Genomic DNA, 57,671 nt, shown 5'->3' with positions numbered 1-57,671 from the left:
TAATACCGGAACCCTCGGCATCACGGAGCTGCTCTCTTCGGGAAGTACTTATCAATGGCAAACAGCCGCATCGTTGTGCATCTTCTGTGGTGTGATCGGCAAATCGGCACAGTTTCCGTTGTTCTCCTGGCTGCCGGATGCCATGGAAGGCCCTACGCCGGTGTCTGCGCTGATCCACGCCGCTACCATGGTGGCTGCGGGTGTCTACCTGCTTGTGAGGATCCATCCATTGTTCACACCCATGGCACTGACCGTTGTGGCTGTCACTGGCATGGCAACGGCGATCATCGGGTCACTGGCAGCCTTGTTCCAGTACGACATCAAAAGGATCCTCGCTTACTCCACTATGTCGCAGCTGGGTCTGATGGTGATGGCCATCGGCATCGGCATTGTGAATGCGGCATTGCTCCACCTTTTTACGCACGCGTTCTTCAAGGCATGTCTCTTTCTTTCGGCAGGGTCGGTGATCCACGCGCTGCATCGCGCGCAGCTGCGGGCACATCACCATTTCGATGTGCAGGATATCCGGAACCTCGGCGGACTCAGACAAAACCTTCCCGTTACGTTTCTCACCTTTTTACTCGGCGGTGCTTCGCTGGCGGGCATCCCGTTCTTTTCGGGCTTCCTCTCCAAAGAGGCGATCCTTGCCGCAGTGTGGAGCACTGACAGCAGTGTGCTTTCGTGGTCGCTGCTCGTTGCCATGGTCAGCGTTTCTTTCATCACGGTGCTGTACACTTTCCGCATGATCTGGTATATATTTATGGGAGAAGCGCGTAAACCACTTCCCGTGGCACCCGTTGAGCCCCCGGTGATCATGCGCATGCCGGTGGTGTTGCTGGCACTATGCTCACTGTGGCTGGTGGTATCGTGGAACCCTTTCGATTTTATCGGGTGGCTGTTGCCGGAAGCTTACTACACCCATGTTGCCTGGGTCACTGCTTTTTCAGTTGTATGGATAGCCGCTGCGTTGGGCGTGAGCTACTTTGTTTTCAGAACAGCACGCTTCGATTCAAATGCCATTTTGGAGAACGCTTTTTACGTTGACGCCGCCGGCAGCAAGGTGCTTGGAAAAATAGTGCAAATCAGCGCAACAACTGCTTCCCATATCGACAGGAAATGGATCGACGGACTCATTCACGGAAGCGCTTATGCCCATATCACCATTGCCCACATCACCGGATGGGTAGACAGAACCCTGGTAGACGGTTTTGTGAACGGTGTGGCGTATCTGTCAAAAGGCATCGGCGCTTTCACCCGGTCGTTCCAGGCAGGAAAAATTCAGGTTTATATTTTCTGGGCAATTTTAGCAATCATTATTTTTCTAATTTGGACCTTGAAATAATGCGTATACCAGTCTGGCAAACACCTGTAAGTTTTTCAGACCAGTATATCCCATCAACGTAACAGGAATGCAGCAATATTTACTTTCAGGTTTGCTATTCACACCACTTGTTGCAGCATTCATTGCTTTATTTCTTCCATCCCACGCGTCAGGCACCTTCAAACTCGTTACACTGATCACCTGCGTGATACAGGTTGTACTGCTTCTGCTCATGTTATCTGTTTACGATAGCACGGGCGGTCTTCAGTTCGTAGAGCAGCATGCGTGGATCACCCTGGATCTCGGATCATGGGGCATCCTGAAAGCGGAATACCTCGTAGGGCTCGATGGCCTGAGCCTCCCCCTGGTAAGCCTCACCGTGGGTGTGATGCTGATCACCACGCTCTCATCATGGACTGTTGAAAAAAATGTAAAAGGATATTTCATTCTCCTGCTGATCCTCAACACGGCCATCATTGGAACTTTCGCGGCCCTCGATTTCCTGTTGTTCTATCTCTTCTTCGAATTTATGCTGCTCCCGATGTTCTTCCTCATCGGCATCTGGGGCGGTGCGCGGCGCGAATATGCTTCTGTGAAATTCTTTCTCTATACACTGCTGGGTTCTATCCTCATCCTGGTGGCACTCATCGCACTATACATCTCTGTAAACGATCCATCAGTTCCGGGAAGACTGGTGCACAGCTTCAACCTGCTGCACATGAGAGACCCGAAGAATTTTATTTCGAATGCCATCCTGGACCCGAACAATCCATGGATGATCGGACCGCTGTCGGCAAGGTACTGGGCCTTCCTGTTGTTGTTCATTGGCTTTGCCATCAAACTTCCGATGGTGCCGCTGCACACCTGGCTGCCCGATGCCCACGTTGAAGCGCCTACTCCAGTGTCGGTAGTGCTCGCGGCGCTGTTGCTGAAGATCGGCGGTTATGGACTGCTGCGAATCGCTTACCCCATCTTCCCCGAAGCGGCGTTGTATTTCAGCTGGCTCGTAGCCCTGTTGGGTGTGATCTCTATTGTGTACGGGGCGCTCACCGCCATGGCAAGCAAAGACCTGAAACGCCTCATTGCATACTCGTCTGTTTCACACATGGGCTTCGTGCTGCTCGGCATCGCCTCCTTGACCATAGAAGGTGTTACCGGTGCCGTTTATCAGATGGTGAGCCACGGCATTATCTCCGCCATGCTGTTCCTGCTGGCAGGTGTGCTCTATGACCGCACGCATGACAGGGTGATCGATAACTATTCGGGCCTCGCCGCTAAAATGCCTGTATTCTTTGCCGCGGTGCTGGTAGCATTCTTTGCTTCGATGGGGCTTCCCGGATTCTCCGGATTCATCGCCGAGGTCATGGTGTTTCTCGGTGCATTCAAGTCGGGCTCCGCCAACGGCCTGCTTCACGAGAGTTTCGCGATCATCGCCACGCTGGGCCTTGTGTTAGGCGCCGCCTATTACCTGTGGGCACTGCAGCGGATGTTCTTCGGGCCCTTTCATGTTAAGGGAGATGCCGCAGCCATTGCGCTGACAGACCTGAACAACCGCGAATACAGCATGCTTGTACCCCTTGCCATTGCCGCACTCATTTTCGGTATCTTTCCGCAACCGCTGATCAGCTGGATCAATCCTTTCGCACAACATTTTTCCGATGCCGTGCTCACCCTGGGGAAAAGTTTAACACCGATCCATTGACATGGCACAGCAGTGGAACAACCAGCTCAACGACATTGCAGGAAGCCTCTCCTGGTTTATACCTGAGCTCATCCTTGCGCTCTTTCTGTTGCTGCTCATCGCGTTAGCACTTTTCAAAACAAACCGCACCGTATTACTCACCTGCTGCATGGCAGGTTTTATTCTCTCCGGTGTTGGTGTTATGGCTACGGGTTTGAGCACACAGGCAACGCTCTTCGGCGGAATGACGCGGGTAGACGGCCTAGCCAGCTACCTGAAAATACTGATCGACCTGGCCGGGTTCATCACCTGCCTGATGTCTTTTGAAAAACCTTCAACGCACCGCGCGGAGTATTTTGCACTGCTGATGGCTGTGGTGCTGGGTGGTCACCTGCTGGTGGCAAGCACTCATTTCCTCATGATCTTCCTGTCGCTCGAGCTGATCTCCCTCAGCTCATATGTGCTGGCGGGCTATTCATTTACAAAAGCGGGAAGCGAAGGAAGCCTGAAATATTTTCTCTTTGGTTCTGTCGCCTCAGCCGTAATGTTGTATGGATTTTCGTTTCTCTACGGCATCACCGGCACGCTTGACTTTTCATCGCAGGTTTTTTTCGATCAGCTCATCGCGAAAGATGTGCCGATGGTGCTTTTTGCTGCCTTGATGGTGCTCGCTGGATTTTTATACAAGATCGCCGCAGCGCCCATGCACCCCTGGGCCCCTGACGTATATGAAGCTTCCCCCATCCCGGTGATGGCTTTTCTTTCGGTGGCGCCCAAACTTGCCGGCCTGGGTGTGTTGTTGAAGTTCGTGCTTGCCATGAACCTGTTCGGGCAATCGTCTGCTGACTGGCAAGCAATCGTGTGCGCTGTGTTATTACTGACCATCACCATCGGAAATTTTTCAGCCCTCCGCCAGCAGAATCCCAAACGCCTGATGGCCTATTCATCCATCGCACAATCCGGTTTCCTCCTGGTTGGTGTGGCGGCTTTCCTTCCCCAGGGCGTACATTTTATGCTTTTTTATGCCAGTGTTTACCTGATCATGAATTTCGCTGTTTTCGTATACCTCGACTTCTTCGAAAAAAAAAGCATTACTTCGATCGCGGGTTTCAGCGGCGCGGGCAAAAATCTCACATGGCCTTCCATCGGCTTGCTGGTGGGGCTGATCGCCCTCACGGGGCTTCCCCCCACTGCCGGGTTTACAGCCAAACTTTTTATTTTTTCAGCCCTGTGGCAATCCTATGAGCTGTCGGGCAGGGCATTGTTGCTCTGGGTGGTGGTGATCGGATTGCTCAATACCGTGGTTTCGTTGTTCTATTATCTGCGGATTCCCTACTTTGCTTTCCTGAAAAGCGGTGAACCGGCCGAAAAACAGAATAATATTACATTTCAAAATCTTTTAGGTTTTATTCTGGTTTTATTGCTGCTAACGCTGTTCTTCATCCCCGGCATATTGATGGGATGGATTAATAAAATTAACTTTGTGCTTTAGTCAGTTAATAGTTGGCGGTTAAACGGTTTCACAACAGAATTTTCTGATCCTGGAATTTGTTTTAAGCCTGTCAACCGTGAACTGTGGACAGATAACTGATTTGTATGAGCGACCAGATTCTTCATGAATGCGGAATAGCCCTGATCCGCCTCCGAAAGCCACTCTCGTATTACATCGATAAGTATGGCCCGACGTATGCCATGAATAAGATGTATATCCTGATGGAAAAACAGCACAATCGCGGTCAGGATGGCGCAGGGGTCGCCAACATCAAGATAGACGTAGAACCAGGCCGCCGTTACATCAGTCGCTACCGATCCGTTAAAGCCCAGCCCGTAGCCCACCTCTTCAAGAAGATCAGCAAAAAATATAAGAAAGCACAAAAAGCAGGTAAAGGTAAGTTCAGAGACGAACACTGGCTCAAAGAGAATATCGCCTTCACCGGCGAGCTCTGGCTCGGACACCTGCGCTACGGCACCCACGGCGTGAACAGCATCGAAAATGTGCACCCCTTCCTGCGTCAGAATAACTGGAGAAGCCGTAACCTGGTAATGGCCGGCAACTTCAACATGACCAACGTGGAAGAGCTGTTCGACATCCTGGTGAACCTCGGCCAGCACCCCAAAGAAAAAGTAGACACCGTTACGGTGATGGAGAAGATCGGCCACTTCCTCGATGAGGAAGTGCAGGGGATCTTCGAAAAATATAAAGACAAGTATTCCAACCGCGAGATCTCGGAGATCATCGAAAACGAGATCAACCTGCAACGTGTGCTGAAGAGAGCTTGTAAGGACTTCGACGGCGGATATACCATGGCAGGCCTCACCGGCTCAGGCTCGGCATTTGTAGTGCGCGACCCGAACGGCATCCGTCCTGCTTATTTTTATGCAGACGATGAAGTGGTGGTAGTGGCCAGTGAAAAACCTGCCATCAAAACCGCGTTCAATGTAGAATACAACCAGATCGAAGAAGTGCTGCCGGGGCATGCGCTCGTCATCACCAAGAGCGGTGAATTTGAGCAGCATCCCATCATGAAGTCTGGCGAGAAAAAATCCTGCAGCTTTGAAAGGATCTACTTCTCCCGCGGCAACGACCCGGACATTTATCGCGAACGGAAACAGCTGGGCAGACTATTGGTACCCCAGGTGCTGCGTTCCATCAACTTCGACCTCAAGAATACCGTTTTCTCTTACATTCCCAACACAGCAGAAACAGCCTTTTATGGCATGATGGAGGGAATAGAAGAGTATCTCATCAAAAAACAGAAGGAGATCATCATCGAGGGCAAGCCGACCGTGGATTCGCTTGAAGATATTTTGTCGTTCAGGCCGCGTGTAGAAAAACTTGTACTCAAGGATGTGAAGCTCCGCACCTTCATTACCGATGACGAGCACCGCGACGAGATGGTGGCTAACGTTTACGACACCACGTACGAGGTAGTGAAGAAAGGAAAAGATACGCTGGTGGTCATTGATGACTCCATCGTGCGGGGAACCACACTTGAAAAGAGTATCTTAAAAATGCTCGACCGCATCGGTCCAAAGAAGATCGTGGTGGTTTCCTCAGCACCGCAGATCCGGTTCCCTGATTGTTACGGCATCGACATGAGCAAAATGGGAGAGTTCGTTGCTTTCCGCGCCATGATCGGCCTGCTCAAAGACCAGGGCAAAGATTACCTGCTGGGCGAGATCTATGAAAAATGTACCCGTGCCCGGGGACACCAGAGTCAGCTGAACTATGTGAAGCAACTCTACGAGCAGTTCACGGACGAAGAGATCAGCCAGAAAATTTCCGAGATCGTAAGGCCCGCCGATATGAAAGCCGACCTCGAGGTTGTTTTTCAAACGGTTGAAAACCTTCATAAGGCTTGTCCGCGTCACCTGGGCGACTGGTACTTCACTGGCAACTATCCTACCCCTGGCGGCATGAAGGTGGTGAACAGGTCGTACGTGAATTACATGGAAGGAAAACTCGTCAGAGCGTACTAAGTAGTTGTGCGCTGTTAGTTACGAGCTGCAAGGAAGTGCAGTGGGCAATATACCATTTACCGGAATCTGTAGCTCGAACCCATATTTTCACTCTTACCTCTTGAAACTCAAAGCTGGCATCTCGCAGCTCATGAGCTCATGTCTCATCTTATTTCAAGTTTACTACCGCTAGAATAGTTTTTCTCCCTATCTTAAGGTTAAGATAACCTAAATCTTAATCTATGAAGAAAATTCTACTATCAACGGTAGTATGGCTATGCCTATTATTGCCAGGCCACGCGCAGGAGAGAACAGTCTCCGGAAAAGTAACCTCCACCGAAAACGGCGCGCCCGCTCCGGGCGTGAGCGTGCTCGTCAAAGGAACCACCAACGGTACTGCCACTGATGTTAATGGCAACTATACCGTAAACGTTCCACCCGGAAGCAACACCCTCGTATTTTCATTTATCGGATTTAAAACCGCTGAAGCAGAGATCGGCGGCAGAACGATTGTAGATGTACAGCTCGATCCGGATATAACACAATTGTCAGAAGTTGTGGTGGTGGGCTACGGCACACAGATCAAGCAAGACCTCACCGGCAACATTGCTTCTGTTGGCGGAAGAGAGATCCAGAACCTTCCCATGCCGAGCTTCGACCAGGCGCTGCAGGGCAGAGCTGCCGGTGTTTTTATCGAATCCGGTAACGGAAAACTGGGGCAGGGAATAAAAGTGCGGGTACGTGGCGCAGCTTCCGTATCGGCATCCAATGAACCGTTGTATGTGGTGGACGGAATCATCATCACTACTGATGACCTGTCGTCTACCGATGCGCCCACCAACCCGCTGGCCAACATCAACTCCAACGATATTGAATCCATCCAGATCCTGAAAGATGCTGCCGCAGCTTCCATCTACGGATCACGCGCTGCCAACGGCGTTGTGCTGATCACCACCAAACGTGGAAAGAGTGGAAAAACTTCTTTCAACGTAAACCTCATGAAAGGTTTCAGCTCACCCACCCGCAAAGCCAAGTGGCTCGATGGCCCCACTTATTACACTGCTTTCAAGGAAGCGTTTGACAACACTGACGCCATTCTGCAGCGTGATTTCGGAGAAGACTTCGGTTCTTACATGTACGGCGAACCCGGACTCACCTTTGATGAAGTGCTCGATTACGAGCTCGGCGACTGGGATAAAAATGCCAACGAGAACTGGGCTAACCTTGCTTACCAGGATAATGCGGGCATCGATCAGATCGATGTATCGGCCAGCGGCGGAAATGACAAGACAAGGTTCTACGCCAGTCTTCAGCACTCAGACCAGAAAGGCATCCTGATCCTCGACCGTTATAAAAAAGTGAGCGGACGCGCCAACATCGATCACCGCGCTTCTGACAAATTCAGCTTCGGTCTCAACTTCAGCCTCTCCAGGTCAGTGAACAACCGCCTCAGCGATGACAACGAGTTCACCACACCCATGCAGCTGCTGGCCCTTCCGCCCGTACAACCTGCACGCATGGAAGATGGAACACTGAACAAGAACACCGTGTATTTCAACGGTCTCATCAAGTCAGAGAACTCTTCTTTTGAGACCACCGTGCTGCGCAATATCTCCAACATTTACGCTGTGTATCAGTTCACACCGAGTCTGTCGTTCAGAAGCGAATTCGGTATCGACATCCTCAACCAGAACGAAGAGATCTGGAATGGCCGGGAAGTAGACTCGCAAACCAATAACATCAATGGTGGCGCTTTCTCGTCATGGACCAACGTCTTCAACTACTCTACCAACAACTACTTCACGTTCAACAAGCAGTTTGATCAGCACAACCTCGAAGTTGTAGCCGGTATGAGCTTCCAGCGCTCAGAGAGAGATCAGACCGAAGCCACGGCACAGACCTTCCCGAACGATGCCTTCAGAAGGCTGGCCAGCACTTCGGTGATCACTGATATCGGTGGCGACCCCACTGACTATGCGTTCCTCTCTTATTTCGCCCGCGCCAACTACAAGCTCAGCAACAAATACCTGTTGTCATTGAGCGGACGTGTCGACGGATCGTCCAAGTTTGGTGTAGACGAGCGTTATGGTTTTTTCCCTGCTGCATCGCTGGGATGGATCATTTCCGAAGAGTCGTTCCTGACAGAATCGCAGACCCTGAGCTTCCTGAAATTAAGGGGCAGCATGGGGCTTACGGGTAATGCGCCCACGCAGAACTTCGCGCCGCTGGCGTTGTATGGCGCCAACACCTATGAGACACAGGGGGGTATCGCACCCACACAGTTGGCCAACCGCAGCCTGAAATGGGAGAACACGCTGCAGACCGATATCGGCATCGACTTCGGATTGTTCAATGACCGCATCACTGGCGAGATCGACTACTACGTTAAAAAAACTGACGACCTCCTGCTGAATTCCAACGTACCTGGCACTACCGGATTCCTCACGCGGTTCATCAACATCGGCGAGCTCGAGAACAAGGGGTTTGAGTTCGTGATCAACTCACAAAACCTGATCGGTCCGTTCTCATGGAGCACTTCCTTCAACTTTGCCAGGAACAGGAACAAGATCACCAACCTGGATGGCAATGTGATCGAGGGTGGTTATCTGAACAGGGCGGTAGAAGGCCAGCCGATCGGTGTCTTCTATGGCATCCAGTATGCCGGTGTTGATCCGGAGAATGGCGACGCGTTGTTCTACATCAACGACCCGAAAAACCCGAACCGCGAGACCACCAACGATTATAATGAAGCGTTCAGGACCATCATCGGAAATCCCAACCCCGATTTCATTGGCGGCCTGAGCAACACGTTCAGCTATAAAGGATTCGATCTGAATTTCCTCTTCCAGTTTGTTTATGGAAATGACGTGTATAACGGCGGTGGTAAATTCCAGCGCGGCAATTTTGTGTACTTCGATAATGCGCTGCAGGAAGATTACGAGAACGCATGGAGAAATCCGGGCGACAAAACCAATGTGCCGGAATCGCGCCTGTTCCTTGACAATGGCGACCAGGAATCTTCGCGCTTCCTGCAGGATGCTTCTTACATCCGGTTGAAGACCCTCAGCCTGGGATACAATCTTCCGAGAACGGTCATCAGCCAGGCATCCCTGGAAAGTGTACGCTTGTACGTGACGGCCGTGAACCTGCTCACGTTCACCAAGTATGATCTCAACGATCCGGAGGTAAATACAGATTACCTCTCCAGCAACATCGGGCAGGGCAACGACTTTTATGCTGCGCCGCAGATCAAGACCGTTTCTTTTGGCATAAGTGTAGGATTCTAAAACATGAACTGTATGAAAAATCTAAAAATATCGATACTGATCGCCGGCATGGTGTTTCTTCAGGCAGCATGCTCTGACGACCTGGAGCTGGCGCCCCAGAACAGTGTAACGGAAGAGGTAGCGCTCGATTCTGAAGAAGGCGTTCAGTCGCTGCTGGTAGGTGCGTATGACCGCCTTGCCGATGACGATGTGCTGGGCGGATGGATCCAGATGGCGAGCGATCTCATTGGCACCAACAACGATGTGAACTGGGCAGGAACATTTACCGATCCCGGCGACATGTGGAACAAGAACATGACCGCCAACAACGGACAGGCTGAAGTAACCTGGACAGAAGCCTATGAAACCATTAACGTTACCAACATCATTCTCGCCCACCTCGATATCGTTACCGATCCCGATGAAAGGGCACGCATCGAGGGTGAGGCCAAATTTATCAGGGGCACAGTTTATTTCGAGCTGGTAAGATTGTATGCAAAAGACTGGGCAGACGGAAACCCGGCCGCGAATTTAGGGGTACCGTTGAAGTTGTCGCCCACCAACCTCGTTTATGATCCTGCCGCCAGCGTGATCTCGAGAAGCTCAGTGTCTCAGGTTTATGCGCAGGTGATCTCAGACCTCACGGAAGCAGAGATCAAACTTCCCGAGGACAATGGTTTTTATGCCACTACCTGGGCAGCAAAAGCGATGCTGGCACGGGTATACCTGCAGCAACGGAATTATGACCTTGCGCGCACCAAGGCCAGCGAAGTGATCGAAACCGGTCCGTTCGCCCTGGTGGATCGTGTAGACCGCGCGTTCAATACAGACAACAATACTTCTGAAGATGTATTTGCACTGCAGGTAACCAACCAGGACGGCGAGAATGCGCTTCAAACCTTTTACGCGGCCACCAGCTTCAACGGGAGAAGGGACATCCGCCTGCGCGCCGAATACGAAAATCTGTTCGCCCCAGGGGATGAACGCCTCAGCAGGCTGATCTATTTCGATGCTTCGGAAAGACGCCTGAGCGGCAAATACAAAGACCAGTTTGCCAACATCAGCGTGATCAGGCTGGCCGAGCTTTACCTGATCCGCGCCGAGGGCAACCTCCTGGCCGGGGGCGCACAGGTTGGTCCCAATACCCCCGGAGATGATCTGCAGGTGATCAGGTCACGGGCAAAAACCACAGACGCACCTCTCAATCCCACCATCGCTGATATCATGCTCGAGCGAAAACTGGAGCTTGGCTTCGAAGGTCATTTCCTGCACGATATCCGCAGAAGGGAAGCTACCATCACCCAGCGTGGCAGTTTCCCATGGAATTCTGACAAGCTCGTGCTTCCGATACCCCAGCGCGAGCTGGATGCCAACAGCGGGCTTCAGGGTCAGCAGAACGCAGGATACGGTATTTAAGATACCACTCCCGAAATAAACTCAAGAGGGTTGCCTTCCGCGCAGGGCAACCCTCTTCGTTTTTAGACGATCGTAAAAAAGTTTCCGTTAATTCCAGCACCGGCATCCGCTTTGCCGCACAATTTTTGCTAATTTAGAATCATATCCATCATAACCCTTATGAACTACTGGCTGGTAAAAACAGAACCTGAAACCTACTCGTGGGACGACCTCGTAAAAGATAAAAAGACCACCTGGGATGGCGTGCGCAATTTCCAGGCACGCAGTAACATGAAGGCCATGCAAAAAGGCGACGTTGTTTTCGTTTACCATACGGGAGATGAAAAGGCCATCATCGGAACATCGAAGGTGCAGAAAGAGCCCTACCCCGACCCGAAGGATAAAGATTGGATCGTGGTTGACCTCACGCCCGAAAAAAAACTAAAAAAACCAATTTCGCTATCACAAATCAAAGCTGATAAACGTTTAGCCAATATGGTGCTTGTGCGGGCCTCACGCCTGTCTGTGCAGCCGGTTAAACCAGAGGAATTTGATCTGATCATATCCTTAAGCGAAGGAGAATAGCGTATGAAGTTTTCACGAGAGAATCGCCCGTCATCTTTTTATAATACCAGGCTGCCGCTGATCTTGCTGGCAGTATTAATCACCTCGCTCTGCCATTTGTCAGAAGCCCAGGTAAAACAAACACACCGCTACGAAAGAAAACAGAAGAACAGCGACGAATACTTTTCTATCATCGCGCTGAAGGAAGAAGGCCTGGCACTGATCCGCGACAAGAACAAATATAACGGTAATAAAAAGTTATGGGAGCTTATCTTGCTCGACACTGCGTTACAAGAAAAGGGTACCCTGGAGCTGGAGATCGAACAACGTTATCCACTCATTGGCTACGAGCACACCAAAGGCCACCTGTATCTGCTGTACCGCACCGGAGAGACCAACAGGAACAGCTTTTCACTCATGGATGTAGACATTACACAGGGCAACCTGCTGCAACGTTATGAGATAAAACCGGAGCTCGATTTTAAACTAACCCACTTCAGCAAGGTAGGTGCCAATGTGGTGCTGGGTGGTTATGTCAGCAACGAGCCTGCCATCCTGATCTACGAGATGGCCGATAACCAGATCAAGGTGATCCCGGGCTTTTTTCAGAAAGACAACGAGCTGGTTGAGCTTCGCGTGAACCAGAACCAGACCTTCAATACCGTGCTGATCGACCGCAGCCTGCGATCGGAGCGCAAGCTGGTGTTCAGAACGTTCGATGAGACCGGGAAGATGTTGCTCGAAGATATTGTGCCCATCGGAGATGACCGTTCCCTGCAGACAAGCATCAGCAGCACCCTTGAACGCGAAGACCTCATGGTGCTGGGCACGTGGGGCGACCGCCAGGGAAAACAATCATCAGGTTTCTTTTCCCTTACCATCGACCCTTTCAGCGATCAGAAGATCAACTTTCTTTCGTTCGGCGAGCTCGAGCACTTTACAGATTACCTCAATCCCAAACGTGCCCAGCGGATCAAGGAAAATGCCCGCGAGGATGCACTGGAAGGCCGCAGACCTTCATTCACTAACTATGTGATGCCCTTCAAGATCGAAGAGCACAAGGAAGGTTTCCTGCTGCTGGCAGAAGTATATCATCCTTCCAGCAACATCAGTCCCTATTACGGAAGCCCTTATGGCAGTCCTTATTACAATCCGTACTATTACTACAATCCTTTCTGGCCCGGCTACTACCCCGGCATGAGAATGTACAGGCCCTACAGCTACGGGAACAATGTAAAGAACTCTGACGAAATAAAAACAAACGCCAGTATATTGGTGGCCTTCGATTCAAAAGGAAAACCCCTTTGGGATCACAGCATAAAAATGGATGAGCTCAAAAAACCATCGCTTGAGCAGGTGTCCGATTATGTGTTTATAAACTCGACGGTTTATTTTCTTTACAAAAAAGAAAGTGAGCTGCACATCAAAACGATCAACATACATGATGGATCAGCCAATGAGCTGGTGGAAAAGATAAAACTGAACGACCCGCTGGATGAGATCCGCTCTGAAAAAGAGCAGGAAGACGGCACAAAACATTGGGTCGGAAATACTTTTTATACTTGGGGATATCAAACCATCCGCAACGTGCAGAAAAAAGATGACCGCGTTCGTGACGTATTTTACATCAATAAGGTCGTGGTTCCCTGACCGCCATCTCACCATTGCCTTATTGCTCACTGTTGCGCTGACAACAGCGAAGGGGCAGGTATTGCAGACAGACCGTTACGAGATACCCGTTCATAACCTGGAGAAGAATTTCGAGATCATTCCTGCGGGCCGTCAGGGCCTTTACCTCCACAGGCGATTGAATGCCGGCAAAGATGACCAGCTTCAGCTCATCTGCCTCGACACTGCTTTCAAAGAGAAATGGAGTGGATTTCTTCCCCTTGAGAAAAATTATATGCTGATGGGAAAGCGGTCGTTCGGGCAAAGGCTTTTCCTGCTGCTGCGTTACAGGGACTATACACGCAACGATCTGATGCTGTTCATGATCAACCAGGAAGACGGAAGTTATTCCCGTTACATGATCAAAAGTTTTATTCCTTTCGCGCCTGGTGAATTTCAGATCACGGACAGGGCGGCGCTCATCGCGGGATACTACAACCGCGTGCCCGTAGTGATACACTTCTCGTTCACGACGCTGAAATCAAAAGTGCTGCCGGGTCTTTTTAACGAGTCGGGCGAGCTGACGCAGATTCGCACCCACCCCGATGCGAGCTTCGATGTGCTGATCAGCGCCCGCAACTTTCAGAAGCAACGTACCCTCTGGATCAAGAATTATGACCCTGATGGGAACATCATAAGAAATTTTTCGCTCGATGCAGAAGACAGCAAACACCTGATCTTTGGACGGTCTTTGAAAACAGAAGGCAACATGCAGCTGGTGGCCGGTGTTTACGGTAGCAGGTCTGCCGAATTCTCGCGGGGCCTGTTCATCACCAGCATCGATCCTTCAGGCATGCAGCAGATACGGTATTATAATTTTGCCGACCTGAAGAATTTTTTCAAATACATGAAGGCCAAACGTGAGAAACGTATCAAGAGCAGGATCGAGCGTAAGAAGATCAAAGGAAAGAAGATCAGGTTCAATTACCGGTTCCTGGTGCACGAGCTGATCCCTTACAACAATCAGTACATCCTGTTGGGCGAGGCCTTTTATCCGCGCTACACCAGCGTTGACCGTGCGGGCTACAGCAGTTTCTTTAATCCTTTCGTCCATCCTAACGCCATCGTGCAGAATGGCCGCATCTTTGACGGCTATTATTACACCCACGCCGTGGTCATGTGTTTCGACACCGAAGGCAACCTTGTATGGGATAACAGTTTCGAGATCAACGATGTCCGTACGTTCACGCTGGAGCAGTTTGTGAAACTGGAAGTGCATGACGACAAGATCGCCCTGCTGTACCTGTTCGAGAACGAGATCCGCACCAAGATCATCCACGGCGACCAGGTGCTGGAAGGCAAAGCGAGCGACCCGATCAGGACCCTGTTTGAGAACGATATCGTTAAAAAAGAAGTCTCTGACCAAAGCAAGCTCGAATACTGGTACGATGACTACCTGTATGCTTATGGGGTGCAGGAAATTGTGAATCCGGGTAGTACTGCGCCGGGAAAACGCAGGGTTTTTTACATTAACAAGGTCAGTTATTCAGAATAAGGATTTTTTTAGCCCAAAATATCCTATGCCTGAGGCCTAATGCCTATATTTACCGCGGCAAAGTATGCAGAAAAAACTCATCTTAGATTCTGACCTCCTCAACATCACTGTCAGTCGCCTTTGCCATGAATTGATTGAAAATCACCGGGATTTTACGGATACGGTTATCATCGGCATGCAGCCAAGAGGCATTTACCTGGCCGACCACATTCACCGCAACCTGGAAAAGATCCTGAAACGCAGTATACCGCTGGGCTACCTGGATGCCACCTTCCACCGCGACGATTTCAGGAGGAGGGAAATTCCTGTGAAGCCCAACGAGAACAGGATACCCTTTATCATTGAAGGTAAAAACGTTGTGCTGGTAGACGATGTGCTCTTTACCGGCCGCACCATCCGGGCCGCGCTCGATGCCATGATCGCCTTTGGAAGGCCCGCAAAAGTAGAGCTGCTGGTGCTCATCGACCGGAAATATAACCGCGAGCTGCCGGTAGCCGCCGATTATGTGGGCAAATATGTGAACACCCTGGCCTCACAGCGCGTATTGGTTGAACTCCAGGCGCAAGGCCATAAACACAATAAGATCTGGTTGATCAATAAGGATTAAAACACGTATGTCTAAACTCAGTCAAAAACACCTGCTCGGCATTAAAGACATCACCAGAGAAGACATCGAACTTATTTTTGAAACCGCTGATAATTTTAAAGAAGTTATCAACCGCCCCATCAAAAAGATCCCCGCCCTTCGGGACGTTACCATCGCCAATATCTTTTTCGAGAACTCAACCCGTACCCGCCTTTCGTTTGAGCTGGCGGAGAAAAGATTATCAGCCGATGTTGTCAATTTCTCGGCTTCCACCAGCTCTGTAAAAAAAGGAGAAACACTGCTGGATACGGTCAATAACATCCTTGCCATGAAAGTGGATATGGTTGTGATGCGGCATGCCAGCCCCGGAGCGCCCCATTATCTTTCACGGCACATCAAAGCAAACATTGTCAATGCCGGCGACGGCACGCATGAACATCCAACGCAGGCGCTGCTAGATGCTTTCTCCATCCGCGAGAAGCTGGGAAGTGTCAGTGGAAAAAAGATCGCCATCATCGGTGACATCCTTCATTCAAGGGTGGCCCTGTCCAATATCTTCGCCCTTCAGAAGCTCGGTGCCAAGATCATGGTATGCGGCCCGCCGACACTGCTTCCGAAATTCATCGGCCAGCTGGGCGTACAGGTTGAGCACGATGTGATGAAAGCCCTTCAATGGTGCGATGTGGCCAACGTGCTCCGCATCCAGCTCGAACGCCAACAGATCAAATACTTCCCTTCATTACGTGAGTATTCGTTGTATTACGGCATCACCAAAAAAATGCTGGACGGTTTAAAGAAAGAGATCGTGATCATGCACCCGGGTCCTATCAACCGCGGTGTGGAGCTGAGCAGCGATGCAGCTGACTCAGAGCATGCGATTATTCTGGATCAGGTTGAAAATGGCGTTGCTGTTAGAATGGCAGTGTTATACCTGCTCGCCGGTGCAACTGCCTGATGGTTTCTGTTCGTCTATTTGCTTTTGTTTCGCCTCCACAAAAAAACGCTGCCCACACCGGTCAATACAACTGATGCGATACCCGCAGCCTGCGTACCAAATCCGAGGCTAAAAGCATAATAGCACAGGAACAACACGCCACCAATGGCAATAAAGCCAAAAAACATTCCAACGATAGACAGCGTAAAATCCATCCATACCATTTTTTTACCTACAGATCTCCTATGGCTCGACTCCTGTTCAGCAATAGCGATGATTCTTGAGGCAAATCCATGCTGGATCTGCTCGTACTGTGCTAACGTTTCAGGAGGTGGTAGAGGACCTTTGTAAAGTCTCGCTGTCTGGAAGGATATAAGTTGCCTGTTTAAAGGATTATTTGTTTTTGCCATCGAGCAGCGTCACTTCTTGCTGAAATACCCGGTTAAAATCTCCGGCGATAGCTTCGAAATCCTGTTGCAGGTCATCCTCAGGGGTAGAATTTTTAATGGCTTCGACAGCGTCTGCAAACGGAGAGCGGCCCAGGCCGAGAACATAGAGGAAACCGTCTATAAATGGGGTTTCAGACAGTTTGTACCTCTTTAAAAACATACGGCGGTAATTATTCACAAGAGAGCTTTATTATGTTAGTGATCATTTCGCAATACCAATATAACGTTTAAAAAAGCAGAATGGTGAAAAAACTGGCGGAAGAGCAGCAAATAGATCACTTTTCATCATAAATGTGATCGATATTTTAATGATTAGAATTCCTACATTTTTAGTTGATAATCGTCATATTGGTTTTTTGTATTTTTGTAATTCCAATTACCAAGGTTCATGATCTACAATTCGATAGTTGAAACGATAGGGAATACACCCATGGTGAAGCTGAACAAGCTTTTCAAAGGTATCCCCGGTACCGTGCTTGCAAAGGTTGAATATTTTAATCCCGGAAACTCTACCAAGGACCGGATGGCCCTGAAAATGATCGAGGATGCTGAAAAGGCCGGTAAATTAAAACCCGGTGGCACTATCATAGAAGGCACCTCGGGAAATACCGGCATGGGACTGGCGCTGACAGCTGTGGCCAAAGGTTACAAGTGCATTTTCACGATGGCCGATAAGCAGTCGCAGGAAAAGATCAACATTCTGAAGGCAGTGGGTGCCGAGGTGATCGTATGTCCTACGAACGTAGCTCCTGATGATCCGCGCTCATATTATTCTGTCGCCCGCAAGCTTAACCAGGAAATCCCGAACTCGATATATCCCAACCAGTACGATAATCCCTCCAATGCCCAGGCGCACTATGAAACAACAGGTCCTGAGATCTGGAAACAAACCGGTGGAAACCTCACACATTATGTTGCCACGGTAGGAACCGGGGGCTCCATGTGCGGAACAGCGAAGTTCCTGAAGGAAAAAAACCCTTCGCTTATTGCTGTAGGCATCGATACGTACGGATCGGTATTCAAAAAATACAAGGAGACGGGCATTTTCGACGAGAACGAGATCTATCCTTATCTCACAGAAGGTTTTGGCGAAGACATTCTTCCCAAGAACGTCGACTTCGATGTGATAGACCAGTTTATCAAGGTAACTGATAAAGACGGGGCCATTATGGCCAGGAAGCTTTCACGTGAAGAAGGCCTGTTTGTAGGATGGTCGAGCGGCTCAGCCGTGCATGGCGCGCTGGAGTATGCGCAGGCAAACCTGAAAAAGAACGATGTGATGGTCATTCTTCTGCCTGACCACGGCACGCGTTATCTCGCCAAGGTTTACAACGATCAGTGGATGAAAGACCACGGCTTCCTCGAAACACGTTCTTACGGCACCGCGCGGGATATTATCAGCCAGCGCAACGGTAAGGATAGCCTCATCACCGTAAACAAATCAGCCAAAGTAAGCGATGCCATCCTCACGTTCAACCGCGAAGGCATCGACCAGATCCCTGTTACTGACAACGGTCATTTTGTAGGCAGCATCAGTTCATCCAGCATCCTCGAGAAGATCATACAGGATCCGCAGCTCCAGCACAAGCATGTGGGCGACGTGATGGATAAGCCTATGCTCTTCATTGCGCCTGACAGTACCCTCGACGTGCTCTCTTCCCTGCTGAATAAAGATAACAAAGCCGTGCTCGTACGCGACCCGGACGAAAAAGTGCACATTATCACCCAGCACGATGTGCTCAAGGCAATGACCAGCTAACGCTGCACTCCCGGCCTCCGCTGCCGCGATGCGAAATAAAAAAAATGATCATCAGGTTCCTTTCATGTTTGGCATTGTGCCTGCCGGTTTATCAACTGGCGGGCCAGCAGCATTTGCCCGACAGCCTGCGGCAGAAACTGAGCAACCTCCCGCAAGACAGCAACTACATCAACACGCTGAACCTTGCCGCTACAGACTACCTGAAAGTGAACCCCAACATCACCAGGCTCATCACCGCGCAGGCCCTTGCGCTCGCGCCGAAGATAAAATATACCAGGGGCTATGCGCGCGCGCTGACCGTCACCGGAAATGCGTATTGGTATGAAGGCGTTTATGAGTTCGCGCAAAATTATTACTTGCTGGCAGCGCGACAATATCAATCCATTCACGACAGCATCGGACTGGGACAAACCTACAACAACATTGCTGAAATATACAAGAAGCTGGAAGACTACGACAAGGCGCTGAGCTACCTGCTGAGATCGCAGGAGCTCATGAGGCGCGATTCAGCAACCCATCCCCTGACGTTATACAATATTGGAGAGCTGTACATCCTGCTGAACAAAGCTGATGAAGCAAAAAAATACATCAGCCAGTCGATGGATCTTGCCTGGCGGCAGGGCAACACAAAAGTGATCGCATACAATTACTGGAGTCTCGGCGCCATTCAGCGAAAAGAAAAGAATTACCGGAAGGCGCTCGATTTTTACAACCACGCCGAAAAGATATGGACACAGCTGGGAGAGCTCCGTGCCCTGATCCAGACATACCAGGACATGGCGGAGATCTACCGCGAGCAACAGCAGTATGATGAAGCGGAGCAGTACCTTGTAAAAGCCGTGCAGCTCGCCAGCCACATCAAGGTTGCCGATCTGCAGGTAAACAATTATCTGCGGTTCTCACGACTTGATTCGCTGCGTGGCAACTACAACCGGGCGCTGTATTATCTCTCGCGCCACAACCTGCTGAAAGACAGTGTTTACAATCTTCTGAAAGCGGAGCAGATCGCACGGCTGCAAACCATCTATGAAACCGAATCGCGCGATCAGGAAAATCAACAGCTGCGGTCAGAGAAGGAGTTGAAAGATTCGCAGCTGCGCGCACAGCGGGTAACCCTTGCCGCCATCACCTTCGGGTTGGTACTGGCAGGTATATTGGCGTGGTTCCTTCACCTGCAGCGCAAAAAGATCTCACTGCAGAAAGAAGCCATTGAAATGCAGGCCGTAGCGCTGCTGAAGCTCAACGAAGAGCTCCAGGGACTCAACAAGAATCTTGAAGCCCGCATCGATGAACGAACCTCGCAGCTGCTCATCCAGAACCAGCGTCTTGCAGAATACACTTTTATCAACGCGCACAAACTAAGAGCACCGGTGGCCAGCATCCTGGGCCTTCTCAACCTGTTGCAACAAGCAACGCCCGAAGAAAGAGAAGACATTCTCCGTCATCTGAAAACATGTGGCGAGCAGCTGGATGCCATCATCAGGCAGGTAAGCAGGAATTTGGAAGGAGCGATAGTGCCGGAAAAGAGTTGACAGTTGACAAGAGAACAGTTGACAACGGATCGACCCGAACATCAAGATTCTTTTTCAATTCAAGCTGTTAGGATAACATCCGAAAGCATTGACCACCTATTGTCAATTGCCTTTTTGTCAATTGTCAACTAGTGCTTGGTGATCTCCACTTCAACACGGTCGTTATTGGATGCGGCACCGCCTCGGGGATCGAAGATGGGTTGTGTGCCACCCTCGCCGCGAACAGATATTCTTGAGCCCTCAACCCCTTTGCTGATGAGGTAATTCTTCACAGATTCTGCCCTGAGCGTAGACAGCGTCTTGGCACTTCCGTTGGCGCGTTGGTTGGCCGGATCGAGGGCAAAAAAATCCTGGCCTTCGGTAAGTGAAACGATCTCACGATCCTGCTCGCCGTTGGTGTGGCCGTGCAGCTTGATCTTGTAGTCAGGATCTTCAACCATCATGGCTACCAGCTCGTCCAGCTCGCGTGACGACTCAGGTTTGAAGATATTCGAGTTCTCGAAGAACTTCACATTATCCATTTCAATGTAGTCGCCTTTCCTCACCCTGGTAAGCTCAAGGGGTATCACAATATCTTGTTCAGCCGCGGCTTTGTAGGTTTTTTCCGCATTAGCGTAAACGAAAACAGTTCCGATGGGCTGGAAACCGATCACCTGGCAAGTCACATACCAACGGCCTCCTTTGTTGTTGGGGGCCGTGAGGTATACTGTTTCATTGCCATTGTATCCCTGATATTTATTGGTCCTGTCAGATTCAAGTACATGCACCTGGCCCATCACATCCTTCCCGTTGCTGCCATTGATCAGCTTGAACATGAACGGTTTTCCCGCGGGCTTAACTTTTTCAACAGGGGTTGTTGTAGCAGTTGCAGGATCAGTGGCTGCTACCTGCTGTCCATTGGTATTTGTATCCGGCTGGTCAACAGGAGGTGTTCCGTTTTCTGTGATCGTTGTAGTCGGGGATAGATTTGTTGCGGGCTTTTCGGCTTCGGCGATCTCTGTATGCTCGGAGCTGAACTGTGCCGACTGGCCGAGCCCGCCCTTGAAGACCCAGGCATCGAGGAAACCCTCCTCCTGCATTCTTTTCAGAATGTCGTAAGCGCTTCCTTTATTGGCGGTAGACCGCACATAGACATAATAATGATTGTGGAGGGGATTGAGAGCGTAGGTAGCCGGAACATTGACGGTGTGGGCGTATTCCATGAACCGTTGCGCATTTTCCTCAACCTTAAAAACACCGATCACAACGTAATATGTGCTTTGCTGGGCTAATGATGGCACACTGCATAACGCAACGAAGATCCCAAAGACAATGATCCTTAAATTCATAAAAGAAAACGTGAATGCTCTATTTTCAGTAGATCAATAGACAATTCCTGCCAAAAACCTTTAAATAACCATCTCAGTTTGCCCGGAAATCTCACAAACGAAATACGCGGCTTCTAAGTTACTTTTCTTTGCAAAAACCTTCCCGGCTCCTACGCACCGGAATCTATATCTTTAGCACGGCACAGGAGATACTCCCCTAAAGCTGCGCAAAATTTTCAATGATAGTCCTATATGCGGATAACCGGGCTAAAGTTACCAGACAGAGTTAAGTTTCAGGTGAAAAAAGCCAGCTATTTAAAAAAATCAGATTTCTGATGCTTAACCCGAGGAAATTTACTAAAGAATTATAAAAATCGAAATTTATATCTCATCACATCTTTGAAATCACCTCAAAACGGCGCTCCAATGCTTCGCCGTGCTCATCTACTACAGTGAGAACATGTTTCCCTTCCGGGGGATTAAGGGCCAGGTGATGGATGCGTTTGGTGCTGCCAATATATTCGCCATCAAGATGCCAGTAAACCAACGTATTGGGATTTCTGTGTGCGAGTTCAAACACCGAGCTCCCCGGGTTGCCGTCAATATCGCGTGGAATAAAAATGCGGGCATCGGGCTTCGGATAGATCATATCCATTCCGGCCAGCAGTGAAGACGACTGACAATCTGCCCGAAAAGGTGGAAGGGAGCGGTAAGAAAGATTTCTCGATTTAAAATAGTACTCCTGCACGGGTGGAAGGGCAAACCACGTGGTGTGTGTCATTTTGTTCAGTGGCACACACTCGCTGTGCACCTGGAATTTCATATCGGCGGTAAGGTGCACCATTTTATGATACGGGCAGGCCTTCGTATTGAGGCTCTCACTCGTAACCCATATCGTATCACGCTCATCACAATAAGGTGAAACGCGGTAGCCGCTTTTTTTGCAGGTTACGATCTGTTGCATTTCTGCTTTCGGTTGGTGAAACCACGCGCCCGCGTCGAGCTGTGAAAAGATATCGAACATCAGCGGTGCCGCAGCTTCAGTGCCCGTGAGTCCTGGCCGTCCTTCGCCATCTGCGTTGCCGGCCCAAACGCCCACAGCATAATCGGGAGTTACACCAACAGCCCAGCCATCGCGGTGGCCAAAGCTGGTGCCGGTCTTCCAGGCGATCTGTTTCGCGTTATTGAAATACCTCCACCCCGTTTCTTCACCGGGCCGGTAAACTTCTTTCAACGCCTCGAAGGTGAGGTAGATGGAGCCCGCATTCAGCCATGAGCCATTTTCGAGAGATGCATCGTCGCGAGGCGGACCGGTAAAATAGACAGGCGCATGAAAATCGCTCCGGTTGTAGCGGTTCCTGCCGGGATGTTCAAAATAGTTGTTCAGCGTTCGCGCCATCGAAGCATACATTCCGGTAATATCCCACAAGGTTCCCTCTGCGCCACCGAGGATCAGCGAAAGTCCATAGTGGTCTGCGGGCCGTGCAAGTGTGGTCATGCCGGCATCTTTCAACAACCGGTGGAACTTCTCGTACCGGTAATCGCGGAGCATGTGTACGGCGGGCACATTCAATGACCTGATGAGCGCCTTGTCTGCAGCTACGGCGCCATCGTATTCCTTCGAAAAATTTTTGGGAGCAAACCCGTTGATCTGTACGGGAACATCGGGCAATAACGTGCGTGGGAGTATTTTTCCTTCGTGCAGCATGGCCGCATACAGAAAGGGCTTGAGAATGCTGCCTGTGCTTCTTGGCGAGGCGATGATGTCAACGTCGCCGCCATGCAATCCATTTTCCGAGTCAACATTGCCCGCATACGCCAGCACATGGCCGGTCTTCACTTCCAGCACCAGCACGGCGGCGTTAAAGATCTGGTTGGCCTTCAGGCGCTCGTGGTGATCGCGCACGATCTGCTCAACCCTGCGCTGCAGATGTTGATTGAGTGTTGAAGTGATCTTTTGCTGCGCGAAACCTTCCCGGGCCATGCGTGCAAGCAGGTGACGGGCCAGCCTTGGCAGAACATGCGGTTGCTCAGGAACAGGCTCCTCCTTTGCAAGAGCGCAGGTGAACGCATCGATCTTTCCCGCATCGCGCAGCTTGTCGAGCAACCGGTCGCGCTTGGCTTTCAACTGTTCCCTGTTCTTTCCGGGATGGATCATGGCTGGTGAATTCGGCAGCACGGCCAGCAGCGCTGCCTCCGCCCACGAGAGGTTGGCAGCATCAATGCCGAAGTAACGCCAACAGGCAGCTTCGAGACCCACCACGTTGCCTCCAAACGGTGCATGGGCAGCATATAGTGAAAGGATCTCTGCCTTTGAATAACGAATTTCGAGCCGTGTGGCCAACACAAGCTCAATGGTTTTCTGAAACAACGAACGCGATTTGCCTTTGCGCGATAACCGGATCACCTGCATGCTCAGCGTGCTGCCACCACTCACAACTTTGCCCTCGCTGATGTTCTGACGCAGGGCTCTGCCCAATGAAAGCAGGTCTACACCGGGATGGCTGTAAAAGCGTTTATCCTCAAACAGAATAAGCGCTTCCGCAAACTTATCCGGCACCGTATCACCTGCGGGAAACCGCCACTGCCCATCTTTCGCAATAGACGCACTCAGCAGCTCGCCATCCGATGACTCCAGCACGGTGGAGTAGGGTTCTTCAAAAAGTGTTGAGGGAAGGGAAAACCAGTAGATGATCAGCAACGACACGGTCACGAATGCAAGTAGCGTCCGTTTCCCGCAGATTTCGCGGATTTTCGCAGATAAATATTTATAGTCCATTCACCTTGCGAATGATTGATTTGGAAATTTTATCGGTGTTAAAATTTACAAGTATCCCAAGCTTTTTGTCTGCCAGGCGCAAATAAGTCAAAACCTGTTTGTGATGAACATCAAGCAGTTTTTCAATTGACTTTACTTCAATGATCACCAAGTCATTTACCAGAATATCGATCCGAAATCCCAGATCCAGCTGCGTATTTTCATACATAGCTGGCAAAGCAACTTGCGTTCTTACATCCAATCCTTCCTTCTTGAGCTCAAACGCAAGCGCAGCCTCATAAACAGATTCCAAAAGACCTGGCCCCAGGTTGTTATAAACCTTAAAGATCGATCCTCTGATTTTATAAGATATGTCGTTCTCATTCATATCACATTTAATCTGCGCTGATCTGCGGAATCTGCGGGACCCCGAACGAACGCTATTCCGTTACCTGTTTCACCACTTCCACCACCTGCCCTTTTTTCCTCGCGTACACGGTTCTGTCGTACATGGCCTCGCAGCTCACGGCCGGCAGATAATAGGTACCTGCATAAGTAGCAGTTAACATTACCTGAAATGTTTTTTTCTGGCCTGCGCTCAGATCGAAGTATGTATAAACCCGGTCATCGCGAATATCCTGGTACGTAGGTTTGTCTCCGCCCAGCCTGCTTTCCGCGTCATCAAGCCTCAGGTTATTGATCTCCCATCCTGACGGGAAGATCTGGTTGATCGCCATGTTCTTGTAGGCACCTCTTGTTCCGGGGTTCGACACTGTTACGGTAGCAATGAACTCCGTGCCCTGCTGAAGCTGCACCGGGTCGATGGTGTTGCCGTCCGTATCGGCATAGGTGACGTTGATGGTCAGGTTATTTGCTTCCTCCTGTTCGTCGCCACGCGCGGGTGTGCCTTCAGTGACCAGTCTCACGAATAACGTTCCCTTGCTTTCACTTTCCACCTTCAGCGCATTCGACTTCACACCATCAACATCGATCTGCACCTGCGCCACCGGAAGCTCGGTTGATGCTTCCACTTCTTTTCCATTGTAGGTGTACGTGAACTTCAGCTCGCCGCGTTTCTCCGAGCTTGCAAATGCTCCCGCGGATTTCAGACACCACGCCACAGATTGTGTGCTCATCCAATGGTTAGGATTGCTGAGCGCCGCTGAAATATCCTTGAGCAGCTCGAATCCCTTGGTCCGTTCGTTCATCAGCAACAATGTCTCGAGGATAATGGCTTTGTCGCGAATATCAGATCCGTAAGAGTAAGCCATTTCCTGGTAAGGTTTAATGGCGGTAGGCAGGTTGGTCATGAGCTTTCTGGCGGCTTCCTCCTGGCCTGCCTTGGCATAGGCTGCAGCCAGCATCCACGCTGCGGTGGGTGGCAGGTTGCCCAGCTCGCGAAGTTTGTTCATGGCGCCGAGCTCCGGATCGCCGGCAAGGGCCAGTGAATAGAGTCGGTATGCCTGGATCAATTCGCTGCTGTAATATTCCTGGTTCTTGCGCCAATCCTGCGCTTTGTTTCGCTGATATTTTTTCCAGCGCTTGATCATCTCGTTAGGAACGAAGTATCCTTTGGCCGATGCTTCCACGAGGAAATGTCCTGCATAGGTAGTAGCCCAGCTATCGGCATTCTCTGCACCCGGCCAGTAAGAAAATCCGCCATCGCGCTGCTGGAATGATTTCAAGCGCTCGATACCTGCACGCACGTTCGATTGTGTCAGGTTGCGCTCTCCTTCCGTGAGCACCTTCACCTGGTCGAGATATAATTGCGGGAAAACAGTAGAGGTGGTTTGCTCGATACAACCATAGGGGTACTGCATCAGGTATTTTAAACGCTGTCCCAAGTTGATCGGCGGCATCGACGAGATCTCCAGCGTGGCTGAATTGGTGCCCTTCATTCCTACCGGCGTCACATTCGTGCTCCAGGCTTTGCCAGCTTCCAGCAGCCCTTCACTCATCCTTGTTACCGGAGGATTGGGATTGCGGATATCGATCTCGATAACATCCACGGCTTTAAAATTGCCCGAGCTTGCCGTCACTTCTACCTTACCAACGCCCAGCATACTCTTCACCGCCAGGTCAAACTCTACGGTCATATCACTGCCCGACATAGCAACATTCTGTGACGCTTCGCTCACCTGCAGCGGTCCTGATGCTTTTACTTCTACTTTCACATTCTTAATGCTCTTCTCCATGGTGAACAACGTCACAGGCAGCTTGAGCTTTTCTTCCGGACCAAGCACACGAGGCAGGGTGGCCAGCACCATCAGTGGCTTGCGTACAGGCGTGGCCTTCTCCGCTGATCCGTAGGCGCCTTCATATCCGGCAACCACCATGGTTTTCACCGAACCGATATACTGCGGCATGGTGAATTTGTGCTCGTCGCTGCCACCGTCGAGTGTGAACGGACCGAGGTATTTTACAACGGGTTTGAAGCGGTTGGCTTTGGCATCGTCTTCCTTACCTTTCAGCGCTTCATCGCCACCGATGGAAAGTAATCTTTCAAGCCTTGAGCCGAAAGCACCCATCACGTTGTCATACAGATCCCATGTTTTCACGCCGAGAGCCTCACGGGCATAGAACCGTTTCCATGGGTCTGGCGTTTTGAATCGTGTAAGGTCAAGGAGGCCCTCGTCCACCATAGCGATGGTGTAGGTCATTTTGCGTTTCGATTTCTCCGATACCTTGATCACAACTTCCCGGCCCGGCTCCAGTACATCGGGCATATCTATCACAGGCTCGATGTGGGTTCCGGGGTCTTCCACCTGCACGGGGATCACACCGTACAAACGGATAGGCAGATCGTTAACCGTCTGCGCGTGGGGCTGGAGCGATGTGATGTGAACAAAAACGTTGGGTGTCATATCACGGGTGATCTCGAACGAGAAGGGTGTATCGCCTTTCTGCGTTTCAACCCAGTAGCTCTCGATCACGCGGCTTCCGTTCTCGATGCTCACCAGCGCCCGGCCCTGACCGCTTCCCGGGATCATGACCTTCGCTTGCTCGCCAATGTTGTAGGCAGGTTTATCGGATGAGAACGACAGCATGGTAGCGCCTTCGTTGCCCCCGCGTGCCCGTCCTGCCCATCCCGGCCAGTCGATGTAAACAACTTTCGCGGTGCTGTGACCTGAAACAGGGTCGTATGCTTTCACCAGGTAACGACCCCATTCGGGATATTTGATCTTGAATTTCCAGGTACCTTTTCCGTTCACCGTTCTGATGGTGCCGGTGCTCAGCTGCGTAGCATAAGAATCAGACATGTACACCGCCTCTTCGTCTGTGTTATCCCACCACCATCTCCAGCGCAATTTGGAGATGGACACCTGCACACCTTCGCGACTCACGGGCTTACCATCGGCGTCTACCGTGACTACATCTACCGTGTGCGTTGTATCGGTGAGCAGCATACCCCTTGCCTGATCGCCCTGTGGCAGGCGAATACCTGTAAACGACTCGTACGGATAATAAGGCACGCTGAAACGATCGATGGAGAAGTTGCCGCTTTCTTCAAACACCTTACCGCGGAAAACGGCATTGAGCATACCGGGGGCAGTTTCATTGGGTTGAAGGGTGGCATTCACCGTAGCACGTCCTTCATCATCGGTATAACCATCGAAGATAGGTTGCGCTTCACTATAAAAATCGCGCGACGGATCCTCGAACGTGAAGTCGGGATACCGCTGGAATTTAGTTTCGGCTTTCGTGAGCAACACTTCAAATTCTCCCCGCAGGTTTCTGCCGGGAGCGCCGTGCAACCAGTTCACCACAAGCTGGCCTGAAACATTGTTGTTGCCTGCTGTGATCTTATCTACACCGAAGTCGAGGTTGATCTTCAGGCGATTCGGCTTCACCATTTCGATCTTCACGGGTTGCGTGAATTCCGCCCCGCCTACTTTCACACGTGCCATCCAGTTGCCGGTGGGGGCATCTGCTGCTGTGGCCGTGGCAAATTTGTAAAAACCGTTCTCTCCGCCTGAGCGTACCAGCCTGCTGGCAACCTGTCCCTGCGGGTCCTGGAGCTCGAACACCACGGGATGTGACGGCGGCAGCAATTTCATTTTGTCTTCCAGCAGGAAGGTCATATACAGTGAATCACCGGGGCGCCATACGCCGCGTTCGCCGTATAAAAATCCTTTCAGTCCTTTGTTGATGCGCTCGCCGCCAACATCAAAGTTGCTGATGGAAAGCGATTCACCATCGAACAGCTTCAGGTAGCCGCGCTGCGAGCCGTTCTTTGCTACCAATGCAAAAGGTGCGCTCTTCGAGTTGATCACAGCCCTGCCATCAGCGCCCGTAGAGGCCGATCCGATCACCTGCTGCTGAAAATCATAGAGCTCAACATTTACACCTGCGATGGGTTGAGTGGTTTTTAGATCGTTGACAAACACAACGGTGTTGCCATCGCCTCCGCGTTTGGCCAGCAGACCGAGGTCCGATGCCAGTACATTGCGCTTGATGCTTTTATCGCCACGGTAGTAGGAAGAGTGGCACGGATTATCGCGTTGCTCCCAATCGTAATCTTCGCCGTAGTAATATTCTTCGTAGGAATCCCAGTAGCTGTTCTCGTTTTCGGGCTCCGACCATTCTTCTGTTTCGAAGGCCTGCTGCTCGTTCGCTGATCCCGTCTCTTCACCATCTTCACAGCCAAAGGCCACATAAGCGCGTTTGAAACCGATGCGCACCTGGTAGATGGCGCCGGGTTCGGTATTGATCATGGTGGAAAGATCGAGCGTGAAACGGTTCCAGCGGCCGAGGTCTGTTACACCGGAGTTATCGAGCGAGATGGTTTTCTTCAGCACAGGTTTGCCAACCCTGCGAAGTTCAGCGCTGCCGTCGAGGTCGTTTACCTGGAGGAACTGCAGCACATTGTTTTCAAAGACCTTGACGATCTGCACATCTACCGATTTCAGGTTCACCGCTTCGAAGGGAAGGATCAACCCATCGGAGCTGGGAAGAATAGAGCCTTTGCCGGTGAACCGTACAGCAGGATTCAGTTGTTCGAACATCACATCAAATTCGCCGCCTTCCTTGAGGCGGTAGTCCAGTATGTTGCGGATGCCGGTTTCAACAGTGAGCTTCATAGAACCTTTCTGACGAACCGGAGGATAAACCCTGATCTCGTTATCGCGGATCTCGAAGTCCAGGCTGCTGAGGCCTTCAATGCTGATGAGACCGGCGAGATTCTGTTTTTCGTTCAACGGATCAGAGAACTGGATCACCACATTTTGTGTAGCGCTCTGCTCTACCCGTACGTTCGTAACTTTAAAATCGCCAAGCGCGGGAATTTCTATTTCGCGGTCGTCGCGCTGTTCTACATCGAGGCTTTTTCCGTCGATGGCGAGTGATACTTTGCTGGCGGCTTCTCCGCGTGCTACATCTTCTATCACAAAGGCGTGTTGTTTTCCTTCGCTCACGTGGTTCCAGGTCACCTTCAGGCCTTTGCCTTCCTGCTGCGCGATGAGCATTTTTTCAACCGCTTCACTTTCGGCAAAATCGGAGGTCTGAAGCATACCTTCGATCTTCTGGCGCTTCAGGTCGGTTTTTACATAAGGTTTTACGTTCTCGATGGATACTTCAAAATTCAGCGGGATCACCTGGAACGTGTATTCAAAGGTCTTCAGCTCACCCGGAAGGTTGTCAAGAAGTTTTGAAAGGAAAAAGCTCACTTCGTAGATCTGGCCGGAGGCGAGTCTTTTTTCGGGCCTGAATTCAACCGTGCGTTTATCAAGCCATACGGTTTTTCCGCTGACGGAAGGTTTGAAATCAAAAAGTGAAACGGAGGTTTCCTGACCCAGTAAAGTGGAGTCGACGGCATCTTCTGCGAGCATGATCCTGATGGCCGAACCGGAAGAGATCACTCCGGCGGTATAGGATGAGATGTACTGCCCGAAAGCAGGGTTCACAAAAGTATCCGGCGTTTTACTGCCCTTGGTGGTGGTGAGATAGAAAATTCCTGCAACGGCAACAACAAGGGCAACAGCCCCCAGGCCAATTTTCTTCCAGGGTAGGTTTTTCATTTTGATGTCGGGGTTTTGATAAAAATTACCTGCAATATCTCTTAATTGGTATGGTTTTTATAAGTTTTGGGATGAAAAATTAAACACCGGAACCCACTCCGGCACACAGACACAAACAGCTGATATCCAGCCGATTCTAACTATGCAAGGCCTGCTTGATCAAGTCTATTACAACAACACCGTGAGGGATTATCTCATTGCGGGTGGTGTCATCGTGCTCAGCATTTTGTTGCTGCGCACGTTCAAACGAGTGATCATCAAACGACTGCGCGCTGCCGCCGCAAAGACCGAGGGTACAACGGATGATTTCATTATCGACGGTGTGGATCGTTTTGCGCTTCCCATCATACAGTTTGCCATCATCTACTGGGGACTGAATTTCCTCGATCTGTCTACAAAAGCCGAACGCGTCATCGACGTGGCCACTTCCGTGATCATCACCTACTTCGTGCTGCGTCTTATTTCCTCAGTGATCATGACATTGCTGGAGTCGCGCATCCGAAGACAGGAGCATGGTGAAGACAAGATCAAACAGCTGGGCGGGCTCATGCTGGTGATCAACATTTTTATCTGGGTCATCGGGGTCATCTTCCTGCTCGATAACATGGGCAAAGATGTGACCACGATCATTGCCGGCCTCGGTATTGGTGGTATCGCCATTGCGCTGGCGGCACAAAACATCCTCGGCGACCTCTTCAATTATTTTGTTATTTATTTCGATCGCCCTTTCGAGATCGGCGACTTTATTGTGGTGGATGACAAGATGGGAACAGTTGAATACCTCGGCATCAAAACTACCCGCATCAGAAGCCTTTCCGGCGAACAGATCATCATTGGCAACTCGAACCTGACCGGGTCGCGGATCCACAACTTCAAACGAATGGCCAGCCGCAGGATCGTGTTCACCATCAACATCGATTTCCGCACGCCAATCGAAAAGCTGAAGACCATACCGGTCTTGCTAAAAAATATCATCGAGCAACAGAAGCCGATCCGGTTCGACCGTGCTCACTTCGCAGCCTATGGCGACTGGGCACTGAAGTTTGAAGTGGTCTATTTCGTGCTCGATCCCGACTTCAACAAATACATGGACATCCAGCAGGCCATCAACCTGAAGATCAGGGAAGAGTTCGAGAAGAATGAGATCTTCATTGTGACAAGTCCGCATACATCCCTCATTCCGCCGCCACCTGCTCCGCCTCCAGCGCAGGAGCCACCCGCCTCCGCCAAGGCTACATCGGGCGTGGGAAATAAGGAGTAAGTAGCATGAATCCTGCTAATCCATCAATCCTGCTAATCCTGACCCTGAAGGGATTCGTTTTCAATAAACGCGAAGGCAATGATATGGCAGATGTTCATGTGGGCATCTTCAACGCGGCCATAATGTAAATCATTGATCACAACACAGGTGTCTGCCAGCTGGGCCAGCTTTCCTTTTTTTCCGCCCACCAGCGCGATGACGTGAACCTTGTTCTGCTTACACCACTCCACGGCCTTGACGAGGTTGGGAGAATTTCCGCTCACGCTCATGGTGAACATCACATCGCCGGGTTTGGCAAGGTTCATCAGCTGACGCACAAAAACATCTTCATATGAATAATCGTTTCCGAGGGCGGTGAGCCAGCCGGTGTTGTCGTTCAGTGAAAAACAACGAAAGCGTTTGTGGGCCTTGTCGGATGCGCCTTTGCCAAGATCTGTTACAAAATGGGTGGCGCTGGCGGCACTGCCTCCATTGCCAAACACGAAAAGCTGGCGATCTTCATCCAGTGTACGTTTGAAGATGCTGATGATCGCGCTGATCTTGTCGGCGTCAATGGTGTCGATGGTTTTCTTCTGCTGCTCGAGGTAACGTGTGATAAATGCTTTCATTCTTTCAATGATGATTGATGGCTAAAGTCAACGCTCCCACCGGAACGGCATCTTCTTTCAAGGCTGAAAGCTGTATGACGGGACCGGGCTGAAAAGCGTCCATAATATAAGTGGTTAATCGTTCTTCTGTCAGTTTTCGCAGGGGCTCGCCGAGCAGTGATAAACCACCGCCGAGCACAATGGTTTCGGGATGGAGCAGGTGCACCGCGTGTGAAAGACCAAATGCGAGGTCGTCTGTTGTACTGTTAAGGATTCGGATGGCGTCGGCATCGCCTATTTCTAAAGCGCGGCGTAAGGCTTTTGCCTCGGCACCGCTGAACTGTGCTGCCAGCACTGCCAGTTTACCATAAGGGTTGCGCAACGCGGCTTCTTTGACCTGTGCATCTACAGCCCATCCCGAGCAAGCCCACTGCACCGTTTTGCCATTCTTGTCTATGCGCACATGGCCGATCTCGGTCTCACCTGGTAATGCCCCATGAAAGATCTTTCTGTCAACAACCAGTCCTCCGCCCACACCACTTCCGAGCGTTACATAAAAAACGTTTTGGTATTTTTTTCCGGCACCTTGCCATGCTTCACCGAGCGCGGCTACGTTGGCATCATTGTCGACTTTTACAGGAACACCCGTAAGGTCAGCCAACCAGTCTGCCAGCGCAAACCCCGACCAGCCGCTCACGTGATAGGAGGTCCAGATCTTGCCGGAGATCCTGTCTACCGGGCCCCCGAAGCCAACACCAATAGCCTCAAACTTCTCGGACGCAAGCTCGTTGAGTGTGGCTACGATATGCGCGCGAATGCCTTCAGCACCAGCCTTGCCATCAACAGCAAACCGGAACCGCCGCTGGATCTCGGCATGTTCGTTCCCCGTAACGATCTGCAGCTTCGTTCCACCGATTTCGATGCCCAGGAAATTCACCATGCCTTAAAATAACAAAGAATCAGACGGATCGATGTCGCATCTGATTCTTTTTACATCGCAAAAAGCGAAAATATTTATACGCGTGCTTCCGCCTTGTTCATAATGCTGGTTTGCACCTGGATCGACTCGTGGTGAATGAGCTTCAGCAGGTCGTTGGTGAATTGCTCGTTCAGTCCCATGGCCTTGCCCAACGCGATGCGGGTCTGGATGATCTCTTCCCAGCGACTCACCTGGAGGATGGTCACGTTGTTATCTTTTTTATACTGGCCGATCTTTTCGGAGATCTTCATACGGGCAGAAAGCTTTTGCATGATCTCGTCGTCGATCTGATCGATCTGCTCACGGAGAATGCTGAGCGTGTCCTTAAATGTTTTGTTATCTGAAGTCACGGCGCGCACCACAAGGCCGTCGATGATCTTGCTGAGAGAAGCGGGTGTAACCTGTTGTTTCGCATCGCTCCACGCAGCATCGGGATTGATGTGGCTCTCGATCATGAGGCCGGCCATATCGAGGTCGAGCGCTTTTTGTGAGATCAGCGCAATAAGGTCGCGTGCTCCGGCAATGTGGCTGGGGTCGCAGATGATGTCCAGCTCGGGGATGCGGGTTTTCAATTCGATGGACATATCCCACATCGGTGCGTTACGGAACGGCCCTTTTTCGAAGGAAGAGAATCCGCGGTGGATGGCTGCAAGCTTGGTGATGCCGGCTTTGTTCAAACGTTCAAGTGCGCCGATCCACAGCTCAAGATCAGGGTTCACAGGATTTTTCACCATCACCGGTACGTCTACACCTTTCAGTGAGTCGGCGATCTCCTGAACAGAGAACGGGTTTACCGTGGTGCGGGCACCTACCCAGAGAATATCGACACCGGCTTTCAAACATGCTTCAACGTGTGCGGCATTGGCAACTTCTGTAGTCACGGGCAGGCCGGTCTCTTTTTTCGCCTGGATCAGCCACTTCAGACCTTCTTCACCAGCGCCTTCATATTGGCCAGGCCTTGTGCGCGGTTTCCAGATACCGGCACGGAGCGCGTGTACTTTTTTAGTAGCCGCGATCTGCTTCGCGGTAGCGATCATCTGATCTTCAGTCTCTGCGCTGCAGGGACCGCTGATGATGATAGGTTTGCTGGCCGTGGGAAGCCAGCTGGAGATCGATTCAAGTTGCAATGCCTTTTTCATCGGTTCAAGATTATAAGTTTGACAGTTCTATTTTTCTATTAATTGTTTTGTTTGCTGTTTCAGTTCGATGCCCTCCAGCACTTTTCTGATGCGGTTGGCATCGGTCATGATGCGGTGCAGCTCCTTTACGTCGCGCTTCATCAGGTAGTACTGGAATTTCTGCAGGTGCATGATGTATTCCAGCAGCGCCTGGCTCAGGTACTCCGCGTTCTGCTCGAAGATGGGTGCCCACATATCAGGTGAGCTTTTGGCGAGGCGCACAGTAGAAGCGAAACCGCTGCCGGCCAGGTTGAAGATATTCTTTTCGTCCTGCTCGATGTCGAGCACTGTTCGCCCCAGCAGAAAGGAGCTTACGTGCGAAAGGTGCGAGACATAAGCCACGTGCTTATCGTGTTCAACAGGGTCCATATGAATGGTGCGCATTTCCAGCGCTGAGAACACAAGGTCTGCCACTTCAATAGCTTTCGCCGATGAGCTTTCGGGCTCGCAGATGATGTTGGTCTTGTTTCTGAACAATCCGCTGAAAGCTGCATCAGGGCCTGAGTTCTCTGTACCGGCAATGGGATGGGCTGCGACAAACTGTGCGCGCTTGCCGTGTTGTTGCACAGCTTTGCAGATCTGTGATTTGGTTGAGCCCGTATCGATCACAATGGTGTTGTCGCCGGCAAGGTCAAGCACTTTCAGCAAAATAGTGCGGATGGAATTCACAGGAATGGCCGTGATCACCAGGTCTGACTGCCTGACTGCTTCCTCGAGTGGCAGCACCTCATCCACCAGCCCGATCGCCAGGGCGCGTTTGGCGTGTGCTTCGTTCAGCTCTACGCCGAGAAGCCTGGTAGCCACGCCACCTTTGCGCAGATCGATGGCGATACTTCCCCCGATCAATCCTAATCCTATTATTGTCGTTTTCATTTTTTCTTACGCATTCACGGTGGATGTTTTGCTGCTCGTTGCTTTCTCCGCATTGAATCGCTGGATCCTGTTGAAAGCTTCGCTGAGCATTTCAACGGTGCAGCACAACGAGATCCTGATGTACCTGCGGCCAGCTTCACCGAAGATAAATCCCGGTGTGATGAAGACCTTGGTGCCATAGAGGATCTCGTCGATCCACTTTTCAACATCGGCAATGTGGTTGGGCGCTTTTGCCCAAACGAACAATCCCGATTGTTTCGCAGCGTACGTGCAGCCAAGCACATCCAGGATCTTTTTGGCTGCCTGCTTACGCTCACCGTACATTTTGTTCAGCGCTGTGAACCACTCCGCACCATTCTTGAGCGCTTCCGCTGCGGCATGTTGTAATCCGAGGAACATGCCCGAATCCATATTACTTTTCACTTTCAGCACGGCATCGATGTATTCTTTTTTACCGGCCACCCATCCCAGGCGCCAGCCCGCCATGTTGTGCGATTTGGAAAGTGAGTTGAGCTCAAGCGCCACCTCTTCCGCACCTTCGATAGAAAGAATGCTCATCGGCTCATCGTTGAGGATCATGCTGTACGGATTGTCGTTCACGATAAGGAACTGATGCTTACGTGCCAGGTCAACAAGCTCCTTCAGCTCTTCACGCGATGCTGTGCGGCCCGTAGGCATGTGTGGGAAGTTCACCCACATCAGCTTCACTTTTGAGAGGTCGCTCTTCTTTAAAGCTTCGATATCAACACCCCAGTTGAGCTCTTCTTTCAGATCATAAGGTCTGAGCTTCGCGCCCACGAGGTTGGCAACCGAAGAGTATGTCGGGTATCCGGGATTGGGGATCAACACCTCCTCGCCTTCGTTCACAAAAGCCATGGCGATGTGCATGATACCTTCTTTGGAACCCATCAGCGGAAGGATGCCGGTCTCCACGTCGAGCTTCACCTTGTAGATGTTCTGATAAAAATCGGCGATCGCCTTCCTGAATTGCGGAATGCCTTTATAATTCTGGTATCCATGGTTGGCAGGATTTTTGGCCGATGCGATCAATGCCTCCACAGCATTGGCTGAAGGCGCCTGATCCGGACTACCGATACCAAGGTTGATCACCCTCAGCTCCGGCGAGTCAAGCCCCCGCACCTCCGCAAGCTTCCTGCTGAAGTAGTACTCCTCCACACTGGCAATCCTGTTAGCTGCTTTTATCATAATCTATCTATTTCAATTTTATCTATTCAATTCGTAGCCCTGCATTTCCACTCCCCTTGCCAAATGGGAGACATCCGTCCACCGGACGGATTGTGGGGTGGGGTGGGGTTACCTGTATTCGATCTTCGCTTTCTTATACTCTCCCAGCACGTTCAGGTTCTTCACCTGCCGCAGAACCTGGCGCATAGCCTCATCGTAGCTCTTTCTCCGCTTCCACTCCACATCGATATGGATCGAATATTCGCTCGGCTTGCCGATGATCGGTATCGACTGGATCTTGGTGAGGTTGATGCTGTTGTTCTTGAAGGTCATCAATGCTTCGGCGAGGCTACCCACTTCGTTGGCTACCTCAAAGCACAACGATGCTTTGTTGCTCTCAAGCTTACCGTTGCTGCGTTTGGTGAGCACCAGAAAGCGTGTGAAGTTCTTCTTATGGGTTTCGATCCTTTTTTCCAGGATCTGCAAGCCGAATTTTTTAGCGGCAAACTCATTGGCAATGGCGGCCGTGTTCTTCAGCTTGAGCTCCTTCACCCGTTTGGCCGACAGCGCCGTATCATCGCTTTCCCTCACCTCAACGCCATTGAGTGTGTGGATGAACTCCGTACACTGGCGGATAGCCATGGGGTGAGACTCGATGGACTTGATATCGTCAAGCTTTACACCGGGAAGCGCCAGCAGGTGCATGTGAATGGGCAGGTACAGTTCTCCGATAATGCTGAAGTGGTAGCTCTGCAGCAGAAAGTAGTTCGGAAGAATGCTGCCCGCAATAGAATTCTCAATGGCCATCACCGCATAATCTGAAGTGCCGTTCTTCAGGCTTTCGCACAATTCATGAAACGACAGGCACTCCACGGTCTCGATCGGTTCCTGAAAATACGTGAGCGCCGCCACCTCATGAAAGCTGGTAGCGATACCCTGAATTGCAACTTTTGTTTTTTTACGCTTTGCCATTTAGTCGTCCATTTATCAGCACTCCCATTCTCCCCTTAAGGGGAGACGCCGACCTTAGGTCGACTGAGGGGTGAACAAAAAAAAAGTCCCGGCTTTCCGGGACCTTCTGAGTTTATCGTTATCTTTTTCAACAACACACCACTCTTAAAGTCCCGCCTGGGCCCTAAAGAAGTAGTAAAAGTAAAAGAATGTGTTGCTGATCTTCATTTCTTGTCTCTTGATGCGATAAAGATAAAATGATTTTATTCTGAGTTGCAAGCGTCAGTATAGGATTTGACCAAAAATATTTTTATAACTAATGCTTGTTAGGGGTTTCCTGCCGCGCCATTTCCCATCCGATGATGCTCTTTTTACGGGCAGAACTCCAGCGATACTGTCCCAAAACGCCATCTTTTCTGATCACGCGGTGGCAGGGAATGAGATACGCAATGTGATTCGATCCCACCGCCGAACCCACGGCCTGCAATGCATTCGGGTTCTGGATGGAGCGTGCAATATCCTGGTAAGTTGTTACCTCTCCCATCGGCACACGAAGCAAAGCTTCCCACACCCTGATCTGGAAGTTGGTTCCCTTTACAAAGAGGTGAAGCTTTTTTTGCAAGGGCGATTCCGGGAAAACCTGCTCCACAAACGCTTTCGTAAGCTCTTGCGACTCATGAAAAACAGAATTGTGCCAGTAAGCCTTCATCTCTTCCAGCGCATGCCGCGGATCTTCGTCTGAGGCCACAAACGACAGCCAGCAGATGCCTCGCTCTGTAACACCGATGAGACACAGGCCGAACGGCGATGCGTGAAATCCATATTCTACACGGATGCCGGCGCCTCGCTCTTTATATTCCTGCGGTGTCACTGCCTCGAGTGTTGTGAAGAGATCATACACACGCGACTGGCTCGATAATCCTGCAAGCTCTGCCGCCTCTGCCAGGTTGCGCGACTGCAGGAGCTTGTCTTTTAAATAGTCAACGGTAAGATATTGTAAGAACCGCTTGGGGCTGATACCTGCCCATTCCGTAAAGATGCGTTGAAAGTGAAAAGGACTCAGGTGCACTTTCTCAGCTACCTCTTCGAGCTCGGGTTGCCGGCGAACGTTATCTTCCAGGTACCGGATGGCTTGCTCGATACGCTGATAGTTAATATGGGGGTTTTCTGTTGTCAACGTCATACAAAGATAATTTAAGTGTTGCTGATATTTATGATATCAAATTTCCGTTTCGAAAGCGCTATTCTCAACCCGCTTCTTGCTCAGTAGTCAGACCACTGACAAGCGCGCAGGGCATGGTGCAGTGGTAAGACGACTAACTTGCGTCATGAAAGATCACCCCCAGCGCATACCGTGTTCCTGATCGCAGGGGGCTCACACCATGCTTCATCTTCGCCCGGTAAAATCCCTTTGAGCCTTGCACGGGTCGGAAGTTCGTTGTGAAGATCACGGCGTCGCCCTGGTCGGGTGCGATCACCTCCGCCCGCGACTGGGCCCTGGGAAGCTGCTCTACAAATACGAGCTCACCGCCTTCGTGATCCTTACCCTTCTGCGTGAGCACAAACACTACCTGGAAAGGGAAATACACCTCACCGTAAAGATCCTGGTGCAGTGTGTTGAATCCCTCTGCCTGATATTTCAGGATCAGGGGTGTTGGTCGCGTTTGTTTTTTTGCGTGGCAATGCTCGATCAGCGCGGCATGGTTTGCAGGGTATACCTCGTCAATGTTCAGCTGTTGCATCCACGTGTTGGCTATACCGGCGAGCGGCTGATAGAATTTTTCACGCAACGTCTGGATCAGCGGTGGCAAAGGGTAATTGAAATATTTGTATTCCCCTTTTCCAAACCGGTAACGTTGCATGCTGATAACGCTTCGGAACAACGGCGCATCGTCATAAAAACCCTGCAGGTGCAAACATTCCTGCGGAGAAAGCACTCCAGGAATATGAACGTATCCCTTGTTATTAAGTTCCTGAAAATGACCTTCCCAACTCATAGCGGTTATATCTTTCATGGTGTGTTCGTTTATTCTTTTAACAATTCAAAATTGGAAAAAAGCCCTTGCCCCGGGAACCCGGATCTTGCTGACATGACTGCCGGGTTTGGAAGACCGCGCTTAAACAGATTAATTTGAGCCCATGTCAAAGATGTACCTGTCGCTTCCGGAAGAGTTCAGCTACGAAATGAATTTCCAGTTTCTGGAGCGCTCCCCCAGAGAGCTGCTGCACCGTGTTGAAAACAACTCAGTAGTTAAATTACTGAAGGCCGGCGATGAAAAAGTATTGTTCAGGATCAGGCCCGGCGATGGCAAGCTCATGCTCGATTTCCTGAACGGCACACCTTCTGCGGAGGCCAAAAGCTTTGTAAGGGCTTACGTTACAGAATGGTTCGATCTTGAAACCGACCTGAAGCCTTTCTATACGATGGCTTCGGGCGATAAGATCCTGAAAGCGCTGGTGGACAGGTTTTATGGCTACCGTATCATGGGGCAACCCGATCTTTTCGAGTCCATTGTCTGGGCGGTGCTGGGGCAACAGATCAACCTTCAGTTTGCCTACACGCTCAAACAACGTTTTGTTGAGCAGTTTGGTGAACGACTTTTTTGGAACGAGCAGTCGTATTTTCTGTTTCCAACGGCAAGGCTCGTGGCAGAGCTTAAAGACGAGGTGCTTCTACCGCTGCAGTTCTCCCGGCAAAAAAGCAGGTACACCATTACCATCGCCGAGGCGTTTGCCAGTGGTGAGTTGTCGAAAGAAAAATTGAAAGGACTCACACTGGAAGACGCAAAAGAAAAGCTCATGAAGATCAAAGGGGTGGGTAACTGGACAGCAAATTATGCATTGATGAAAACCTTTCGCTACCGCGATGCGTTTCCATTGGAAGACGCCGGTGTTCACAACGCCATCAAGAACCTGAAAAAGATGGACCGCAAGCCAACGCTGGATGAAGTGCGGAAGTTCTTTAAGAAGTATAAGGGGTGGGAAGCGTATGCCACACTTTATTTATGGAAGAGCTTATAGTTACGCAATGGGCCTGATTGCTTGTAATTGACCTGGAAAAGCTCCAAATTTACCTGAACCAAAGTGTGTTTGTTAATGTTAGCGGTTTATGGTTAAGCCCATTCTCTACCACGATATCAGTGAAAAAAACAAGATAGAAGCTGAGCTGGTATCGAAAATTCCCTCAGCTGAAAGATCGGCAATATCGCATGTCTTAATGAGCATTTTTGCCAATGCTCGCCTTCTTAAAACTGGAGAGGATAAACGCAACACAGGGCACTCCTCAATCAAAGAAAATGATCAGTGATGCGATTCGTGAAAGCCTCGCCAAAGTATGTGCTGCACTAAATAAGCACGGTGTTGAGTTTCTTGTTATAGGTGGAGCAGCAGTAAACTACTACGGATACAGAAGACCTTCCGCCGTTGCTTACAGACCTGAAATCAACGTCGACTTAGATTTTTGGTATAACCCTACCATCAGCAATTATCATAATCTTTTGAAGGCGCTTGATGAATTGAATGTTGATACAATTGATTTAAAAAAACTGGTTTTTGACCCTAAGCGAACGTTTCTAAAAATACCTCATAAAACTTTTCATACAGACTTTCTTCCAATCATGGAAGGGTTAAAGTCATTTTCCGAAAGCCAAAGAAATGCAGAGAAAGTAACTATTGACGGGAATGAATTATTCATTATTTCATATAATGATCTCATTTTAAATAAACTTGCCGTTAATCGAAGCACTGACAAATCTGATGTCGATGAGCTCAACAAAGTAAAAAAAGGGAGACATTCTTAGGCCCAATGCTTTGAAAAGTATCATAGCTCATGAACATCGAAACCCATCTACCAACAGCATCACTCAAACCCTTCATCAGCAAGTACCTGATCATTGAATGTCAGGACGAGCTGGTGAACCGGATCTTTCCGGATACATCGCTGGTAATGGCATTCAGGTTTAAGGGAAAGACAAGCTACATCAATGACCACGAGAGAAACACGCTGCCTACCATTACCCTTTCGGGATTGAGAAAGTCCGGACGACTGGTCAATTATGCCGAGAATTCAGGAAATGTCCTCGTCATCTTTAAAGAAACAGGCGCCAGCGCATTGATCAGAGAGCCACTTCATGAATTGTTTGACGAAAGCATACCATTGCGTGACCTTTCCGGTTATCATGACCTGTCGATGATCGAAGATCAGTTGTCGGCAGCTAGCAGTAATGGCCAACGCGTACAACGGGTTGAGCAGTTCCTGTTATCCAAACTTTACGATCACAAAACCGATCACCTGATCGCCGCTGCAATTGAAAAGATCCGCCAGGTTAAAGGTATTATCAGGGTGAAAGACCTGGCTGACACGCTTTGCATCAGTCAGGATGCTTTTGAAAAACGGTTCAGACGGATGGCGGGCGTATCGCCGAAGCAGTTCTCATTCATCGTACGCATGAAAGCCATCATCGGCAACGGAATAAGAGAACATACCCTTGCGGAAACAGCCTTCAATGCCGGTTATTTCGACCAGCCCCATTTTAATAAGGACTTCAAATTGTTCACAGGACAAACACCTACCGAGTTCCTCCGATCGCCTGCGCGTTGGTAGATCAATGATTTTTTACAAGACTTTGCCTTTCCTTGTTGAGAGCTTTGTATCAACAAAACATTCAACAACATGAGACCAGTACATCTATTATTGGCGGTTTTGCTGATCCCCGGAGCTAGCCATGCCCAGGCCACCAGCAACAGCAACAAAAGCACTAAAAACAAGGAGGTTATAATGTCTGACATTCAAAGAAACAAAGAAGCGATTGGCAACCTGTACGAAAGGGTACTTAACAAAAAAGATATGAAACTGCTCCCCCAGTTCGTATCGGAAGATTACATCGCTACCAGCGGAAAGAAAGGTGCAGTCGCATTCGAGGAACCACTCACACCACTGTTCAGGGCGTTTCCCGACGCACATTGGAAGATCGAGGAAATGATCAGCGAGGCAGATAAGGTCATTGTAAAATATAAATTCTTTGGAACTCACACAGGGCAGCTCCAACATTTTGCAATCACCGGCAAATCGATCACTACGGATGGGATTGGCATTTTCCAGCTGAAAGATGGCAAGATCGTTAGCAGCCAGGTGCATACCGATCGGCTCGGCTTTTTGCAGCAGCTCGAAGCCCTGCCCACAGACCTGACGTTGCTCTCCAACAGAAAAGCCGGCAAAGACCAGGTGCAGTTCATCGACAAATTCTTCATTCCTGCGGCAGCAAAGCAAGCTTTCTATGAAAGGATGCACATCAACCGCGATTTCATTAAAAAGCTACCAGGTTTCATCGAAGACGCGGCCTACGAGTACACTGACAATGACGGCAACCTGATCTGCGTCACCGTAGCGCTATGGGAAAATCGCGAAGCGCTGAACAAAGCTAGAGAAGCCGTACAGGCAGAGTATAAGAAACAGGGATTCGATGCCGCGGAAATGTTTCAAAGGCTGAACATCAAAGCTGACAGGGGAATTTATACGGAAGTTGAGGAACGGTAAGAATCGAAACCAAATCATTGCTGATAGATGATAAAAAACGAGCTCTAAAACGGGGTTCTTTTTTTATGATTTTCTATTTCGCTGCAGTCTCGAATTCCACATCATAATGCCTCACCTTGTCGTCGTACCTGATCATGATTTCCTGAACAAGTTGTGGTACTACCGCAACATCGAAATTGGCGCCGGCAAACTCTTTAATAGCATCAATGTTTTCCCATTCCGTAATGATCAGAAATTCGGTTCCCTCATCGACCTCTCTCTTCAATATATGCGCGGCTTTGAAACCATTGATACTTTTTATTTTCCTGAAGGTGTCGTGTTGAAGATGTAAGACATACTCGTTCGCTCTGTCGCGGTGGGCCAACCCCATCCAGTGTCGTGAGACCATATTTATCAATTTTCAGTTTTGAGATTTCCTGCCCGTTCCGCAATGCCCTCCCGATAGCTATCGGGATCCCAATGTCTTTACTTGCCAAGAAATAACCACTCCACGTGCTTCGCCAGCCCATCGATATCAGGATACATCGACGCTGAATTGATACCAAAGGTGTGAAGTCGTGCTTTAAATTCCTTGAAACACTTGCTGTTGATCCTGATCTTGAAAAGCCGCTTGCTGTATTCTTCGTTCCTTTCAAAGGGAACAAACTCGCGATCGGTATTGCTCTTGTGAATGGTGAACCACCCGAACTGGGCCGAGATGCGCTTGGTGATGTGGTTGGGTTTAAAGATCTTGGTGGTTCGTCCTTTGAACGGGTCTTTGTCGTCAGTTGAGATCACAATATCCTCTTTCGGTACGTTGAATCCCCATACAACAGAATAGTCTACATTCATGTCTTCGAGCTTGGGCGACATGGAGAACCACAATGCGATGAGCGGATTTTCTGTCCAGTCGAGGAGGCGGGTGGCCATGCCGTGATGTTGCGCTAACGCCAGCCAGTCCCATGAGTTGCCGGGCTGGTAGTCGATAAGGTGCAGACTCCGGCGTTGGAAGTCCTCAAGCATTTCTCTTTCTGTTTCTTCAACATCGGGCAGGTTATAACGTGCGATCTTCGGCAGCAGCTTTTTATCGAGCGTTTGCCCGCGGTAAAGCATGAACTGATCGGTGGATATATTCAGGATGATCTCCTGAAAATCTCTGAAGTTTGCAACATCATATATTCTGTATCCTTCTTCCATGGCTGGGATGACCTTCAATGGTCATAAAAATTGTATACCATAAATATAATGTATATTAAACCGGAAATGTGTTTTTTATATTATGGCGAGGATAACGATCGATCTTCCGGAAACATTTTTATTCACAACAGAAATTCCCGTGCGCGCCAGCGACCTCAATTACGGCAATCACCTTGGCCACGACAGTGTACTTACCATCGCACAGGAGGCAAGGATACTATTTTACCGTCACCTTGGATTCCAGAATGAGCTCAGCTTTGAAGGACCTGTCGGGCAGGTGATAGCAGACGCCGCCGTGGTCTACAGATCGGAATCTTTCCTGGGCGATATACTGGTCTGCAGCATTGCCGCCACCGACTTCACCCGTTACGGCTTCGACCTTCTCTATCTCATTGTTAACAAAGCTACCGGCAAGGAAGTAGCCCGCGTCAAGACAGGCATTGTTTGCTTTGACTACGAGAAGCGAAAAATAGCATTGGTGCCACAGGTGCTACTGAACAAGCTCGGTCGAGGTAATAGTTTACAGTTGACAAATCCCCGATAGCCAGCTATCTGGGCAATTGACAACGTTTGGTGTAAGCTTCACGCTCATCTTGTCAATTCGAATTGAAAAATGGCTTGGACAATTACCTCAACCCTTTGTCAATTGCTCTATTGTCAACTGTCAACTTTTCACCGCCTTACTTTGAGTTCTTCACCTTCGTCTTCTTCACCTTCACATCTTTCCCTTTCTCCTCTTTATTCTTCACCTTCGCATCCTTCGGTCCTTTTTTATCACCGTCAAGACTTTTCAGGTAAGTCAGGCTTTGCGGGATCTGCTCCACGGAGTGAGACGATTCGTCTTCAATGAAGTAATGTTTGACTCCGGCTTTCTTCGCTGCTGCCATCACTTCGGCGATGCCAACATCGCCGGTGCCCAGCACAACGTTGGTTTCAACGTCCGCACGACCAAACTGATTACCCTCCGTTCCAGGCTTGCGGTCTTTCAGGTGCATGAGCAGGAAACGGTTGGGATATTTATTCAGCAAAGCCACAGGATCCTGCCCGGGATGTTTCACCCAGAATACATCCATTTCAAAATTGAAATACTTCGGGTCGGTATTGTTCACCAGGTAATCGAACAATGTACCATCGCCGTAAGGCCTGAATTCGTAACCATGCGGATGGTAGCAGAGCGAAAGTCCGTTCTGTTGCAGCACTTTGCCGGCAGCATTGAAAACTTCAGCAGCCTCTTTGATATTGTCGAACGTAAATTCATCTCCATTGTGTGGGATCCAGAAGCAGACCACGTACTTGGCATCAAAAGCTTTCGCTGCTTCAACAGCCGCTTGAGGGTTTTCCTTTAACTGCTTGTAATCAGCGCCCACGCTCACCACCTTCAGCTTGTTCTCTGCCAGCAGCTTTTTGAATTCATCCATCGGCAGGCCATACGTACCACCGCCTTCAACTTCCCTGATGCCCCATTCTTTTACTTGCGCCAAAGTGCCGGGCACTTCGGTCTTGAACTCATTTCTCAGGCTGTATAGCTGAAGACCGATCTCCCGGGGCTGCGCATCGAGCGTACAAAGGAAGACCCAACCCAGGAACATGAATAATAGAATATACTTTTTCATAGGCGAATTGGTTTTTTTGGTAACGCTATCAAGATAGCGAATAGTGCGCAAAGTCCACAGACCACAGTCGACGGACCACAGCCAGAAGTGCTAACGGACCACTTTCTATCTTGCTTATCACTGCCGTGGACTGTCGACCGTGGACCGTGGACTACTTTCCCAACCAAACACTTGTTAATTCACCGGCCAAAAATTTTTTTCTCAATATCCTTGAATCCTTTCAACAAAACCCTCAACATCGCTGTAGTATAAATACAATGCGACAAAAATTATTAAGTGAAGGTGCCAAGGAACTGAGTTACGAGATCCGCGAGATCGTAAAGAAGGCAGAGCAGTTGAAGAAGCTGGGCCTGGAGATCTCATGGGAGAACATTGGCGACCCCATCCAGAAACATCACAAGCTTCCGGATTGGATCAAGAACATTATTGCCGACCTGGTGCAGCAGGACGATGTGTACAGCTATTGTCCCTCGAAAGGAATGCTGGAAACGCGTGAGTTCCTTGCCAGGCAAACCAACGCCATGGGCGGCGCGCAGATCACGCCCGATGATATCTGTTTTTTCAACGGACTCGGCGACGCCATTGGCAAAGTGTATCAATACATCACCGACACTTCAAGGGTAATCGGTCCTTCGCCCGCTTACTCTACGCACTCCAGTGCGGAAGCAGCCCATGCCAATCACGAGCCGCTCACCTACAAGCTCGATCCTGATAACAAATGGTATCCTGATCTTGACGACCTGTACAACAAGGTGAAGTACAATCCCAATGTTGTGGGCATCCTCATCATCAACCCTGATAACCCTACCGGGATGGTTTATCCGCTGGAGACATTAAAGCGGATTGTTGAGATCGCCAAGGAGTTCAAACTTTTTTTGGTGGCCGATGAGATCTACCTGAACATCACCTACAATGGCGCAAGAGCATATTCACTCGCCGAGATCATTGAAGACGTTCCGGGCATTTCGATGAAGGGCATCTCCAAAGAGCTTCCGTGGCCCGGATCGCGCTGCGGCTGGATGGAATATTACAACCGCGATAAGGATGAGGACTTCAACCGCTTCTGCCAGGCGCTCGACAATGCCAAGATGATCGAAGTGTGCTCTACAAAACTTCCGCAGATCGCCATTCCGAAAATTTTCGGCGACCCGCGTTTCAGAAAATACCGCGAGCAGACCAATCAGAACATCGGCAGAAGAAGCAAGATCATCGCTGACATTCTGCATACCGTACCCGCGCTCACGTTCAACGAAACGTTCGGCGCATTTTACAACACCATTATTTTCCGCAAGGGCACGTTGAAACCACATCAGAAGATCAACATCGGCAACGCGCAGATCAGGTCGCTGGTAGAAAGCTGGGTAGCGCAGCCCATTCCGCTCGACAAACGGTTCGTATATTACCTGCTGGGTGCAAAGGGTGTGTGTGTGGTGCCGATCTCATCGTTCTGTTCAGAGCTGGAAGGTTTCCGTGTTACGCTGCTCGAAGAAGATGAAAAGATCCTGGTAAGAACTTTCACGGCCATCAGAGATGGTATTGTTGAATACCTGGCCTCATAAGGTATCTTTTACCGTCGAGTCAAAAACCCGCGCCCTTGTTGGTGTTCTTCACCAACAAGTCTCTTCACCAACAAGTCTCTTCACCAACATGCCCTAAGCCCCAGCCTGTTAAAACCAACGTCCTTCACCTTTCGGCTCACAGGCTACATAAACCTGACAATACAGCTACGATACAGCTACCATATAGCTACTGTCAGAAAATTTGATACCCGGAAAATTTGTCACGGCCCGATATAAGATTCCGAAAACGAACACCGCCCTTCATTACCGAACGATCAAATCTTTAAAAACCCATTAAAAACCTTCAAAAAACGCTATCCCATTCGTGGTATAGCCTTTGCCAAACCCCAGCCATGATCAAATACTATATCCTTCTGTTCGTGCGCAATCTGAGGCGCCAAAAGCTGTTCTCATTCATCAACATGCTGGGCCTCACGGTAAGCATCGCCAGCACATTGATGATCTACCTGTATGTGCGTAATGAATTCAGCTACGACAAGTTTCATACACATGCCGGTCAGATCTATCGCGTGAACCAGACCTTTATCTGGGGCGATAACCGTAACAACCAGTTTTCAAGAACCGGTCCCGGCGTTGCCCATGCCCTGATAGAAGAGCTTCCGGAAGTGAAGTTCACCACAAGTATCCACACACCCGGAGATTTTATCATTTCGTATTCCGACCCCTCTCAGAAAGTAATTGCCTTCGAAGAAGATAAGGTGCTTGCCGCTGATACCAACTTTTTCAGGATGTTCAATTTTCCGTTGCTGAAAGGAGACCCCGCGTCAGCGCTGCGTAATGCCAATACCCTCGTAATGACACGGTCTACCGCCCAAAAGTATTTTGCCGATGAGGAGCCCGTAGGTAAGCTCGTGCGGCTGGGAGGATTGAATGGCAATGACCAGCAAACCTATGAGGTTACCGGCGTTGTGGAGGATGCGCCTGACAATTCAACCATTCAATTCGATGTATTGCTTTCCAACAGCAGTTTCCCCATCGAGCGCCTGCATTGGAGCTGGATCTGGACGCAGCTCGAAACATTTGTGTTGCTCGACGCCAACGCCAACCTGAATGACGTGCAAAACAGGCTTTCCCTTATTCCGCGCAAGCACGCCGAAGAAACATTGCAACGTGTGATGAACATCTCTTTCGATGAATATATCAAATCGGGCAAGCAGTGGGAGCTGTTCTTACAGCCGCTTACCAGCATACACCTGCCAACCGAAACCGTCATCAGCTCGTTTCCCGATACAGGCAATATCAAGGTTATCTACTCCCTCATTGGCGCTGCTGTGTTTATCATATTGCTGTCGTGTATCAATTTTATGAATCTGTCAACCGCTCAGTTTACACGCAGGATCAAGGAAGCAAGCATCCGCAAAATCCTGGGCCTCGGAAAAAAAGAGCTCAGCATTGGCTACTTTCTTGAAGCGCTTGCTTTCTGCATGATCTCACTGATAGCGGCTATCGGTATCACACAATTGTTGCTGCCTGGATTTAACGTGCTCACAGGTAAAAGGCTTACCATCGAGTTGTTCGGCGACCCGGGCCTCATTGCTATTCTCGCCGGCCTGGTAATGCTGATGGCGCTGGTCTCCGGAAGTTATCCTGCTATCTTTCTCAGCGGTTTCAATCCCGTGGAAGCAGTAAAAGGAAAGTTGAAAATTGGAAGAGAAGGCAAATCATTCCGCAACGGACTGGTAATATTTCAGTTCAGCGTTTCCATTGTGCTCATCGCCTGCACCGCCATCGTTTTCGAGCAGCTCAATTATGTGTCAGAAAAAGACCTGGGTTTTGATAAAGAGAACCTCGTAGGTCTGCGGCATGTGGAAGGAGTGAAAAACGGCGAAGGTCTTGCCAAAGCCGTAATGGCAATGAAAGGTGTGATGAGCGCGTCGTGGTGCACCTCTATGCCCCCGAGAATATTCGGTGGCGATAAATTCACCGCCGAAGGCATGAACGATGAGACCTTCTCGCTCAACTTCACCTCGGCAGACGAACAGTACATTCCCACACTGGACATCAAATTGAAACTGGGCCGTAATTTCTCCGAAGACAACCCGGGAGACATACAACGTGTTATTCTCAATGAGATGGCCATCAAAAAAATGGGATGGAAGGTCGATGAATCCGTGATCGGTAAAAAAATAAAATACCCGTGGGATTCCGCCAACTTCGAGATCATCGGGGTTGTAGCTGACTTCAACTACTGGTCACTTTCCGCGCCCATTGAGCCCATGGCTATTTTCCATATCAAGAACGATATGGTCGCCGGCAGAGGAGACAAACAATTCGTGGTGCTTCGCATGGAAGCCCAAAGCAGCAAAGGATGGGAAACAACATTTGCCGATCTGCAGGGCCTTTGGAAACAACACGCAGGCGACACACCTTTTGAATACCAGTTCGTAGATCAGTCATTCGCCGACACTTTCAAAACACAACAACAGTTCGGTAAAGTGCTCACGGTCATGGCAACGCTGGCCATCATGATCGCTGCCCTGGGATTGCTCGGCATGATCATCTATGCCCTCGAGCAACGTACCAAAGAGATCGGCATCCGCAAGGTTTCCGGCGCATCGGTGATGGATATTCTGATGCTCATCTCCAAAGGGTACACCAAACTTATCATTATCGCTTTCGTCATCGGCGCACCGCTCTCTTACTGGATGATGCTGCAATGGCTTGAAGATTTTGCCTATCGCATTACGCCTTCATTCTGGGTTTTCCTGGCTACCGGCGCGGGCACCTTGATCGTTGCGGTGCTGATCACAAGTTATCACTCCGTAAAAGCCGCGCTCACCAACCCGGTAGACGTACTAAAAGATGAATAAACAACCAATCGGTCGCTTACCTAACATTCGTATGCGCAAAAATATTTTTCGATTTAAGCTTGAACGGTAAACGATTATTTGTGACAATTGTAGTGATACAGAACAAAATGGAACTTTTTAACACCATAACAAATCCATTCATCCACGGTGCAATCGTGAGAAATGTTGTTTCTGTGCTACTCGTCGTCATTATTCTCGTGATAAAACCCGCGGGGGCGACCATGGTATAAGATTTTAAATTTGAACATAACCAACCGCCCCTGACTACTCGGGGGCGGTTTTGTTTTATATAGGCTATAACAAACTAACAGTTGTAAATATGTATTATACCAAAGACACGGTGCTTTTCCTGAACGGTAAGTTCATCAAGGCTGTTGATGCACATACCGATCTGTACAGCCAGTCCCTGCACTATGGGTTTGGCGCTTTCGAAGGCATCCGTGCCTATCAAACTCAGAATGGCGTAAAACTTTTCAAAGCTTACGAACACTTTGAACGCCTGAAAAACAGTTGCGCAGCCGTTGGCATCCCACTCGAATATGACTCCCACGAACTGACCCAGATCTCTTACCAACTTCTGGAAAAGAACAACCTCACTGACGCCTACATCCGCCCTCTCGCTTACTGCGGGCCCAACATGTACCTGACCACGCCAAAAGATGTTTACCTCATGATCTGTTCCTGGAAGTGGGGCAAATATCATGGCGATAACCTGCTGAAGCTTTGTGTTTCATCTTACCAGCGCCCCAACCCGGCCTCCATCAAAGTTGAAGCTAAGATCTCTGGTCACTACGTCAATGGCATTCTCGCTACCAGCGAAGCAAAAGTGCGTGGTTACGACGAAGCGCTGTTGCTCGATATGAATGGCAACGTTGCTGCAGCTCCCGCCGCCAATTTCTTCATGGAGAAAGACGGCGTGCTGTACACGCCTCCGCTCGGACATATCTTCCCCAGCATCACACGCCAGGTTGTGCTCAACATCTGCCGCGAGCTCGATATCCCCGTGGTGGAAAGGCACATCAACCCGCATGAGCTGGAAGCTGCAGACAGCGCTTTCCTTTGTGGAACAGCAGTGGAGATCGCAGGCATCGAATCGATCGACGCCCATACCTTCAGCAAAAGCTGGAAAGAAAGCATCGGTGCCGTGGTGCAGGAAGCTTACAAATGTCAGGTGCTGGAGAAATCATTCAGCTACGTGATCATTTAGAGGTACGTCCCGATTGCTATCGGGATACGAGGTACGAAGTACGATTTAAGAAAATAGGATTTATACATTTTTTAGACTTAATATTTTTTAATGGCAGATCCCGATAAACATATCACTGCATCGCAGACTTCAACCAAAAGTCCCAACGGACGCGCCATTGGTGAGAAGTTCGAACTCAACAAATACAGTAAAACATTAACGCAAGACCCGACCCTGCCCGCCGCACAAGCCATGCTCTATGGCATCGGACTCACTGAAGACGATCTTAAGAAAGCCCAGGTAGGCATTGTCAGCACAGGATACGATGGCAACACCTGCAACATGCACCTCAACAAGCTGGCGCAGGAAGTGAAGACCGCCGTCTGGGATAACGACCTGGTGGGACTCATCTTTCACACCATCGGCGTAAGCGACGGCATGAGCAACGGCACGGAAGGCATGCGCTACTCGCTCGTGAGCCGCGATGTGATTGCCGATTCGATCGAGACCGTATGCGGTGCACAATATTATGACGGCCTCATCGCGGTAGTAGGCTGCGACAAAAATATGCCCGGCGCCCTCATGGCCATGGGAAGACTGAACCGTCCCGCCATCATGGTGTACGGCGGAACCATTGCCGGTGGAAACTGGAAAGGTGAGAAGCTCAACATCATCTCGGCTTTTGAAGCCCTTGGAAAGAAGATGGCCGGCACCATCACCCCTGAAGATTTCAAGGGTGTGGTTCAGAACTCATGTCCCGGTGCAGGCGCATGCGGTGGCATGTACACTGCCAATACCATGGCCTCGGCTATCGAAGCGATGGGAATGGCGCTGCCCTACTCTTCATCAAACCCTGCCCTGAGCAAGGAGAAATCTGAAGAATGCAGCGAAGCCGCGAAGGCCATGTATGAGCTGCTGAAATACGATATCAAGCCGCGTGATATCATGACGAAGAAAGCATTCGAAAATGCGATCACCGTGATCATGGCGCTCGGCGGCTCAACCAATGCCGTGCTTCACCTCATCGCCATGGCGAAGTCTGTGGGCGTTGGCATCACACAAGACGATTTTCAGCGCATCTCTGACAAAACACCGCTGATCGCAGACCTCAAGCCGAGTGGAAAATATCTCATGGAAGAAGTTCATCGCATCGGAGGAATTCCTGCCGTGATGAAATACCTCCTCAGCAAAGGTTTCCTGCATGGCGACTGCCTCACCGTGACCGGTAAGACCATCAGCGAAAACCTGGAGCAAGCGCAAACCCTCGACTTCAGCAAGCAAGACGTGATCCTGCCGTTGGAGAAAGCGATCAAGGCTACCGGACACCTGCAGATCCTTTATGGCAATCTCGCCGACAAAGGCTCCGTTGCCAAGATCACCGGAAAAGAAGGAGAAAAATTCAAAGGTCCTGCCCGCGTGTTCAATGGTGAGTTCGCGCTCATCGATGGCATTACGAGCGGAAAAGTGAAGTCAGGCGACGTGGTGGTGATCCGCTACGTGGGGCCTAAGGGCGCGCCCGGCATGCCCGAGATGCTGAAACCTACTTCGGCGATCATGGGCACAGGCCTGGGCAAAAGTGTGGCGCTGATCACTGACGGAAGATTTTCAGGTGGCACACACGGCTTTGTGGTTGGCCACATCACACCCGAAGCTTTTGAAGGTGGAATGATCGCCCTGGTAGAAGACAATGACCTCATTGAAATAGATGTTATCAACCATCAGATCAACCTGCTGGTAGATGCAGAGACAATAGCCAGACGCAAAGCCGCCTGGAAGCAGCCGCGGCTGAATGCCCGGAACGGAATATTATTTAAGTATGCTAAACAAGTAAAAACTGCTGCGGATGGATGCGTTACTGACGAAGAGTGAACCTAAAGCCGAAACGGATAAACAACCCCGAAAAAAGATGACAGGCTCCGAAGTGTTGCTTGAGAGCCTGGTGGCTGAAGGTGTCGAAACTATTTTTGGATATCCCGGGGGAGCCATCATGCCCGTCTATGACGCGTTGTATCATTATGCAGACAAGCTTAACCACATCCTCGTGAGACACGAGCAGGGAGCGATCCATGCCGCACAGGGTTTTGCCCGCGTTTCAGGTAAGCCAGGCGTTGTATTTGCCACTTCAGGTCCCGGCGCTACCAACCTGGTGACAGGTCTCGCCGATGCGCTGATCGATTCAACACCCGTTGTGTGCATCACAGGACAGGTTTTTGCCCACCTGCTGGGAACAGATGCCTTCCAGGAAACGGATGTTGTGAACACCACCATCCCCGTTACCAAATGGAACGTGCAGGTAACAGAAGCAAAAGATATCGCCGACGCAGTAGCCAAAGCATTTTATATCGCTACCACAGGCCGCCCCGGACCCGTGCTCATCGACATCACCAAGAATGCGCAGAATGAGCTGATCGAAGGCGTTGCGCATAAAAAATGCGAAGCCATCAGAACCTACAAGCCGAAACCGGTATTACAACACAGCCAGGTTGAAGCTGCAGCGGAACTGATCAACAATGCCAAGCGTCCCTACATTCTGGCGGGCCAGGGCGTGTTGTTATCGGGCGCCTCTGATGCGTTGCGTGCTTTCTCTGAGAAGACAGGTATTCCCGTAGCCTGCACTTTGCTTGGGCTCGGAAGCTTCCCCACCGATCACCCGAACTATGTGGGCTTCCTGGGCATGCACGGCAATTATGGTCCGAACGTAAACACCAATGAGTGCGATGTACTGATCGGCATTGGCATGCGCTTCGACGACCGTGTTACAGGAAACGTGGCCCGCTACGCCAAACAGGCTAAGATCGTTCATATTGAAATAGACAAAGCTGAGATCAGGAAGATCGTGCACACCGATGTGGCCGTTCATGCCGATGCCAAAGAAGCATTGGAAGCACTGATCGGATATTGCAAGCCCGCCCGGCATGAGCAGTGGATCGAAAGTTTCCACAAGCTCAACCGGGTTGAGTATGACAAGGTCATCCACAAAGAATTCAGTCCCGCAAACCAGCTGAGCATGGGCGAGGTGATCAACCACCTCTCGAACTTCACCAACGGTGAGGCCATTGTTGTGACTGACGTGGGCCAGCATCAGATGACCACTTCACGTTATTACAAATTCAAGGAGCCGAGAACACAGGTGACCTCCGGTGGCGCAGGCACAATGGGTTTTGCCCTTCCTGCTGCCCTTGGCGCCAAGCTCGGCATGCCGCACAAGCAGGTGGTGGCAGTGATCGGCGATGGTGGTTACCAGATGACCGTGCAAGAACTGGGCACCATCATGCAATACAAGATCCCGGTGAAGATCCTGGTGCTCAACAACAGCTTCCTGGGTATGGTACGCCAGTGGCAGCAGCTCTTCCATGAGAAGCGCTACTCGTTCACGGAAATGACCAACCCCGATTTTGTGAAGCTGGCGGAAGCATATTCCATTCCCGCACGTAAGGTTGAGAAACGTTCAGAGCTGCAGGATGCCATCCGTGAAATGCTTGACGCTAAAACACCCTACTTCCTCGAAGCAGTGGTGGGCAAGGAAGACAACGTGTTCCCCATGGTACCGGCGGGAGGATGTGTATCGGATGTAATGCTTGAACCACCGACTCAGAAGTAGGCAGTAGGCAAAAAGCAATAGCAAATAAGAAAATAAAACAGCCACAAGCTGTAAACATAAAAGTTATGAAACAGGAATTCACTTTAGAGGTAGCGGCGGATAACAATTTTTCCATCCTCAACAGGATCGTGAATGTGCTGAACAGAAGAAGGGTGCGTATCAAAAAGCTGATCGCTCATGAAAATGAGAACGACTTCACCCGCGGCGGTGCGGTCATACTGATCTACACCACGGCAGACCTGGTGGAGAAAGTGAAACATCAGCTTGAAAAATGCATCGAGGTTGAATCTGCCACCTATCACGAGGGCAGCAGCATGTATTACGAGCTGAGCGAACGCAGCAACCGGCAAGTAGCTTAAAAAAAGTCCGATAGCTATCGGGATGAGATTTGAGATGTGAGATAGGAGACAATGCAGTCTCGTCTCTTCATCGAAGATCTCAGCATGAAAAAAGTAAATTATTTAAATCTCATATCTCAATCTAACATCTCAAATCTAAGATTATGGCAAAGATCAATTTCGGAGGCACCATAGAAGAAGTAGTTACACGCGAAGAGTTTCCGATGGAAAAAGCGCTGCAAGTACTGAAAAATGAAACCATCGCGATCATCGGATATGGTGTACAGGGTCCTGCACAGGCGCTGAACCTTCGCGACAATGGATTCAAGGTAATTGTCGGCCAGCGTAAAGGTTCAAAGACCTGGGATAAAGCTGTAGAGCACGGCTGGGTTCCCGGCGAAACCTTGTTCGATATCGAAGAGGCAGCCAAACGCGGAACGATCATCGAGTTCCTGTTGTCAGACGCCGGCCAGATCGCCCTGTGGCCTACCATTAAACCTTTCCTGACCAAAGGCAAAACCTTATATTTCTCTCACGGCTTCGGCATCACCTTCAAAGAGCAGACGGGCATCGTACCTCCTGCCGACATCGATGTTGTGCTGGCAGCTCCGAAAGGTTCCGGAACTTCCGTTCGCAGATTGTTCCTTCAAGGGAAAGGTATCAACTCCAGCTATGCTGTGTTCCAGGATGCCACCGGAAGCGCCAAACAAAAAGCCATCGCACTGGGAATCGGTGTAGGCTCGGGCTACCTGTTCGAAACAGATTTCAAAAAAGAAGTTTACTCTGATCTTTCAGGCGAGCGCGGAACCCTCATGGGCGCTATCGCAGGTATCTTCGAAGCACAATATGAAGTACTGCGCGCCAATGGCCACTCTCCTTCTGAAGCCTTCAACGAAACTGTAGAAGAGCTCACACAGTCACTGATGCCCCTCGTAGCCGAGAACGGTATGGACTGGATGTACGCCAACTGCTCTACCACAGCGCAGCGCGGTGCCCTTGACTGGAAGAAAAAATTCAAGGCTGCCACGCTTCCTGTATTCCAGGAGCTGTATAAGAGCGTAGCCACAGGCCAGGAAGCAAAACGTACCATCGAAACCTGCAGCAAGCCTGACTATCGCGAAAAGCTCGCCGAAGAACTGAAAGAGCTCCGCGAAAGCGAACTCTGGCAAGCCGGTGCCGCCGTACGCGCACTCCGCCCCGAAAAACAACAAGCAGAAGTAACCATGATCTAACCTCACCCGCCCCCTCTCCATTACATGGAGAGGGTGGCGAGCGAAAGCGAGACGGGTGAGGCGAACAAACAAAAAATGATAACTGAAACACAAACACATAATCTGAATATCAACGCGGCATATTATGCGCTGAAGCAGGTGGTGCTTAAAACACCACTGCAGTATCACCGCAAGCTGTCGGAGAAATTCAAGGCAGAAGTATACCTGAAGCGCGAAGACCTTCAGGTTGTGCGCTCTTATAAATTGCGGGGCGCTTACAACCTGATCCAGAGCCTGAACGATGAGCAGCGTGAGCGTGGCGTGGTATGCGCCAGTGCGGGAAATCATGCGCAGGGCGTGGCGTTCTCGTGCCGGCAACTGAACATCAGGGGAGTGATCTATATGCCGGCCATCACGCCGAAACAGAAGATCAACCAGGTGAAGATGTTTGGCGGTGACCTCATTCAGATCGTGTTAACAGGTGACACCTTTGACGAATGCCAGGCACATGCGCTGGAATTCACCCGTGAGAAGAATATGGTATTCATCCCCCCGTTCGACCACCCCAAAGTGATCGAAGGACAGGGAACGGTAGGCAAGGAGATCCTCGATGAGCTCGCCAACATAGACCTGATCTTTGTACCGATCGGCGGTGGTGGCCTGTGCGCAGGCATCGGCGAATACTTCAAGACCTATTCACCCAAGACAAAGATCGTTGGCGTGGAACCCGCGGGCGCACCCTCTATGAAAGAAGCACTGAAGGCGGGCAAGCCGGTGAAGCTGGAAAAGATCCAACGCTTTGTCGATGGCGCCGCCGTGCAAAAAGTAGGCGATCTCACATTTGAGCTTTGTAAGGATAAGCTAAGCGATATGTTGCTGGTGCCCGAAGGAAAAGTCAGCTCCGCCATTCTGCAGCTTTACAACGAAGATGCTATTGTAGCAGAACCCGCCGGCGCACTCTCCATCGCCGCGCTCGACCAGTATGCCGACGAGATCAAAGGCAAGAGAGTGGTCTGCATTCTCAGCGGTGGCAACAACGATATAGACCGCATGCAGGAGATCAAGGAAAGATCGCTGCTATACGAAGGTTTGAAGCATTACTTCATCGTTCGTTTCGCACAACGTCCCGGTGCCCTGAAAGAATTTGTGAACCACATTCTCGGTCCCAACGACGACATCGTACGGTTTGAATTCATTCAGAAGCACAACAAAGAAACAGGGCCGGCGCTCATTGGCATCGAAGTAAAATCAAAAGAAGATTTCAATGCGCTCATCGATCGTATGAATGGCTACAAGCTGAACTACACGCTCGTGAACCAGAACGAAAATCTTTTCGAGTACCTGGTTTAGAAAAAAGGAGTAAGGAGCCAGGAGTAAGTTTACACGTCACCAACAGGCAACTGGCAACAGGCAAC

At 50.2% G+C, this 57,671-nt stretch carries 45 protein-coding genes (1 of these 45 running past the window's edge); 28 read left to right on the top strand and 17 right to left on the bottom strand.

The window, feature by feature from the left end; genetic code table 11:
* The 11 genes from KK083_RS05090 to KK083_RS05040 all read left to right on the top strand — a co-directional run.
* Positions 1 to 1,342, top strand: partial view of an NADH-quinone oxidoreductase subunit 5 family protein gene (locus KK083_RS05090; protein WP_254161361.1) — the 3' portion only. The gene continues 593 nt to the left of window position 1, outside the view; 1,342 of the gene's 1,935 nt are visible here — the last part of the coding sequence; its start codon lies off the left edge, out of view; it ends in the stop codon at positions 1,340 to 1,342.
* 67 nt (positions 1,343 to 1,409) lie between these two features.
* On the top strand, positions 1,410 to 3,023 hold the full coding sequence (locus tag KK083_RS05085; RefSeq protein ID WP_254161359.1) for a complex I subunit 4 family protein: 1,614 nt from the start codon (positions 1,410 to 1,412) through the stop codon (positions 3,021 to 3,023).
* 1 nt (position 3,024) lies between these two features.
* The gene (locus KK083_RS05080) at positions 3,025 to 4,494 is read left to right on the top strand and encodes an NADH-quinone oxidoreductase subunit N (RefSeq protein WP_254161357.1); all 1,470 of its coding nucleotides are present in this window, start codon (positions 3,025 to 3,027) and stop codon (positions 4,492 to 4,494) included.
* A 104-nt stretch (positions 4,495 to 4,598) separates the two neighbouring features.
* Positions 4,599 to 6,482: an amidophosphoribosyltransferase gene (locus KK083_RS05075; protein ID WP_254161355.1), complete on the top strand. Its 1,884-nt coding sequence runs from the start codon at positions 4,599 to 4,601 to the stop codon at positions 6,480 to 6,482.
* A 221-nt stretch (positions 6,483 to 6,703) separates the two neighbouring features.
* Positions 6,704 to 9,748: a SusC/RagA family TonB-linked outer membrane protein gene (locus KK083_RS05070; RefSeq protein WP_254161353.1), complete on the top strand. Its 3,045-nt coding sequence runs from the start codon at positions 6,704 to 6,706 to the stop codon at positions 9,746 to 9,748.
* Between the two features lie 12 nt (positions 9,749 to 9,760).
* Entirely contained in the window at positions 9,761 to 11,143 is a 1,383-nt protein-coding gene (locus KK083_RS05065) for a RagB/SusD family nutrient uptake outer membrane protein (RefSeq protein WP_254161351.1), read from the top strand.
* 159 nt (positions 11,144 to 11,302) lie between these two features.
* Positions 11,303 to 11,707, top strand: coding sequence for an EVE domain-containing protein (locus KK083_RS05060; RefSeq protein WP_254161349.1), 405 nt, complete (start codon positions 11,303 to 11,305; stop codon positions 11,705 to 11,707).
* Between the two features lie 3 nt (positions 11,708 to 11,710).
* Positions 11,711 to 13,336, top strand: coding sequence for a hypothetical protein (locus KK083_RS05055; protein ID WP_254161347.1), 1,626 nt, complete (start codon positions 11,711 to 11,713; stop codon positions 13,334 to 13,336).
* Positions 13,287 to 14,849: a hypothetical protein gene (locus KK083_RS05050; RefSeq protein WP_254161345.1), complete on the top strand. Its 1,563-nt coding sequence runs from the start codon at positions 13,287 to 13,289 to the stop codon at positions 14,847 to 14,849. Before KK083_RS05055 ends, KK083_RS05050 begins: the two co-directional genes overlap by 50 nt.
* 64 nt (positions 14,850 to 14,913) lie before the next feature.
* The gene (pyrR, locus tag KK083_RS05045; protein ID WP_254161343.1) at positions 14,914 to 15,456 is read left to right on the top strand and encodes a bifunctional pyr operon transcriptional regulator/uracil phosphoribosyltransferase PyrR; all 543 of its coding nucleotides are present in this window, start codon (positions 14,914 to 14,916) and stop codon (positions 15,454 to 15,456) included.
* A gap of 7 nt (positions 15,457 to 15,463) precedes the next feature.
* On the top strand, positions 15,464 to 16,390 hold the full coding sequence (locus KK083_RS05040; RefSeq protein WP_254161341.1) for an aspartate carbamoyltransferase catalytic subunit: 927 nt from the start codon (positions 15,464 to 15,466) through the stop codon (positions 16,388 to 16,390).
* A 14-nt stretch (positions 16,391 to 16,404) separates the two neighbouring features.
* Here the strand turns inward: KK083_RS05040 and KK083_RS05035 are convergent, their stop codons facing one another.
* On the bottom strand, positions 16,405 to 16,779 hold the full coding sequence (locus KK083_RS05035; protein WP_254161339.1) for a DUF2335 domain-containing protein: 375 nt from the start codon (positions 16,777 to 16,779) through the stop codon (positions 16,405 to 16,407).
* Positions 16,763 to 16,978, bottom strand: coding sequence for a hypothetical protein (locus KK083_RS05030; RefSeq protein ID WP_254161337.1), 216 nt, complete (start codon positions 16,976 to 16,978; stop codon positions 16,763 to 16,765). Before KK083_RS05030 ends, KK083_RS05035 begins: the two co-directional genes overlap by 17 nt.
* 228 nt (positions 16,979 to 17,206) lie before the next feature.
* On the opposite strand from KK083_RS05030, the gene KK083_RS05025 reads away from it, so the two are divergent.
* Both KK083_RS05025 and KK083_RS05020 read left to right on the top strand, forming a co-directional pair.
* Positions 17,207 to 18,577 (top strand): pyridoxal-phosphate dependent enzyme, encoded by a 1,371-nt coding sequence (locus tag KK083_RS05025; RefSeq protein ID WP_254161335.1) that lies wholly within the window; start codon positions 17,207 to 17,209, stop codon positions 18,575 to 18,577.
* Positions 18,578 to 18,621: 44 nt separating this feature from the next.
* Positions 18,622 to 20,109, top strand: coding sequence for a tetratricopeptide repeat protein (locus tag KK083_RS05020; protein ID WP_254161333.1), 1,488 nt, complete (start codon positions 18,622 to 18,624; stop codon positions 20,107 to 20,109).
* Between the two features lie 128 nt (positions 20,110 to 20,237).
* On the opposite strand, the gene KK083_RS05015 is transcribed toward KK083_RS05020, so the two are convergent.
* From KK083_RS05015 to KK083_RS05000, 4 genes are all read right to left on the bottom strand, one after another.
* Positions 20,238 to 21,437: an OmpA family protein gene (locus KK083_RS05015; RefSeq protein ID WP_254161331.1), complete on the bottom strand. Its 1,200-nt coding sequence runs from the start codon at positions 21,435 to 21,437 to the stop codon at positions 20,238 to 20,240.
* Positions 21,438 to 21,807: 370 nt separating this feature from the next.
* Positions 21,808 to 24,123, bottom strand: coding sequence for a penicillin-binding protein 1C (gene pbpC, locus KK083_RS05010; RefSeq protein ID WP_254161329.1), 2,316 nt, complete (start codon positions 24,121 to 24,123; stop codon positions 21,808 to 21,810).
* Between the two features lie 61 nt (positions 24,124 to 24,184).
* Positions 24,185 to 24,562, bottom strand: coding sequence for a GxxExxY protein (locus KK083_RS05005; RefSeq protein WP_254161327.1), 378 nt, complete (start codon positions 24,560 to 24,562; stop codon positions 24,185 to 24,187).
* A 52-nt stretch (positions 24,563 to 24,614) separates the two neighbouring features.
* Positions 24,615 to 30,191, bottom strand: a complete 5,577-nt coding sequence (locus KK083_RS05000; RefSeq protein WP_254161324.1) for an alpha-2-macroglobulin family protein — start codon at positions 30,189 to 30,191, stop codon at positions 24,615 to 24,617.
* Between the two features lie 142 nt (positions 30,192 to 30,333).
* On the opposite strand from KK083_RS05000, the gene KK083_RS04995 reads away from it, so the two are divergent.
* Positions 30,334 to 31,452 carry a mechanosensitive ion channel family protein gene (locus KK083_RS04995; protein WP_254161322.1) on the top strand — a complete coding sequence of 373 codons (1,119 nt, stop codon included), beginning with the start codon at positions 30,334 to 30,336 and terminating at the stop codon, positions 31,450 to 31,452.
* Between the two features lie 32 nt (positions 31,453 to 31,484).
* Here KK083_RS04995 and KK083_RS04990 read toward each other — a convergent pair whose 3' ends face one another.
* The 8 genes from KK083_RS04990 to KK083_RS04955 all read right to left on the bottom strand — a co-directional run bounded on the left by KK083_RS04990 (position 31,485) and on the right by KK083_RS04955 (position 39,220).
* A complete protein-coding gene (locus KK083_RS04990) occupies positions 31,485 to 32,060 on the bottom strand; it encodes a D-sedoheptulose-7-phosphate isomerase (protein ID WP_254161320.1) in 576 nt (191 codons plus the stop codon).
* Positions 32,061 to 32,064: 4 nt separating this feature from the next.
* A complete protein-coding gene (locus KK083_RS04985) occupies positions 32,065 to 32,979 on the bottom strand; it encodes an ROK family protein (RefSeq protein ID WP_254161318.1) in 915 nt (304 codons plus the stop codon).
* A gap of 74 nt (positions 32,980 to 33,053) precedes the next feature.
* A complete protein-coding gene (locus tag KK083_RS04980) occupies positions 33,054 to 34,157 on the bottom strand; it encodes a chorismate mutase (protein WP_254161316.1) in 1,104 nt (367 codons plus the stop codon).
* A gap of 27 nt (positions 34,158 to 34,184) precedes the next feature.
* A complete protein-coding gene (locus KK083_RS04975; RefSeq protein ID WP_254161314.1) occupies positions 34,185 to 35,069 on the bottom strand; it encodes a prephenate dehydrogenase in 885 nt (294 codons plus the stop codon).
* A 6-nt stretch (positions 35,070 to 35,075) separates the two neighbouring features.
* A complete protein-coding gene (locus KK083_RS04970) occupies positions 35,076 to 36,275 on the bottom strand; it encodes a pyridoxal phosphate-dependent aminotransferase (RefSeq protein ID WP_254161312.1) in 1,200 nt (399 codons plus the stop codon).
* Positions 36,276 to 36,383: 108 nt separating this feature from the next.
* Positions 36,384 to 37,226 (bottom strand): prephenate dehydratase, encoded by an 843-nt coding sequence (locus KK083_RS04965; RefSeq protein WP_254161310.1) that lies wholly within the window; start codon positions 37,224 to 37,226, stop codon positions 36,384 to 36,386.
* A gap of 295 nt (positions 37,227 to 37,521) precedes the next feature.
* Complete coding sequence (locus KK083_RS04960; RefSeq protein ID WP_254161308.1) at positions 37,522 to 38,388, bottom strand: methylated-DNA--[protein]-cysteine S-methyltransferase; 867 nt, start codon at positions 38,386 to 38,388, stop codon at positions 37,522 to 37,524.
* A 133-nt stretch (positions 38,389 to 38,521) separates the two neighbouring features.
* Positions 38,522 to 39,220: a 2OG-Fe(II) oxygenase gene (locus tag KK083_RS04955; RefSeq protein WP_254161306.1), complete on the bottom strand. Its 699-nt coding sequence runs from the start codon at positions 39,218 to 39,220 to the stop codon at positions 38,522 to 38,524.
* A gap of 124 nt (positions 39,221 to 39,344) precedes the next feature.
* Here KK083_RS04955 and KK083_RS04950 point away from each other — a divergent pair, with 124 nt between their 5' ends.
* The 5 genes from KK083_RS04950 to KK083_RS04930 all read left to right on the top strand — a co-directional run bounded on the left by KK083_RS04950 (position 39,345) and on the right by KK083_RS04930 (position 42,741).
* Positions 39,345 to 40,226: a DNA-3-methyladenine glycosylase family protein gene (locus tag KK083_RS04950; RefSeq protein ID WP_254161304.1), complete on the top strand. Its 882-nt coding sequence runs from the start codon at positions 39,345 to 39,347 to the stop codon at positions 40,224 to 40,226.
* An 88-nt stretch (positions 40,227 to 40,314) separates the two neighbouring features.
* A complete protein-coding gene (locus KK083_RS04945; RefSeq protein ID WP_254161302.1) occupies positions 40,315 to 40,512 on the top strand; it encodes a hypothetical protein in 198 nt (65 codons plus the stop codon).
* Positions 40,502 to 41,005, top strand: a complete 504-nt coding sequence (locus tag KK083_RS04940) for a nucleotidyltransferase (RefSeq protein WP_254161300.1) — start codon at positions 40,502 to 40,504, stop codon at positions 41,003 to 41,005. The genes KK083_RS04945 and KK083_RS04940 overlap by 11 nt, the downstream gene beginning before the upstream one ends.
* Before the next feature lie 29 nt (positions 41,006 to 41,034).
* Entirely contained in the window at positions 41,035 to 41,808 is a 774-nt protein-coding gene (locus KK083_RS04935; RefSeq protein WP_254161298.1) for a helix-turn-helix transcriptional regulator, read from the top strand.
* Positions 41,809 to 41,877: 69 nt separating this feature from the next.
* Positions 41,878 to 42,741 carry an ester cyclase gene (locus KK083_RS04930; protein WP_254161295.1) on the top strand — a complete coding sequence of 288 codons (864 nt, stop codon included), beginning with the start codon at positions 41,878 to 41,880 and terminating at the stop codon, positions 42,739 to 42,741.
* Positions 42,742 to 42,814: 73 nt separating this feature from the next.
* On the opposite strand, the gene KK083_RS04925 is transcribed toward KK083_RS04930, so the two are convergent.
* Positions 42,815 to 43,129 (bottom strand): antibiotic biosynthesis monooxygenase, encoded by a 315-nt coding sequence (locus KK083_RS04925; RefSeq protein ID WP_254161293.1) that lies wholly within the window; start codon positions 43,127 to 43,129, stop codon positions 42,815 to 42,817.
* Between the two features lie 77 nt (positions 43,130 to 43,206).
* On the bottom strand, positions 43,207 to 43,935 hold the full coding sequence (locus KK083_RS04920; RefSeq protein ID WP_254161291.1) for an FRG domain-containing protein: 729 nt from the start codon (positions 43,933 to 43,935) through the stop codon (positions 43,207 to 43,209).
* A 64-nt stretch (positions 43,936 to 43,999) separates the two neighbouring features.
* Between KK083_RS04920 and KK083_RS04915 the strand changes: the two genes are divergently transcribed.
* Positions 44,000 to 44,461 carry an acyl-CoA thioesterase gene (locus KK083_RS04915; RefSeq protein WP_254161289.1) on the top strand — a complete coding sequence of 154 codons (462 nt, stop codon included), beginning with the start codon at positions 44,000 to 44,002 and terminating at the stop codon, positions 44,459 to 44,461.
* A 136-nt stretch (positions 44,462 to 44,597) separates the two neighbouring features.
* Here the strand turns inward: KK083_RS04915 and KK083_RS04910 are convergent, their stop codons facing one another.
* Complete coding sequence (locus tag KK083_RS04910; protein ID WP_254161287.1) at positions 44,598 to 45,530, bottom strand: sugar phosphate isomerase/epimerase family protein; 933 nt, start codon at positions 45,528 to 45,530, stop codon at positions 44,598 to 44,600.
* A 257-nt stretch (positions 45,531 to 45,787) separates the two neighbouring features.
* Between KK083_RS04910 and KK083_RS04905 the strand changes: the two genes are divergently transcribed.
* From KK083_RS04905 to ilvA, 8 genes are all read left to right on the top strand, one after another.
* On the top strand, positions 45,788 to 47,089 hold the full coding sequence (locus tag KK083_RS04905; protein ID WP_254161285.1) for a pyridoxal phosphate-dependent aminotransferase: 1,302 nt from the start codon (positions 45,788 to 45,790) through the stop codon (positions 47,087 to 47,089).
* 353 nt (positions 47,090 to 47,442) lie between these two features.
* Positions 47,443 to 49,920: an ABC transporter permease gene (locus tag KK083_RS04900; protein ID WP_254161283.1), complete on the top strand. Its 2,478-nt coding sequence runs from the start codon at positions 47,443 to 47,445 to the stop codon at positions 49,918 to 49,920.
* Between the two features lie 319 nt (positions 49,921 to 50,239).
* Entirely contained in the window at positions 50,240 to 51,127 is an 888-nt protein-coding gene (locus tag KK083_RS04895) for a branched-chain amino acid transaminase (RefSeq protein WP_254161281.1), read from the top strand.
* Between the two features lie 90 nt (positions 51,128 to 51,217).
* Positions 51,218 to 52,975: a dihydroxy-acid dehydratase gene (ilvD, locus tag KK083_RS04890; protein ID WP_254161275.1), complete on the top strand. Its 1,758-nt coding sequence runs from the start codon at positions 51,218 to 51,220 to the stop codon at positions 52,973 to 52,975.
* The gene (ilvB, locus tag KK083_RS04885) at positions 52,950 to 54,707 is read left to right on the top strand and encodes a biosynthetic-type acetolactate synthase large subunit (protein ID WP_254161273.1); all 1,758 of its coding nucleotides are present in this window, start codon (positions 52,950 to 52,952) and stop codon (positions 54,705 to 54,707) included. Before ilvD ends, ilvB begins: the two co-directional genes overlap by 26 nt.
* A gap of 65 nt (positions 54,708 to 54,772) precedes the next feature.
* Entirely contained in the window at positions 54,773 to 55,066 is a 294-nt protein-coding gene (locus KK083_RS04880) for an ACT domain-containing protein (protein WP_254161271.1), read from the top strand.
* 143 nt (positions 55,067 to 55,209) lie between these two features.
* Complete coding sequence (gene ilvC, locus KK083_RS04875) at positions 55,210 to 56,277, top strand: ketol-acid reductoisomerase (RefSeq protein ID WP_254161269.1); 1,068 nt, start codon at positions 55,210 to 55,212, stop codon at positions 56,275 to 56,277.
* Between the two features lie 75 nt (positions 56,278 to 56,352).
* Positions 56,353 to 57,606 (top strand): threonine ammonia-lyase IlvA, encoded by a 1,254-nt coding sequence (ilvA, locus tag KK083_RS04870; protein WP_254161267.1) that lies wholly within the window; start codon positions 56,353 to 56,355, stop codon positions 57,604 to 57,606.
* Positions 57,607 to 57,671: the final 65 nt, after the last annotated feature.

The sequence above is a fragment of the Chryseosolibacter histidinae genome, assembly GCF_018598225.1.
GTDB classification, from domain to species: domain Bacteria; phylum Bacteroidota; class Bacteroidia; order Cytophagales; family Cyclobacteriaceae; genus Chryseosolibacter; species Chryseosolibacter histidini.
Note: the sequence above shows the minus strand (reverse complement) of the source record. Positions and strands in the feature narration are given on the sequence as shown.

What these genes read in the sequence shown, in the direction of transcription:
- KK083_RS04880 (WP_254161271.1), top strand. Translation starts at nt 54,773, where the DNA reads ATGAAACAGGAATTCACTTTAGAGGTAGCGGCGGATAACAATTTTTCC.
- KK083_RS05020 (WP_254161333.1), top strand. Translation starts at nt 18,622, where the DNA reads ATGATCATCAGGTTCCTTTCATGTTTGGCATTGTGCCTGCCGGTTTAT.
- KK083_RS04930 (WP_254161295.1), top strand. Translation starts at nt 41,878, where the DNA reads ATGAGACCAGTACATCTATTATTGGCGGTTTTGCTGATCCCCGGAGCT.
- KK083_RS04895 (WP_254161281.1), top strand. Translation starts at nt 50,240, where the DNA reads ATGTATTATACCAAAGACACGGTGCTTTTCCTGAACGGTAAGTTCATC.
- KK083_RS05080 (WP_254161357.1), top strand. Translation starts at nt 3,025, where the DNA reads ATGGCACAGCAGTGGAACAACCAGCTCAACGACATTGCAGGAAGCCTC.
- KK083_RS04910 (WP_254161287.1), bottom strand. Translation starts at nt 45,530, where the DNA reads ATGAAAAAGTATATTCTATTATTCATGTTCCTGGGTTGGGTCTTCCTT.
- KK083_RS05075 (WP_254161355.1), top strand. Translation starts at nt 4,599, where the DNA reads ATGAGCGACCAGATTCTTCATGAATGCGGAATAGCCCTGATCCGCCTC.
- KK083_RS05085 (WP_254161359.1), top strand. Translation starts at nt 1,410, where the DNA reads ATGCAGCAATATTTACTTTCAGGTTTGCTATTCACACCACTTGTTGCA.
- KK083_RS04970 (WP_254161312.1), bottom strand. Translation starts at nt 36,275, where the DNA reads ATGATAAAAGCAGCTAACAGGATTGCCAGTGTGGAGGAGTACTACTTC.
- ilvB (WP_254161273.1), top strand. Translation starts at nt 52,950, where the DNA reads ATGGATGCGTTACTGACGAAGAGTGAACCTAAAGCCGAAACGGATAAA.
- KK083_RS04945 (WP_254161302.1), top strand. Translation starts at nt 40,315, where the DNA reads ATGGTTAAGCCCATTCTCTACCACGATATCAGTGAAAAAAACAAGATA.
- KK083_RS05050 (WP_254161345.1), top strand. Translation starts at nt 13,287, where the DNA reads ATGACCGCGTTCGTGACGTATTTTACATCAATAAGGTCGTGGTTCCCT.
- pyrR (WP_254161343.1), top strand. Translation starts at nt 14,914, where the DNA reads ATGCAGAAAAAACTCATCTTAGATTCTGACCTCCTCAACATCACTGTC.
- KK083_RS05060 (WP_254161349.1), top strand. Translation starts at nt 11,303, where the DNA reads ATGAACTACTGGCTGGTAAAAACAGAACCTGAAACCTACTCGTGGGAC.
- KK083_RS04950 (WP_254161304.1), top strand. Translation starts at nt 39,345, where the DNA reads ATGTCAAAGATGTACCTGTCGCTTCCGGAAGAGTTCAGCTACGAAATG.
- KK083_RS05040 (WP_254161341.1), top strand. Translation starts at nt 15,464, where the DNA reads ATGTCTAAACTCAGTCAAAAACACCTGCTCGGCATTAAAGACATCACC.
- KK083_RS05055 (WP_254161347.1), top strand. Translation starts at nt 11,711, where the DNA reads ATGAAGTTTTCACGAGAGAATCGCCCGTCATCTTTTTATAATACCAGG.
- KK083_RS05025 (WP_254161335.1), top strand. Translation starts at nt 17,207, where the DNA reads ATGATCTACAATTCGATAGTTGAAACGATAGGGAATACACCCATGGTG.
- KK083_RS04960 (WP_254161308.1), bottom strand. Translation starts at nt 38,388, where the DNA reads ATGACGTTGACAACAGAAAACCCCCATATTAACTATCAGCGTATCGAG.
- KK083_RS04915 (WP_254161289.1), top strand. Translation starts at nt 44,000, where the DNA reads ATGGCGAGGATAACGATCGATCTTCCGGAAACATTTTTATTCACAACA.
- KK083_RS05000 (WP_254161324.1), bottom strand. Translation starts at nt 30,191, where the DNA reads ATGAAAAACCTACCCTGGAAGAAAATTGGCCTGGGGGCTGTTGCCCTT.
- KK083_RS05005 (WP_254161327.1), bottom strand. Translation starts at nt 24,562, where the DNA reads ATGAATGAGAACGACATATCTTATAAAATCAGAGGATCGATCTTTAAG.
- KK083_RS04905 (WP_254161285.1), top strand. Translation starts at nt 45,788, where the DNA reads ATGCGACAAAAATTATTAAGTGAAGGTGCCAAGGAACTGAGTTACGAG.
- KK083_RS04955 (WP_254161306.1), bottom strand. Translation starts at nt 39,220, where the DNA reads ATGAAAGATATAACCGCTATGAGTTGGGAAGGTCATTTTCAGGAACTT.
- KK083_RS04990 (WP_254161320.1), bottom strand. Translation starts at nt 32,060, where the DNA reads ATGAAAGCATTTATCACACGTTACCTCGAGCAGCAGAAGAAAACCATC.
- ilvA (WP_254161267.1), top strand. Translation starts at nt 56,353, where the DNA reads ATGATAACTGAAACACAAACACATAATCTGAATATCAACGCGGCATAT.
- KK083_RS04980 (WP_254161316.1), bottom strand. Translation starts at nt 34,157, where the DNA reads ATGAAAAAGGCATTGCAACTTGAATCGATCTCCAGCTGGCTTCCCACG.
- KK083_RS04940 (WP_254161300.1), top strand. Translation starts at nt 40,502, where the DNA reads ATGATCAGTGATGCGATTCGTGAAAGCCTCGCCAAAGTATGTGCTGCA.
- KK083_RS04975 (WP_254161314.1), bottom strand. Translation starts at nt 35,069, where the DNA reads ATGAAAACGACAATAATAGGATTAGGATTGATCGGGGGAAGTATCGCC.
- KK083_RS04995 (WP_254161322.1), top strand. Translation starts at nt 30,334, where the DNA reads ATGCAAGGCCTGCTTGATCAAGTCTATTACAACAACACCGTGAGGGAT.
- ilvC (WP_254161269.1), top strand. Translation starts at nt 55,210, where the DNA reads ATGGCAAAGATCAATTTCGGAGGCACCATAGAAGAAGTAGTTACACGC.
- KK083_RS04900 (WP_254161283.1), top strand. Translation starts at nt 47,443, where the DNA reads ATGATCAAATACTATATCCTTCTGTTCGTGCGCAATCTGAGGCGCCAA.
- KK083_RS05035 (WP_254161339.1), bottom strand. Translation starts at nt 16,779, where the DNA reads ATGGCAAAAACAAATAATCCTTTAAACAGGCAACTTATATCCTTCCAG.
- ilvD (WP_254161275.1), top strand. Translation starts at nt 51,218, where the DNA reads ATGGCAGATCCCGATAAACATATCACTGCATCGCAGACTTCAACCAAA.
- KK083_RS04935 (WP_254161298.1), top strand. Translation starts at nt 41,035, where the DNA reads ATGAACATCGAAACCCATCTACCAACAGCATCACTCAAACCCTTCATC.
- KK083_RS04925 (WP_254161293.1), bottom strand. Translation starts at nt 43,129, where the DNA reads ATGGTCTCACGACACTGGATGGGGTTGGCCCACCGCGACAGAGCGAAC.
- KK083_RS04985 (WP_254161318.1), bottom strand. Translation starts at nt 32,979, where the DNA reads ATGGTGAATTTCCTGGGCATCGAAATCGGTGGAACGAAGCTGCAGATC.
- KK083_RS05015 (WP_254161331.1), bottom strand. Translation starts at nt 21,437, where the DNA reads ATGAATTTAAGGATCATTGTCTTTGGGATCTTCGTTGCGTTATGCAGT.
- KK083_RS05065 (WP_254161351.1), top strand. Translation starts at nt 9,761, where the DNA reads ATGAAAAATCTAAAAATATCGATACTGATCGCCGGCATGGTGTTTCTT.
- KK083_RS05070 (WP_254161353.1), top strand. Translation starts at nt 6,704, where the DNA reads ATGAAGAAAATTCTACTATCAACGGTAGTATGGCTATGCCTATTATTG.
- KK083_RS05030 (WP_254161337.1), bottom strand. Translation starts at nt 16,978, where the DNA reads ATGTTTTTAAAGAGGTACAAACTGTCTGAAACCCCATTTATAGACGGT.
- KK083_RS04965 (WP_254161310.1), bottom strand. Translation starts at nt 37,226, where the DNA reads ATGGCAAAGCGTAAAAAAACAAAAGTTGCAATTCAGGGTATCGCTACC.